Annotated in this window: 48 protein-coding genes, 4 tRNA genes and 1 riboswitch (1 of these 53 running past the window's edge); of the genes, 43 read left to right on the top strand and 9 right to left on the bottom strand. The window is 35.2% G+C overall.

Annotated elements, in window-relative coordinates; all coding sequences use genetic code 11:
* Positions 1-7 precede the first annotated feature (7 nt).
* The 15 genes from ACJ2A9_RS19390 to ACJ2A9_RS19460 all read left to right on the top strand — a co-directional run bounded on the left by ACJ2A9_RS19390 (position 8) and on the right by ACJ2A9_RS19460 (position 11,265).
* Positions 8-82, top strand: a tRNA-Cys gene (locus ACJ2A9_RS19390).
* 24 nt (positions 83-106) lie between these two features.
* A tRNA-Leu gene (locus ACJ2A9_RS19395) sits at positions 107-195 on the top strand.
* A 122-nt stretch (positions 196-317) separates the two neighbouring features.
* A tRNA-Arg gene (locus tag ACJ2A9_RS19400) sits at positions 318-394 on the top strand.
* Between the two features lie 9 nt (positions 395-403).
* Positions 404-488: transfer RNA gene (locus ACJ2A9_RS19405), tRNA-Leu, on the top strand.
* A 575-nt stretch (positions 489-1,063) separates the two neighbouring features.
* On the top strand, positions 1,064-2,491 hold the full coding sequence (locus ACJ2A9_RS19410) for a hypothetical protein (protein ID WP_441423345.1): 1,428 nt from the start codon (positions 1,064-1,066) through the stop codon (positions 2,489-2,491).
* Positions 2,492-2,494: 3 nt separating this feature from the next.
* Positions 2,495-3,919: a hypothetical protein gene (locus ACJ2A9_RS19415; protein WP_441423346.1), complete on the top strand. Its 1,425-nt coding sequence runs from the start codon at positions 2,495-2,497 to the stop codon at positions 3,917-3,919.
* Positions 3,920-4,047: 128 nt separating this feature from the next.
* Positions 4,048-4,344 (top strand): nucleotidyltransferase family protein, encoded by a 297-nt coding sequence (locus ACJ2A9_RS19420; RefSeq protein WP_441423347.1) that lies wholly within the window; start codon positions 4,048-4,050, stop codon positions 4,342-4,344.
* Between the two features lie 456 nt (positions 4,345-4,800).
* Positions 4,801-5,706 (top strand): helix-turn-helix transcriptional regulator, encoded by a 906-nt coding sequence (locus ACJ2A9_RS19425; protein ID WP_441423348.1) that lies wholly within the window; start codon positions 4,801-4,803, stop codon positions 5,704-5,706.
* A 77-nt stretch (positions 5,707-5,783) separates the two neighbouring features.
* Complete coding sequence (locus ACJ2A9_RS19430; protein WP_441423349.1) at positions 5,784-6,410, top strand: hypothetical protein; 627 nt, start codon at positions 5,784-5,786, stop codon at positions 6,408-6,410.
* Between the two features lie 25 nt (positions 6,411-6,435).
* Entirely contained in the window at positions 6,436-6,690 is a 255-nt protein-coding gene (locus ACJ2A9_RS19435) for a zinc ribbon domain-containing protein (protein ID WP_441423350.1), read from the top strand.
* 131 nt (positions 6,691-6,821) lie between these two features.
* Positions 6,822-7,601: a sister chromatid cohesion protein PDS5 gene (locus tag ACJ2A9_RS19440; RefSeq protein WP_441423351.1), complete on the top strand. Its 780-nt coding sequence runs from the start codon at positions 6,822-6,824 to the stop codon at positions 7,599-7,601.
* Positions 7,602-7,966: 365 nt separating this feature from the next.
* Positions 7,967-8,392, top strand: a complete 426-nt coding sequence (locus ACJ2A9_RS19445) for a hypothetical protein (RefSeq protein ID WP_441423352.1) — start codon at positions 7,967-7,969, stop codon at positions 8,390-8,392.
* A 655-nt stretch (positions 8,393-9,047) separates the two neighbouring features.
* Positions 9,048-9,548, top strand: a complete 501-nt coding sequence (locus ACJ2A9_RS19450; protein WP_441423353.1) for an RNA polymerase sigma factor — start codon at positions 9,048-9,050, stop codon at positions 9,546-9,548.
* Positions 9,538-10,503: an anti sigma factor C-terminal domain-containing protein gene (locus tag ACJ2A9_RS19455; protein WP_441423354.1), complete on the top strand. Its 966-nt coding sequence runs from the start codon at positions 9,538-9,540 to the stop codon at positions 10,501-10,503. Before ACJ2A9_RS19450 ends, ACJ2A9_RS19455 begins: the two co-directional genes overlap by 11 nt.
* 240 nt (positions 10,504-10,743) lie before the next feature.
* A complete protein-coding gene (locus ACJ2A9_RS19460; RefSeq protein WP_441423355.1) occupies positions 10,744-11,265 on the top strand; it encodes a hypothetical protein in 522 nt (173 codons plus the stop codon).
* Between the two features lie 181 nt (positions 11,266-11,446).
* On the opposite strand, the gene ACJ2A9_RS19465 is transcribed toward ACJ2A9_RS19460, so the two are convergent.
* Both ACJ2A9_RS19465 and ACJ2A9_RS19470 read right to left on the bottom strand, forming a co-directional pair.
* On the bottom strand, positions 11,447-12,550 hold the full coding sequence (locus ACJ2A9_RS19465) for a tyrosine-type recombinase/integrase (RefSeq protein ID WP_441423356.1): 1,104 nt from the start codon (positions 12,548-12,550) through the stop codon (positions 11,447-11,449).
* A 115-nt stretch (positions 12,551-12,665) separates the two neighbouring features.
* A complete protein-coding gene (locus ACJ2A9_RS19470) occupies positions 12,666-13,067 on the bottom strand; it encodes a DUF771 domain-containing protein (RefSeq protein ID WP_441423357.1) in 402 nt (133 codons plus the stop codon).
* 599 nt (positions 13,068-13,666) lie between these two features.
* Between ACJ2A9_RS19470 and ACJ2A9_RS19475 the strand changes: the two genes are divergently transcribed.
* From ACJ2A9_RS19475 to ACJ2A9_RS19485, 3 genes are all read left to right on the top strand, one after another.
* Positions 13,667-13,990, top strand: a complete 324-nt coding sequence (locus ACJ2A9_RS19475) for a hypothetical protein (RefSeq protein ID WP_441423358.1) — start codon at positions 13,667-13,669, stop codon at positions 13,988-13,990.
* Positions 13,991-15,034: 1,044 nt separating this feature from the next.
* Complete coding sequence (locus ACJ2A9_RS19480) at positions 15,035-15,289, top strand: hypothetical protein (protein WP_441423359.1); 255 nt, start codon at positions 15,035-15,037, stop codon at positions 15,287-15,289.
* A 128-nt stretch (positions 15,290-15,417) separates the two neighbouring features.
* Complete coding sequence (locus ACJ2A9_RS19485; protein ID WP_441423360.1) at positions 15,418-15,807, top strand: DUF2269 domain-containing protein; 390 nt, start codon at positions 15,418-15,420, stop codon at positions 15,805-15,807.
* 445 nt (positions 15,808-16,252) lie between these two features.
* Here ACJ2A9_RS19485 and ACJ2A9_RS19490 read toward each other — a convergent pair whose 3' ends face one another.
* The 3 genes from ACJ2A9_RS19490 to ACJ2A9_RS19500 all read right to left on the bottom strand — a co-directional run bounded on the left by ACJ2A9_RS19490 (position 16,253) and on the right by ACJ2A9_RS19500 (position 18,172).
* Complete coding sequence (locus ACJ2A9_RS19490) at positions 16,253-16,441, bottom strand: hypothetical protein (protein ID WP_441423361.1); 189 nt, start codon at positions 16,439-16,441, stop codon at positions 16,253-16,255.
* 351 nt (positions 16,442-16,792) lie between these two features.
* Positions 16,793-16,915 (bottom strand): hypothetical protein, encoded by a 123-nt coding sequence (locus ACJ2A9_RS19495; RefSeq protein ID WP_441423362.1) that lies wholly within the window; start codon positions 16,913-16,915, stop codon positions 16,793-16,795.
* 240 nt (positions 16,916-17,155) lie between these two features.
* The gene (locus ACJ2A9_RS19500; RefSeq protein ID WP_441423363.1) at positions 17,156-18,172 is read right to left on the bottom strand and encodes a DUF3231 family protein; all 1,017 of its coding nucleotides are present in this window, start codon (positions 18,170-18,172) and stop codon (positions 17,156-17,158) included.
* A 176-nt stretch (positions 18,173-18,348) separates the two neighbouring features.
* Between ACJ2A9_RS19500 and ACJ2A9_RS19505 the strand changes: the two genes are divergently transcribed.
* Both ACJ2A9_RS19505 and ACJ2A9_RS19510 read left to right on the top strand, forming a co-directional pair.
* Positions 18,349-18,993: an HD-GYP domain-containing protein gene (locus ACJ2A9_RS19505; protein WP_441423364.1), complete on the top strand. Its 645-nt coding sequence runs from the start codon at positions 18,349-18,351 to the stop codon at positions 18,991-18,993.
* A gap of 178 nt (positions 18,994-19,171) precedes the next feature.
* A complete protein-coding gene (locus tag ACJ2A9_RS19510; protein ID WP_441423365.1) occupies positions 19,172-19,345 on the top strand; it encodes a Spo0E family sporulation regulatory protein-aspartic acid phosphatase in 174 nt (57 codons plus the stop codon).
* Between the two features lie 32 nt (positions 19,346-19,377).
* On the opposite strand, the gene ACJ2A9_RS19515 is transcribed toward ACJ2A9_RS19510, so the two are convergent.
* The 3 genes from ACJ2A9_RS19515 to ACJ2A9_RS19525 form a co-directional block, all read right to left on the bottom strand.
* Entirely contained in the window at positions 19,378-19,938 is a 561-nt protein-coding gene (locus ACJ2A9_RS19515) for a CBO0543 family protein (RefSeq protein WP_441423366.1), read from the bottom strand.
* A gap of 29 nt (positions 19,939-19,967) precedes the next feature.
* Positions 19,968-20,056: riboswitch (cyclic di-GMP riboswitch) on the bottom strand.
* A gap of 308 nt (positions 20,057-20,364) precedes the next feature.
* Positions 20,365-20,781 (bottom strand): hypothetical protein, encoded by a 417-nt coding sequence (locus ACJ2A9_RS19520; protein WP_441423367.1) that lies wholly within the window; start codon positions 20,779-20,781, stop codon positions 20,365-20,367.
* 228 nt (positions 20,782-21,009) lie between these two features.
* Positions 21,010-21,735, bottom strand: a complete 726-nt coding sequence (locus ACJ2A9_RS19525; RefSeq protein WP_441423368.1) for a hypothetical protein — start codon at positions 21,733-21,735, stop codon at positions 21,010-21,012.
* Between the two features lie 489 nt (positions 21,736-22,224).
* Between ACJ2A9_RS19525 and ACJ2A9_RS19530 the strand changes: the two genes are divergently transcribed.
* From ACJ2A9_RS19530 to ACJ2A9_RS19570, 9 genes are all read left to right on the top strand, one after another.
* Positions 22,225-22,887 carry a MerR family transcriptional regulator gene (locus ACJ2A9_RS19530; RefSeq protein ID WP_441423369.1) on the top strand — a complete coding sequence of 221 codons (663 nt, stop codon included), beginning with the start codon at positions 22,225-22,227 and terminating at the stop codon, positions 22,885-22,887.
* A 374-nt stretch (positions 22,888-23,261) separates the two neighbouring features.
* A complete protein-coding gene (locus tag ACJ2A9_RS19535) occupies positions 23,262-24,347 on the top strand; it encodes a replication-relaxation family protein (RefSeq protein WP_441423370.1) in 1,086 nt (361 codons plus the stop codon).
* Positions 24,344-25,477 (top strand): hypothetical protein, encoded by a 1,134-nt coding sequence (locus tag ACJ2A9_RS19540; protein ID WP_441423371.1) that lies wholly within the window; start codon positions 24,344-24,346, stop codon positions 25,475-25,477. Before ACJ2A9_RS19535 ends, ACJ2A9_RS19540 begins: the two co-directional genes overlap by 4 nt.
* A 260-nt stretch (positions 25,478-25,737) precedes the next feature.
* Positions 25,738-26,181 (top strand): SRPBCC family protein, encoded by a 444-nt coding sequence (locus ACJ2A9_RS19545; protein ID WP_441423372.1) that lies wholly within the window; start codon positions 25,738-25,740, stop codon positions 26,179-26,181.
* Between the two features lie 80 nt (positions 26,182-26,261).
* Positions 26,262-26,630 (top strand): DUF1801 domain-containing protein, encoded by a 369-nt coding sequence (locus tag ACJ2A9_RS19550; protein WP_441423373.1) that lies wholly within the window; start codon positions 26,262-26,264, stop codon positions 26,628-26,630.
* Between the two features lie 276 nt (positions 26,631-26,906).
* Positions 26,907-29,219 carry an OmpL47-type beta-barrel domain-containing protein gene (locus tag ACJ2A9_RS19555; protein ID WP_441423374.1) on the top strand — a complete coding sequence of 771 codons (2,313 nt, stop codon included), beginning with the start codon at positions 26,907-26,909 and terminating at the stop codon, positions 29,217-29,219.
* A 15-nt stretch (positions 29,220-29,234) separates the two neighbouring features.
* Complete coding sequence (locus ACJ2A9_RS19560) at positions 29,235-29,852, top strand: class D sortase (RefSeq protein WP_441423375.1); 618 nt, start codon at positions 29,235-29,237, stop codon at positions 29,850-29,852.
* Positions 29,853-30,112: 260 nt separating this feature from the next.
* Positions 30,113-30,721 (top strand): YolD-like family protein, encoded by a 609-nt coding sequence (locus tag ACJ2A9_RS19565; protein ID WP_441423376.1) that lies wholly within the window; start codon positions 30,113-30,115, stop codon positions 30,719-30,721.
* Between the two features lie 40 nt (positions 30,722-30,761).
* The gene (locus tag ACJ2A9_RS19570) at positions 30,762-30,995 is read left to right on the top strand and encodes a hypothetical protein (protein WP_441423377.1); all 234 of its coding nucleotides are present in this window, start codon (positions 30,762-30,764) and stop codon (positions 30,993-30,995) included.
* Positions 30,996-31,177: 182 nt separating this feature from the next.
* On the opposite strand, the gene ACJ2A9_RS19575 is transcribed toward ACJ2A9_RS19570, so the two are convergent.
* Positions 31,178-32,116, bottom strand: a complete 939-nt coding sequence (locus ACJ2A9_RS19575) for a hypothetical protein (protein ID WP_441423378.1) — start codon at positions 32,114-32,116, stop codon at positions 31,178-31,180.
* Between the two features lie 293 nt (positions 32,117-32,409).
* On the opposite strand from ACJ2A9_RS19575, the gene ACJ2A9_RS19580 reads away from it, so the two are divergent.
* The 14 genes from ACJ2A9_RS19580 to ACJ2A9_RS19645 all read left to right on the top strand — a co-directional run.
* Positions 32,410-33,483, top strand: coding sequence for a Wadjet anti-phage system protein JetD domain-containing protein (locus ACJ2A9_RS19580; protein WP_441423379.1), 1,074 nt, complete (start codon positions 32,410-32,412; stop codon positions 33,481-33,483).
* Positions 33,484-33,500: 17 nt separating this feature from the next.
* Complete coding sequence (locus tag ACJ2A9_RS19585; protein ID WP_441423380.1) at positions 33,501-35,018, top strand: hypothetical protein; 1,518 nt, start codon at positions 33,501-33,503, stop codon at positions 35,016-35,018.
* On the top strand, positions 35,015-35,767 hold the full coding sequence (locus tag ACJ2A9_RS19590; RefSeq protein ID WP_441423381.1) for a DUF6063 family protein: 753 nt from the start codon (positions 35,015-35,017) through the stop codon (positions 35,765-35,767). The genes ACJ2A9_RS19585 and ACJ2A9_RS19590 overlap by 4 nt, the downstream gene beginning before the upstream one ends.
* Complete coding sequence (locus ACJ2A9_RS19595; protein WP_441423382.1) at positions 35,760-40,223, top strand: hypothetical protein; 4,464 nt, start codon at positions 35,760-35,762, stop codon at positions 40,221-40,223. The genes ACJ2A9_RS19590 and ACJ2A9_RS19595 overlap by 8 nt, the downstream gene beginning before the upstream one ends.
* A 168-nt stretch (positions 40,224-40,391) precedes the next feature.
* Positions 40,392-40,832 carry a hypothetical protein gene (locus tag ACJ2A9_RS19600; RefSeq protein WP_441423383.1) on the top strand — a complete coding sequence of 147 codons (441 nt, stop codon included), beginning with the start codon at positions 40,392-40,394 and terminating at the stop codon, positions 40,830-40,832.
* A gap of 3 nt (positions 40,833-40,835) precedes the next feature.
* Entirely contained in the window at positions 40,836-41,294 is a 459-nt protein-coding gene (locus ACJ2A9_RS19605) for a toxin-antitoxin system YwqK family antitoxin (protein ID WP_441423384.1), read from the top strand.
* Positions 41,295-41,644: 350 nt separating this feature from the next.
* Positions 41,645-43,279, top strand: a complete 1,635-nt coding sequence (locus ACJ2A9_RS19610) for an EVE domain-containing protein (RefSeq protein ID WP_441423385.1) — start codon at positions 41,645-41,647, stop codon at positions 43,277-43,279.
* Between the two features lie 12 nt (positions 43,280-43,291).
* The gene (locus ACJ2A9_RS19615) at positions 43,292-43,681 is read left to right on the top strand and encodes a hypothetical protein (protein WP_441423386.1); all 390 of its coding nucleotides are present in this window, start codon (positions 43,292-43,294) and stop codon (positions 43,679-43,681) included.
* Positions 43,682-43,859: 178 nt separating this feature from the next.
* Entirely contained in the window at positions 43,860-47,522 is a 3,663-nt protein-coding gene (locus ACJ2A9_RS19620) for an AAA family ATPase (protein WP_441423387.1), read from the top strand.
* 831 nt (positions 47,523-48,353) lie between these two features.
* Entirely contained in the window at positions 48,354-49,148 is a 795-nt protein-coding gene (locus ACJ2A9_RS19625) for a DUF2089 family protein (protein WP_441423388.1), read from the top strand.
* Positions 49,132-52,353, top strand: coding sequence for a helicase-related protein (locus ACJ2A9_RS19630; RefSeq protein ID WP_441423389.1), 3,222 nt, complete (start codon positions 49,132-49,134; stop codon positions 52,351-52,353). Before ACJ2A9_RS19625 ends, ACJ2A9_RS19630 begins: the two co-directional genes overlap by 17 nt.
* Positions 52,354-52,977 carry a DUF4391 domain-containing protein gene (locus tag ACJ2A9_RS19635; RefSeq protein ID WP_441423390.1) on the top strand — a complete coding sequence of 208 codons (624 nt, stop codon included), beginning with the start codon at positions 52,354-52,356 and terminating at the stop codon, positions 52,975-52,977.
* A gap of 2 nt (positions 52,978-52,979) precedes the next feature.
* Positions 52,980-54,932: a site-specific DNA-methyltransferase gene (locus tag ACJ2A9_RS19640; RefSeq protein ID WP_441423391.1), complete on the top strand. Its 1,953-nt coding sequence runs from the start codon at positions 52,980-52,982 to the stop codon at positions 54,930-54,932.
* Between the two features lie 12 nt (positions 54,933-54,944).
* A protein-coding gene (locus ACJ2A9_RS19645) for a type III restriction-modification system endonuclease (protein WP_441423392.1) crosses the window boundary here: on the top strand, positions 54,945-57,671 show its 5' portion. 378 nt of this gene lie beyond the right edge of the window; the window shows 2,727 of its 3,105 coding nt (coding positions 1-2,727); it begins with the start codon at positions 54,945-54,947; its stop codon lies off the right edge, out of view.

Below are 57,671 nucleotides of genomic sequence, written 5' to 3' on the forward strand. Positions count from 1 at the left end.
TAAATAAGGCGGCATAGCCAAGTGGTAAGGCACGGGTCTGCAAAACCCTTATCCCCCGGTTCGAATCCGGGTGCCGCCTCCATAAATTTTATATTGTATAGTCCTAGCCGGGGTGGTGGAATTGGCAGACACACAGGACTTAAAATCCTGCGGTAGGTGACTACCGTGCCGGTTCAAGTCCGGCCCTCGGCACCACTTTAATTAAGTTGATAATTGATAGTAATTTATTGGTTGCTATAAAATTTCAGCTGTTTTTTATTTTAAGCATAGCTTAGCTCTGATCTAGTCTTCAATAAAAATACAATATCATAATATCTGCGCCCTTAGCTCAGCTGGATAGAGTGTTTGACTACGAATCAAAAGGTCGGGAGTTCGAATCTCTCAGGGCGCGCCATTATATAGTGCCGGTGTGGCGGAATTGGCAGACGCGCACGACTCAAAATCGTGTTCCTTCTGGAGTGTCGGTTCGACCCCGACCACCGGTACCATCTACATAATTTACGTTAATTTAAAATCAATGAGATAGCTCACAAACGTTGATATATCAATGTTTGTGAGTTTTTTTGTTTTTTGAGAATACGATAGAAAACGATAAGAAATGAATTGTTTTTACACAAATTTTACACAAGGAATTTTCCTTAAAGTCGTTACTAATAGTTGTTTGGTTAGGGTTGTACTTAGTCTAAAAGAGTAAAATAAAATTTATGGTTACATATTGTTACCATCTATCGGAAGAAGGGCAGTTTGAAGTGGTGAGTATTTATCTAATTACTAGGATATCCGTCCTTCCTATACGATTAATTTATTTAGAGTCCTACCTCTACTTTTACTGAGGTTGGTTTTTTTGTTTTTCTTTAAGAGGGACCGAAGCTTCCTCCATGGTCTTCCTTGTTGTTAAAGGTATAATGCTTAGATCATTATGTGGTAAAATTTAACTAACTGAATGTTTACGTGACATTGCAGGAACTTCCTAAGTTGATTGTTCCTTTTGATTTTGAACAACGGTACTACCTCATTATAGCAATTTTTATCATATATAAATAATTATTGAAATGGAGAGTGGATGGCTTTGTCAGAGATGGAAAAGTCAAAGTTTACTAATTTTGAAGAATTAATTACGACGCATGGGAAGGAGCTTATGGGAAAGCACAAGGTATTAGTTGGGGAAGAGATTCCGGAGAAGAAATTGGCAAAGGCAATTGCCTCTTATGGTGAAGGGGTTAGTCCAAGCAATGTTCTTGTTTTGTGTGATGCCTCCGTTTTTGGAACTGGAAAAGATGGTTTTATCATTACAAAGGCTGGCTTCTATTATAAGGAGTTTACAAATAAACCAATCTATATCCCATTTGGAACCTTGATAAACGTGACCAAAGAGGAAAAGAAGATTCATCAGAAAAATAAGGATCCTAAGGTCGAGCTTCTATTACATGTTGAACTAGAGGAAGAAAAATTAGATTTCCCCATTGATCCAAGTTATCTCAATGGGAAGGCTTTTTTTGACTTTTTAACAGACGTCATCCACTTTAAAAAAACAGGGGAAGTAGATGAAACGGATAAAATTGTGATCCTCGAGGATATGTCGGACGAAGTGAAGGTAAATTACTTGAAGGTGATTGTCCAATATGTTTTATCGGAATACGGTGAAGTGGACGGGGTGTCCCTTTCGGAAATCCAAACGTTAATGACACAATTGAATTTTACGGTGGAATTAAGACACGAAGTGCGTTCCTATATTGCTAACGTTCAGAGGGAATTAGAGGAGCTTCTACTAGAAATGGAAGTGTCTATTCCAACAGGTTCGGAGGAAGCGCTACAGATCTCTCTGATTAAGGATGTTATTCGTGTAATGCGAATAAAGCAAGGGGATATCCCTGCTATTTCTGTTGAAACGGTCCGGTTTCTGGCCAAACGTTATGACTTGAATGATAGCCAAATAGAAGTGATTGAACAAGGGATTAGGAATGATGAAAAAATCATGCGGGGAGAAGTGAAAGACGATCAAATTATTAAGAATGCAAAGGATCTTGCAGCAAAAGCTGGGGCAGTAGGGGTACCAATAGCTGCCATTTATATGAGTGGAAGTGTGGTTGGTTTAAGTGCTGCTGGAATAACATCGGGCTTAGCTGCATTAGGTCTTGGGGGCGTGCTAGGGCTTTCTTCGATGGTAACTGGAATTGGTGTCTTATTAATTGTAGGTGTTGGCGTTTATAAGGGTATCCAATGGTTAACAGGGGGATCGGAACGTTCGAAGACCCAAAAAAGGGAGTTTTTCATCCAGGAAATTATTAAAAACAATCAAAAGACCATTAATAATTTAGCGGAAGATGTCAACTTTTTTGCTGAGCAGGTAGTGTCCCTTATTCATGATAAAGAGGTTAACCAGGTGAAAATAGAAAAACTGGGGAAGGAACTACAAGTTTTTACCCGAGCATTAAAAACGCTGCAAGAAAAAGGGATTAATTTAGAAGAAGTACTTCACCAGAAGGAGTAGAGCATGAAGGATATTGAAAAATCTTTATTGGTGCAGCAGGATCAACTTAAACGGAGCGAGCAAAATCTAGGGAAACTGACGTGCTTAGCAAAAGAAGTTCAAAAAGCGAACAAGGAGCAAAGTGATGACCTGGAGGAATTAGATCAACAAATGGGTGATTTATACTCTACTTTAGGAATGAACAGAGACGAACAGGATTTGGAAGAGGTGTCAGTTTCTAATAAGATGGAGCTTGCGGAAACGGAGCTCCAAGAGGTGGATTATAAGTTACCGAAGTTTCAGCCTGTGCCGATTATTGGGGGATTGAGCAGTAATGATGATTGGCAGGCGTATGGAAAAGAAATTGACATGTATATGGAGAAATACCAATTAGATTTGTCGACAGATCCGATAAAACAGATGTTAACGGTGCAGCAAATCAAAGGGGTTGAAGGGAAATTCCATCAACAGTTTGGAGATGTTCGCTGGAATAAATGGGATTATACCGTTGTGGGAATTGCTGCGTTAGTAGGGTTTTTGGTCGATTATCTTGTTGTAAAGCTCCCTGCTGGGGTGTCAGAAAAATATGTTCCTCCAGGATCTGAAAGTCCAGTAGGGAAATGGCTCAATAAATTGACGAGTACTTATTTGGACCCAGAAAACAACAGTAAGTTGAAGGATTTGGAAAAGTGGGCAAAGACACCGTACGATGCGGTAAAGGTGAAGGAGTTTGAGAGAATTATTCCTGAAACAGCAAAGATAAAGATTAATCCTAATCTCCATCGGTTAAAAACGGTCGGACATGATCCTGTATTGCAGCTAGTGTTCGGGGTGTTAGATTGTATGCGGGGTACGATGACGGTTTTTGATCAAAATGGTAACTTAGCCGTGTTAAATAACCCTGGATTCGGTAAGAGCAATCTATTTGTGGCTATTATTAAAACATTAGCCCATTTTGTAACCGACGTCGGTACAAAAAGAGGAGTAGTCCCTCCATTTTTTTCAATTACCCAAGCTATTACGGTAGATACGCCATTCGATATTAATGATCGGGGAGTTACCCGAAAAATGAAGTTAAATGAATTAGCGGAGCGTATGTACACTCATGGGGGATACAACTTCAATCATTTTTTAACGATGTCATTGGTACCATTAACCGTAGAAATGATTATTAGAGGGTACCATTGGATTACAAATCCTTCTACCGAAATGGATTTAAAGCGAGATTATAAGCTTTCAAGTATGTTAACAATGGGGCACTCCTTAACCATGTCCGGTAATGTCATTAAGCTTTGGCTGAGTGCCTGGAATCCATTAGCCTTCAATTACTCCCAAATGCTCATGTTAACTAAATCTTTCTATTCCTTATATATGGCTAAGCTCGAACGAGATCATAAAATAGAATGCACCTTACTAATCAATTGGGAAGAAATACACAACCGACTGTAAGAAAGAGGATTAAAGTACCTGACCCCCGGTACAGTAAAGTATTACTGCACTGAGGGTCAGGCACCATTTACCAATGGGCAGGTTTTTTTGAAAAGTGGTTATAAGAGAAGGGTGTCTGTGATGCAATAATGAAAGTTCTGGAAAAACAAATAAAAGCATCAAAAAAATTCTTACAAGAAGAATACGGGATTAAAAAAATTGGCATTTTTGGCTCATACGCTCGTAATGAACAACAAGATTCTAGTGATGTAGATATTCTAATAGAATCTGAGAAGGCACTCGGTTTAGAATTTTTGTCTATTAAATATTATTTAGAGGATATATTAGGTGTGAAGGTTGATTTAGCTACTGAAACAATGTTAAAACCACAATTGCGAGAGCAAATACTCAAAGAAATTGTCTACCTCTGGGATGATACTGAATAAAAGTCCTTATGATATTGTACTATTGTTCATTCTTAGTTGTTAAATTAGGATAAGGGTTGTGAAATTTGTACTTACAATTAACGGCTAGTAATCATGAATAAGAAAATCGTCTTTCTTAAATGTGTAGTAGACTCTTACTGCGCAATAAATATCTTCATTTTTAAGTGACTTTTTGAAACAATGTACTTAAGCTAACGTTCCAGTTCAGCAGAATAACAACCAGAGTAAACGTAATAAAAATTATCAGAAATCCAAGTTAAGTTTGTTTCATAAGTAATCAGTTTTATTATTACATAAATAAACGGAATGCATTTTAGTATTAAGGTGCATTTTATCTAAAAAATTATAGGTTTATGAGTTCCAGCAGCCTACAAAGACTTTTAGATAATATTTGCTGAAAATAGACATATTAGTTGTGACAAATAATCAAATCAAATGTAAATGGAGCTATAAAACATGAAGGTAGAACGATTACTTGCGATTATCATTAAGTTATTAAATAAAAATAGAATGACGGCAAAAGAACTTGCAGAAGAGTTTGAGGTCTCTGTTAGAACGGTTCAAAGAGATATCGATTCAATAAACATGGCTGGAATCCCAATTGTATCATATAAAGGATCGAATGGAGGCTACGGAATTCTTGAGGAATACAAAATTAGTACAGGTCTATTTAATGATTTAGAATATGAGTTGCTGCTTACTACATTAGAAGGTGTATATAAAACCTATGATGATAAACAGTTAAAACAAATTATTGAAAAACTTGCCTCAATAAAAGTGAATGATAGAAAACAACATTCGCCGATTTTGTTAGATTTTGGTGGTTGGGGACCGACTAAAAAAAGAACAGAAAAGGTAAATACAATCAAAAAATCGATTGAGTCAAATAAAGTAATTGCTTTTCAGTATATAGATACAAATGGAAGCTATACAGAAAGAGAAATTGAGCCCATTACCTTGATTCTTAAGGTGAATAAATGGTATGTATATTCTTTTTGTAAATTACGAAATGAATATCGCTTGTTTAAATTAGGAAGAATGCGAAACATAAAACTCACAAACCAAGATATTGAACAAAGAGAAAATACTGATGAGTATAACTTCTATCACCACGATCAAAAAAATGTCACATTAAGTCTGAAATTCACTCATCATGCCCTAAATCAGCTAGAGGATTATTTTGAATTTGATGATTTGGATTTTAGCGAAGACGGGTGGATTTATTTGACTGAAACATTTCCAGAAGATGAATGGGTTTATCGTATGATTTTAAGTCTAGGCGATCAGGTTGAAGTTCTTGAGCCCCAACATATTAGGCATATTATTAAGGAAAAAGCAAAGAAAATTTGTGAAAAATATTAACATATACGACATAATGGTGTCTGATTACTTGTGGTAGTATTACTAAAAGAATTAAATCTTATTAAAGAGGGATGAAAATGTCAGTAGTGAATCAACTAGCGTCTCAACTCGGTAGGAATGATGAAGAGCCGAATATTGAGCTGGCACATAAGCTAGCTAACGAGGAAAATCATGCAGGTATCGAAGAAATCATTGAAAACCTATCTACAAAGGATAAAAAAATTCAAAACGATTGTATTAAAGTAGCATATGAAATCGGACAAGTGAAACCAGAACTCATAAGCAAATATGCCATAATTTTCATAGAGTTGCTAAAGAGTCGTAATAATCGTTTGGTCTGGGGCGGAATGACTGCATTAGCAATGATAGCTGATGAAGCATCAGAAACCATTATGACTCATCTTGACACAATAAAAAGTGTCATGAAAATTGGTTCGGTTATTACAATAGATAAAGGTGTTCTAACTCTTGCAAAGCTAGCAGCTGTAAGTAAGGAAAACAATAATGAAATTTTTCCATTCTTACTCCATCATCTGGAGAATTGCAGACCAAAGGAAATTCCTCAGCACTCTGAAAGTACACTTTTAGCCGTAACTGATGAAAATAAAGAGGAATTTTTGGAAGTGTTACGAGCAAGAGAAAAATACCTAACAGCTGCTCAATTAAAGAGAGTTAAAAAAATCTATAAAGCATTAGAAGCTTAATGAAAGTAAATATTGAGGTGGTAGTATGAAAGAATATAAAAAATGTCAAAGCTGTGCTATGCCATTAAAGAAAACAGAAGATCGCGGTACGGAAAAGCATTTAGAGAAAAGTTCGATGTACTGTAAACATTGCTATCAAGAAGGGGAATTCTTGCAAAAACACATTTCTGTAGATGAAATGAAACAAATTGTAATAGGTAAATGCATCGAAATGGGATTTCCGAAGTTTTTAGCAAGGATGTTTGTAAAGAACCTTCATAAGTTGGAGCGGTGGAAATAGACATTACAATTCATGATAATGAAGGTTTAATTTTCTTTGAGTAACATAAATCTTGGGAAAAAGCTAAAGAGAACTTCTGAAATAAATAAAATGACTTAAAATATTGTCTTATATTTAAAGGGGGTGATCAAATGGGCTATTATGACCTTACAAAAGATGAACGAGTTCAATTTTACAGCAAAATGAAAGACGATATCTTAATTGATCTTACAGAGAATAAGCTCCATTACATTCTCCTCTATGCATCCGATAGTGATACCTATGTTCGAAAAAACACGTATCTTATTTTGGGTCGCATGTATGATTCAAACCCTTCAATTCAAAGCGAAATTATTCAAATCCTAAGGAACCTAATGAATAATGAAAATGAAAAAATTAGACAAACAGCTGTTAATTGTCTTGGTGAAATTGGTAAAAGGGATGCAGTGATTGTGCTGGAATTCTTTGAAGCAGCTCTATTTGATAAACATCATTCCGTTAGAAATGCCGTAATTGGGTCCCTAAAAAAGATGGGACAAGTTAATCCCAAACCCATTCTGTCCTTTGCAAAAAAGTTTCTACATCATCCTGAGGCGGAAATTCGAAGAGAAGTTATTCATGGGGTAGAGCTAAGGGGTAGGACGCATCCCGAGGAAGTATTACCATTACTTGAAGAAGTACAGTTTGAAAAAGTAAAACGTGTAAGAAATATGGTGATCCACGTACTTGGTCAAATCAGCTATAAAAAAGGTTGTTTAGAAACGGTAGTTCAGGCTCTTCTTAAATGGGATAACAAAGAACTTGTAAACGAGGCATTGGTGGAAATTTTGGATATCCATGTTCGTTATCAGGATTTTAGTGTTAAAACATATCAAGAAGCAAAGGAGTATATTGAAACCCATTTTAATAGAAATATTGAAGGAAAAGGATAATAGGGAACGATGCTATTTAGAAATAGTAGGGGGATCTTAAAGGCAAAACAAAGGCATTTGCTGAGCAGTACAAGGATACTTGTAATTAAATAATCATGTGAGGCGATCGCTCTTTTAGGGTGATCTTTTTTCGTATTAGACACTTACTGCGCAATAAAGCTCTTTAATTCTAGGTGACTTTGTGAAAGAATGTAATTAAGTTTTTCACCTGCGTCAAGCTCGTATAGAAAAACAAAGAGAATTATTAGCATTCATGTCCGAAAAAGGAGTTAAAGACCTTATGTGCGTTTTCAAAAAAATTCATCATAAATTGGAAGGTCAAGAAAACAAACATTAACAAGTAAATCATAAGGGGCATTTTAAGTATGAAAAAAATAGTAAAGCATATGAGCAAAGACCGTGCCACGCTGTTCCTTGCGGCAATTGTTGTAGGGCTGGCACACATTGTCGAACATTGGGTTTTTGCGCATTCAGCGTTTACAGATGTGCCGGATGTACTTTTCACGTTGTTTCAGAAAAATTTTGACGATCCCAACCTTGCGTTTTTAGTTTTCATTTCTGCGATTGTGTTCGTATGGATTTTCTCCCTGTATGGAGCGTTTCGAGGCGGACGGGCAGCGTCTATACCACTCTTTTTGTTTGGCCTGTTTCTCATAGCACAATCCTACCACCTTGTGCGGGAATGGGAGGGCGGACTCTATCACCCCGGCATAGTTACGGGGGCCATTATGGTAGGTATTGGCATTCTTCTGCTTCGGGAAGGGCTTCGCGCGCTCCGAGGCAACCAATAAATAATTAAACACCATGACTACTAAATACAAATCATTATCAGCCGCAGTGCATGAGCATTTGCCTCGAGTCCAACCAGTCTCAAAGATGTTTATACAAGTAGGGTACTTTAAGGAGTCTAGCTCCACGGGTGCGGACGTTCTACCCCGGCAACCGTAAAAATAAAACCATATTAGAAATGGTCAACCTGAAATTCTGGCTGACCTTATAATACGAAATGGTTGCTTATCTTTAATAAGAAAAACGAAAAATGTCAGAGTCATTTGTTGTGTAGTACAAGGATACTTGTTAAACAATCATTAAGGCGGTCACTTTTTTAGAGTGATCGTTTTTTCGTATTAGACTCTTACTACGCAATGATTATTACCATAATTGTGGAAAATATGAACAATAATTCGTTATCTTCTGGTATGATTTTAGTATGGAGATTTGCGACATTGTGAAATTTTTCACTTAAACTAACGGATCAGTATTGTTGAAGAAGGAAAAGATATGTTTTTGGTAAAAATAGTAGTAAAATTCCTCATATCGTTAAGCTTTACTCCAATTAGGAAGTAAAGCTTTTTTTATATTCAAGGTGTCCGCAAAAAAACTTAAATTATTTGTATACATAATCAACACTAATTCGTTTTAGTATTTGTGAAAGGAGATGAAGAAATGAGTCAGCCCTCAAATGAAGAAATAACTAGATTAACTAATGATATATATCAAAAACTTTGCTCGATGGGGGCTAATCCAGAAGATGCAAAAGATATTGTTCAAGAATCCCTATATCGTGGATTTCTAAATATCGATGGGATAAACTCTAAGGCATTTAAGTCATGGCTTTACAAGGTTGCCATCAATCAATATTACGATTTGTGTAGAAAAAATAACCGCCGTTCAATAATCGAGTTTGAGGATTATTTATTAGAATCGGAGGAAAATCATTTAGAAGATGCCATAATTAAACAAGAAACAAAAGAAGAGTATGAAAAGGTGCTAAGCAAGTTAAAACCACTTGAACGAAAGTTAATAAAAATGAAATATGATGATGAATTTTCATATAAAGAAATTTCTGAGCATCTTAAATTAAAAGAGAGTAACGTTAAGACTTATTTATATCGTGCAAGGCAAAAGCTTACAAAAATTTTTGGGAGGGATAATAATGAAAAATGAACCATTTAAGTCCAATGATATTGAAGAAATAGTTAAAAAAGCAAAAAGAAAAAGTATTATTCGAAATATAGTCATCTCTACTATATCACTGCTTATTTTAGGTGCAATATTTATAATTATTAACGGTCAGGTTGTAAATAAGGCTCATCATAAAGCAGTTGAGACAAATAGGTTATTATTTAAAATTTCAGAACCAAATATTCAAATTGGAGGAGGTAAGTTCGATTACGGGATTCTATCGGGAACGTACACCTACAATAAATATAAGTTAATTGAAGATAGAGTAGTACCGTGGGGGCAAGATACACGAACGTTTAATGCAATGGGACATAATAATAAATCGTCAGCATTAGAGGTATACGATGAGACAAGAGTAGGTAAAACCGAAGAAGAGTATCGAAGTTATAACACTACAAATGGACAGAGAACGATGCTGTTTTATCATCCTTCGTTTGAATACAAGGCTGTTCATTACGATTTAGACTTAATTCAAAATGCTCCTAATGATGCAGTAATGGAAGTAGCCATCTCTTTTGACCAACCATTTTCAGTCAGTGAAATCCAAGAATTTTTTAAGCTGAAAAATAAAATCACTTGGTATAGGGTTGACCAATATAATCAAAATGCAAAAGAAGCATTAAAAGGATTTCATGAATCGGGAGATTCTTCATCACATCTGTATGGTTTTAATGCTACTGGACTTAAAGCAGAAGGAGACGCTACGGAGACAGTAGCTCAGAATGAAGAAGATTTTATCGCTATATTAGAAGAACTAAAAAGCACAGGGAATTATGACTTCTTAATAGACCAACTTCTAGAAAGTACAAAACAAAACATGAAAGAAGGGTTAGTCCTTGGTGTTGTGGTAACTGGAACAAAAGAAGAATTATTAAAACTAAAAGAAGAAAAACACATTAGGGCAATATCTTTAGGGGCTGTTGTAAGCGAATATTAGTATTTAATAAGTATCTTCTTTTTGAACTAGCGAGGCGTATCTGGAAGACTCAGAAGGCTAAATCTCGATATGCCATATAAATATATATTAACTTTTGATGGCAAATTGTTAAGAAACGTAGAGAGATTGTGGGAAAGAACTTAATATCGGTCTTCAACGGGTGGGTTAATTCAAAGGAATTGAAGATGTTGTTATAAAATTTAATCAACTATTAAAGAACCAAGTAATGGTGGGTGTTAAATGATAGTTAAAGCAGAGATAATAAATCAACCTTATTCTGGTGAATACGAAGAAAGGATTTATGACATTCCGAGTAGTTGGAATTCTCCAGATTGGTCATGGGTTAAATTCACAAATGGTGATTTTACTGAATGGTGTGGTGAATTTCGAGGCTATCCAAGAGCCGTTGCAATATCCGCAAAATACAATATTGTCCTTGTGCTAACCTCAGATTATTTATTTGAGGTAGATTGCTTGACTGGAGAATTAAAGCAATATGATTCTGATCCTCAATATCAATGTTTAACTGTTACACCAGGAGGAGATTTTATTATTGCAGATAATTACTCAATAGAGATATTAGGTCCTACATTAAAAGATAAAAAGTTAATTAAAAGTCCCATAGAAATGGATATGATAAAGTTTCATAATTGGAATGATGATAAGCTTTTAATAACTTGCAATGAATTCTTAAATTGGGACAATCAAGTAACCCTAGAATTTAATGGTGCAACTTTTGAGATAAATGTAAGAGATAAATAACATTGATTTTTATTGAAGTAAAGGAGAGCTTATGTTGAACAAGAGAAATGATAAAAAACAGATCCAATTGCTGCATAGTACAAATATACTGTTCAATAGTAAAAGGGGATATTCAACATTAAAGGCGTAATTTGAAAAAAATAATTAAGTAAAAGCTCAGAGCAAAAATTATGCTCTGAGCTTACATTTCCTCAAAAGTATCAACGGTCTTTTGCTCATCTTCTTCACGCAATTCTTTGACAATGTGAGAATAGTATTTATGGGTAGTATCGATATCTTTGTGTCCTAATCGTTCACTCACATAATAAATGGAAACACCTTTATATAAAAGAATACTAGCGTGTGTATGCCTCAATCCATGCATTGAAATCGGCTCAATTCCTAGTTCAGTTAATGTTTTTTGTAAAATCTTATTTGCACCAGTGTTACTAATAACTTTGTACTTAGACTGTGGGCTATAAAAAACTAAATTATACATATTTGGTGGTGATGTCTCAAATAGCCTCTTAAAGACGGCCATTGTTGGTTCACCCATTCTGATTGTACGATTGGATTTTTCGTTCTTGGTGGGGCCAAATCCTTTAGGGGAGCGTTTCATGTAACCCCATGTTTTATTGATTCTTATGGTACGGTTATCGAAGTCGAAGTCCTCTCTTGTTAGTCCAACTAATTCGGCAAAACGAGCACCGGTTGCCAAAGCTAAAAAAATTAAATAGTAGCCTAAACCTTGATCTAATAGTTTTTTAACGGCTATTTTTAATTGCTTGGTTTCTATATAACTTAAATGCTTTTCGTCTGCTTTTTTTGCAGGTGTTGTCCATGATAACTTTGCTTTCCTAGTAAAATCGTGTAGGAGAATTTGTTCTTCTACTGCATCTTGTACCATTGAACGGATGTGTGCATTAACCTTCTCAACTGTTTCTCGAGATTTATTTTTTCCAAATTCATTTAAAAATAATTGGTAGTCATGTCGCTTTATTTCCTGTAATGGTTTGCTACCGAAGTGTTCTAGAATTGCCTTTAACGTGTAGTCGTAATGAAGCAATGTAGTAGTACTTAGATTTGTTTTGTATAGTTTAAACCAGTTTTCAAAATACTCGTCTATTGGTTCAGGTTTTAAATGCGGTAATATTCCCCTACTTAATTGTGCTTCAATTTCTGAGGCAGCCACTTGAGCTTCTTTTTTTGTTTTAAATCCACCTTTTCGTATTGGCTTTGAAACCCCATTTACGACGTGACTCACTGTATATTGATAGGTTTTACCTCTTTTTTGTATGCTTGCCATAGACGTCACCTCTATAGTTGTGTATTGAGTATTACCAAGCCTATTTACTTGGTAATACCGTAGATTAATAGAATCGATATGAACTGTAAAATAGTGTAACTTGAACATTTTGAAACTATTGAGAGAAGATTTGATCGAAATGTTGATCCAGGAACTTAGCCATTTTTGTTGCTTGAAATGACCATGTTTGACCCTTTGACCTTGGGTAAAAGACAAATCCGCCATGTTCTGCATCAAGGATTTTTCGAAATTTTGTCGGATAGAGAATATTTTCTTTTATCCATTCCGATTTTCTATTAACCTTTTTTTCAACGTCTTTCATAGACCAATAGACCCCAGTTAGTTCTAATTTTTTAAATTCCTCTAATTCTACCTTTGAAATAATGATTGAATCTGATGGAATAGGGATGTTTAAGTTAACTGACAGTTGTTGTCTGTTAATTCCTTCCTTTGAGCTGTAAATAAATTCATTTAAAGTTTGTCTGTTGCTTTTTTGAACCGCTATATTTACTGCCATTTTCCTTCTCCTTTCTCGATGAATTATATTTTTAGTTAAGCTGTTATCTTCATACTCTTTGCAAAGTTTTAATAAAAACTGCAGCCACATGTGGAAGCCAATGATATTGTCATATCAAAGTTACTTGGTTATCGGCAGAGTCTTTGATTTTCCGTTGGGCCAAATTATGGTAATTTTAGAAGAGAGGGTATTCTTAAGAAGAAAACAAAATACCCTTTCAAATAATGTTAAATACCTTATCCCTCAACCTATTATTCATATAGTAATAAACGCAGAGAATTATGGGAAATTAGCCAGGGGGTAGCGGCTAGGTGATAGGTATTTAGCTTTTTCTTAGCGGTAAATTATTAAACGGAGATATAAGAAACCGTCATTTTAGCGGTTCTGGATACAAGATAGATATAAAGCAGAAGATGTGTATGCACAAAGATTCGAACTTGTACGCTTGTCTGGGTATTTATTATATCCCTACACTTAACGTTTATTTTTCAAGGCTTTACGATCACTACTGATTTGGGTTTGTTAAAGAATTCGTTGAGAAACATAATGGGGCTAATATGGATTTGAAAGGTATGAATTCATGAGGGGGCTTAATTAAAATGCATGATAGCATTTCGAGTAGTATTGGAACAGTTTATGATATTGATGAATTTCACTTTATTGCTGAAATCGAAGAGTATTACTTTAAAGAACTAAAACAAGATATAGAAATTGAAATCCTTCAGGGGAAAAGTTCAACGGAAGGTTTGCTGAATTTAAAGCTTATCGATAAGCATGGGAACACCAAAATTCTAAATGACGGTGAATCGATAAAACTAATTGAACGGGTATTTGATATTGAAGTAGATGAAGTGTATGTGAATTTTGCAGCTCATATTGTTTATTTAATCGTTCTAAGGCATTTGCCTAAATTGAATAGTTGAAGAGTGGGGTTTAATCTTAATTTTTGGCGTGAAGCATATTTTATCATGAGCATTTAATTTAAGAAAATTATCCGTCGAATAGAATGATTAAGTTCTTAGGGGAAAAGTATTCAGAAAAAACTGGAATTTCCTACTGAACGTGAGCGTGTATATCCATTGTATATCCCCTAGGATATACAAGAACCATAAATCCTTCCCGAAGATAGGTTACAACTCCCAAAAATAGTCAGTAATTTAAAATGAGAAGAGTCTCATTGAGCACATGTGGAAGTAAAATAGGACGAATAACCTGTATTTGAAAATATGGACAAATCTATGTATATCTAAAGTATATCCGGTGTATATCCCAATGATTTAATGTACTTAATTTGAAACCATTATGGTTCAGGAAAAGAGCTAAGATGATTCTTAATCTTACAATTCATCATTAATTATTTCATTATTAATATTGTTATAAAGGGAATTCGTCAAGTTGCACGGTGATTTATTTAATGGAAAATCAAAAAGGATAGAGTAGGTACCCTGTATTAATGGATATCTGTCCATGGACGAAATCTAACAGAGGAGGAGTTGGATTGGTCGAATATAAAAGTCATACGTAGTGGTCATATATAAGAAATTGGTCAAATACGCTGGTCATATATACTGGTCCAATGGTATTACCACTCTATCTTACCTCTATATAGTACTCCAATGAAGAGGTTCAATACCTTGATATATAAGGACTTTTACTAATCTCCTAAAATACTATTTTCCTACCCCGACTATATTAGGGGTCTGTTCGGGTTAAATCATTCAGAAATCTTAAAAGGAAATATGAATGGAAGAAAGCTTGGAGAAATCTAGGAGAAAGTCTATAATAAAAGCAGTTAGATTTGCAGAATTAAAGGCTCCTATTTAGAATATAGGAGCTTGTTTATTAGACTCGTTTAAATGATGGTACGTAGAAGAAAAAATAGTACTTTAACATGTCATCTTCTGCTCATAAGCAATGCTATACTATTTTTCTCTAATATGCTTGAAAGTAAAGAGGAGGTTACCTTCATGAGTAAATTACCGAATTCAAATAATGATACTAAAGATCAACCACCAAGCACACCACGTTGGGTGAAGGTGTCTGCGGTCATTGTTATTATTCTGGTCCTATTGATCATCATCCTGAAACTCACTGGTATTGGTGGAAACCATGGTCCTGGTCGCCACTTCCAAGGGGGAGAATCTTACGAACAGCTTGATCAGAACGCACCAATAGGTCAATTATTGTCAAGTAACCATATGACTTCGGAAGGTGATCATTGATGAACATGACGCCGAGCATTCGAAAATTCTCGCTTACTATGCATATCACTATCTCGGTTGGCTGGGTTGGTGCAGTGATAGCTTATTTAGCACTGGCGATAATAACTCAGAAAAGCCAAGATGCTCAGATGGTACGTGCCGCCTATCTTGTCTTGGAACCTCTCACTTTTTACGTCCTTGTTCCTTTGGCCTTTGCCTCACTTTTAACTGGGCTTATCATGTCATTGGGCACCCCATGGGGGTTGTTTCGGCACTATTGGGTCATTTTTAAACTTGTGCTAACAGTGTTTGCTACCATCATCTTACTTGGATTTACACAAACACTTAGCGGGATGGTTGGCCTAGCAGCAGATCCGACAACTTCCATATCCGACCTTCGTTTAATGGGGGCAGGAATAAACCACGCTGTCGGTGGACTGGTGGTATTACTTCTGATCATGATTTTATCAGTGTACAAGCCACGAGGAATTACTCGATACGGGTGGCGTAAGCAACAGGAGAAGAAGGTTAGCAACTAAGACAATATGTTAACCAGAAAGGGATTAACGATGTTCAGTTGTTAATCAAACAGAAGGATTTAAGTGACGTAGACTTGTATAGAATTGCGATGGTTTTAGTCTTTATCATCTAGAGATTAGAGGTGGATTAATTGGATGCATGAGAGAAGGCTGTTTTAGATGAACGGACCAGAACAAAAGATGCAATCAATCATGGGATATTAACCGTTGTGAAAAGCTTTGTGTATAGTGATTCAATTGAAGAGGTAGCAAAACATACACCGTATTCGGCTGAAGAATTGGAAGCACTCCTTAAAGGATTTAGAAAATGATTTGACGAAATCTTCAAAGTTGTTTTAGGATTTGAGGGCTTTTGTCTTCACCAAGTAAGAGTGTTTATACAGTTCCAGATTTCACTGACAACCAAGCGGTATCGCCTTTTTGTATTATGTAAGAATAAAGAGGATCAATCAACTACTAAGAATTGCTGTATTTCCTCTTTAGATAGTTGGTCAGGTGTAACCCCTTTTTGTTTGCAATATTCGCCCAACGCCCGTATTTTGACTTTAGGTTCTTCTGAAGTGGGAGGAAAAGCAAAAACACCATCTGGAAATATGTCAGCTTCATCGAATTTTCCCAATTGTTTTCTTTGCATTCTTATCACGTCCTTTTATTTTAATTATACTCAATCTTCCAAGGAGAAATCATCAATCACTTCATTTCATAGGGCTTTTCCGGTAGTTTTAAACTTTATAAACTAATATTACACCACATTTAAGTATATTTTTATTAAAATAGTACAATTTAAGGTTGTAAGTTTGTTTTACTTGATAGCAACACAAAAAAACCGCTGACGGGGGAAAGGCGGTTTTTTTGCGTTCGTAATGAATTAAATTAGTTGTAAGTGTAGAATTTCGTTAAAAATTAATCAATAACTTTAAACCGTTCCTTTTTATTAAGACAAAAATAAATAACCATACTCTATTGATATATGGTTATAGGTTCACTAACTATTATTTTTTCTTTCTCTTGCAGCTTTTTTCCTTGCTTTTTTACTTTGCGTAAGCTCTGTTGCAAATTCTGTATCTCCGTTATGTACTTGGTTTCCATTCTTTTTACGATTCGCCATTATTCATCCTCCTTTAGTTTAAATACATTTCAATTGTTAATTATTTTTAAGGAAAGTCATATTTCTTACAACTACTTTTATAATGTTCTAAATGTAGGAAAATATACCCTTTTTCTTTGATGTTTAGAGTTGAAATTTCTTTTGTCTAAAGAAATTGGAGCAAATCAAAACTATTTTTAATCAGAATGAAAATACCGTAATTAATTTTTGATTTAGTGTTATGTACGGATAATAATGTCTTTACTTCTGAATTTTATGCTTAATTAGCTCTTCTCTATCCGCAGCATGAGGGGGCCTTTCCATCCATTCCTTATCAATCAAAATATTAGCCCCATCTTCTGCGTATTTACATATTTCAGCAAAAAGACGAGTATAAATTGCGGCTATATCACGTCGCTGGGTTAACGATAACGATACACCATAATTTCCAATTCCAGCAGTATTGAGAACACTGATGTGAAACATCAATAATTTATCTGAAAAGGGTGAAGTTGTTGAAGTAGTCACCTCATGGTCCCAAGTCATTGGAACTGGAAGGTCATAGGCACTAAGGTTTTTTGAAAAAATTTCAATATGCTTACTTGTGATTTCTTTTCCTCTGATAAAATAGTTAGTTAACTCTCTAGATTTAGCAACTTGGCCGAACCCCAACATTAATGCTTGAACCATTTTTGCTGTTTGAACATTCGAATAGAGATGCATAACCTCAAATCCGGTAAGTGGGCGTTGTTCACCAAACCATCCAGATAAAAAACTTTGTTTTTGGATATAATCAACTTCTCTTTCGTAAGGAATATAAGGTGGACGTATCTCTATCCCTTTAGAAAGCGAAAGTTCAGTAGACTTATTAAAAAGCTCTGATGTTGATTCAAGGCACCTTGAATAAAACTCCCTGATTTCTTTTTTTACTATATTGGGAAGTATAGCTGCATAAGTAGCAAGTGCCCCTTTAGTCATGATTTTTAGGTAATTAAGATAAAAAGTATCTTGAAATAATCGAGGTGCAGTAAGATTTACGTCCTTGTCTGAAAATCCCTTAGGAATAGGAATACCCTCTTTATTGAATACCCCATCCACGAAGTCTACGTGTTCTTTGGCAATTTTCATGGCATGTTCTAAAATTTCGCCAATTTCTGGATCGTCAATGTGTTCAAGAAAGTGTTGAAAAACACATATCGACATGCTATCAATAATGTAATTCTGCCAAAGACTCGTAATTTCAGCAGATGTTAAGCGAATTTCATGTTTTATTTCCATTTTGCATACCTCCGTTCTTACTTCAATATGGTTACCAAATTTATGGTAATAAATAACTAAAAAATTTATAATTACTTTTAGTTTTCAAGGGTGTTTACCCACTAGATTCCATTTAATGTATAAAAAGTTTATACTTTGCGTACTACTTTTAGAGTAAATAGGAGGGGACTGCCCCGATGAAATCGGAGGAATTGTTTTTAAAAGCAGAAGAATTATTTAGTCAAATTTCTCAAGATAATGAAGTTTTGAGACTATTTAAATATCATTCCTTAAGAGTAATGAATTTTTCAATTCTCCTTGGTAAAATGGTGGGCTGTTATGATGATGACCTAAAAATCGCTTCATTGTTGCACGATATTGGTAAAATAGGTTTAACGAAGGAAATATTATTGAAGCCTTCTAAAATAGAGGATTTGGAGTATCAAATTATACAAGCTCATAGTACCATCGGTAACAACATTCTGAGAAAAACGCTTAACCTACCACGCGCTGCTGTCTTTGTTCGTGATCATCACGAACGTTGGGATGGGAAAGGATATCCAAGAGGATTAGAAGGTGAGGACATTACTCTTCAAGGGAGAATTATTGGAATCTGTGATGCTTTTGATACGATGACGATTGATCGAAGAAGTTACAATCAAAGTATTTTGACATATGAAGAAGCATTAAGGGAGTTAAAACGATGTTCTTGGTCTCAATTTGACGGTAGATTAGTTGATAAATTTGAAGACCTCTTAAATATATTAAAATTGCCTTGTCCTGAAACCTGGAAAGAAAATGAACCCATGATTAGAAGTGTTTTCTCATTTGAAAATATCTAATAAATGTCAAAAAAGCTGTCAAAAATGAATGTTTTTTAATACTCTGGTAATGCTACATAGGAGGATATACGAGATTTTTGTATATCCTCTGGCTTTATTTTGATTCTATTATTGTAGATAATGAATTTTGTATCGCCATTTTCAAGCGGGTTAAAATACTTTTATAGGAGAATTTTAGATGGTCCAAATAGATGGGAAATCAGAAATAATATCAAATATTAATGAGTTAAGAACTACAATGATCAAAATTGGAGAAACAAAAGGACTAAATAACCCTGAAACAGTTGCTTGTAGTCAGGAGTTGGATAGGTTATTAATCAATTATCAAAGAAAACTTTTTAATCTCGAATAGTTGGTATGTATTATTTTAGTTATTATTGATGACTATGTACTTTTGGAATAGATAGTTTCTATTTCCATTATCTTATTGACAAACCACTTTATAAATAACCCTATTAGAAAATAAAAAGGAACAGAGAAAATGTGTTGCCAATTTGTTAGTTCATATAATCCAAGCCACTCGTAAATATTTTCCCCAACGAATGCAGCGAAAAAAGCAAATATTATGTGTGCATACACATAGCTCTTCCATTTAGCGAACCATTGATAAATAAGCATATAGATGACAGGGAGAATTGAAAAATTAGCAGGATCAAATGCTTCTACCATAAGAGGTGTTAATGTGTAGGGGTATGTCCACAAGAGTAATGAACTGCCAATTTGGTCTAAAGAAAACCCAATTAACGCAACGGTTATACCTACAAATATAATTTCTCTTAATCTCTTTTTATCAACAAGCTTCCAAAAAATAAAAAGAGGCAAGACAATCGAAATAACAATAATACACCATTCTAGGGTGAAAACGTTTACATTTAACCAATGCTCAAACCACGTCTCTTTTAATGCTTCTCGTAACATTTTAATTTCGTTTAATTTATCATCCATATTTGTAGGCCCCCTTTATGAAACTCTTCTTCGATAACTGGCGATCATAGCTTATAAAGCCTTAGACCCTAGAGTTTTGTGCCCTCTTTCCTTTAGGATAAGTTTACCATTTCGGAAGACCTATAAAAATGATAACCCAAAATAAGAGTATATGTAAATACTGTTTTATGGGGATTTACTAAGTTTCAGGTTCGAGTGTTAGGTGCATATAAGTGTTAAAAACTTTTGAGAGTAGATTTAGGGCATAAGTTCTGATAACGATCCTAGTAACAAGAAAATTTAATGAAAGGGGCGGAGTGAAACCAGTGAAATTAGGGAACGGATAATTAGAGCAAATCCAAAGGCCCCCTTATAATTAAAAATACTTACCCTTGGATTTTTTATAAAGGTAAGTAATACTGTGACCTTATTAAGCTAAATGTCATTTTAAAATTCTATGTAATCCTCAAAATCTTGGTAAAATATATGTTTTTGATTCTCGAATAACCTGATAAAAGGTTCTATTTCTGTTTCTTCTTCTACCCAAACATAATCTTCGTAATCTTCTCTATCACCTGCAACTGTCGTTAATTTATTTATATATACCGTTCCTGTAAGTATAACATCATCTTCGGTTAATTTAATTTCTAATATATTGTTATTAATATCAACGATGCCATAAGATAGATTTCGTTCTTTCATTAAACGGTGAATTTGTTTTTTTGAATACGGAGTTCTTCCTTCAGGCAGAGATTCTACGTATGAATCCTTCTGACACTTAAAACAAACAAAAAAGTCTTCTAAAACTTCTTCACAAACTACTTCACTTCCACAAAGATCACATTGGCAGATTTTTGAATCCAATATTAACACCTCAAACTGTATCAAAGTTATATCACCCCAATAGCCGACTCTCTTCAAAAAAGAGATATATTTTATTAGTATTGTCTTTTATTTGCTTTTTATTACCATTATCTTCTAGGTCAACAAATTCACTTTTTTGAAGGATAATGCTAAAAAAAACTACGCGCATAATCTGTTTAAATCCTGTTATATTAATATAGCTAAACCTACAAAATTTCTTTACTCTAATTAATCATTTTGGCTAAAGAATTCAAGAAGGTCTTCTGTGTCTTGTTTCTTTTTCTTTTTACGTTTCACTTCTTTATCCTCATTAGTAAATGGTAAATGAGTATCTTCTTGTCCGTTAAGCTGCGATGACCTACTATCTATTTCCTCTTCTTTAACTCCTCTTTCACTTCCTTCCTGTTTCTGTGCAGAGTTAACACCCGTTTCCCACGCATTGTTTTCCAATTGGTTCTCTTTTTTAAAATTTTGATTAGGTAGACCAATTTGATGATCGGCTTTATTTCCAACGTCCGAAGAGGTTTTCTCATCATAAATTGGTGCATCTACTTTGCTCTTATTTCCTAATTGGGAATCCAGTCCTTTTTTTCTACTCTCAAATGATTGTATAGCTGATGTTTGATTACCGAAGGGTATCTGACTGTCTCCTTGCTGAAAATTACTATTCACTTCTGATTGTAGTTTAAAGTATAGAGTTAGTTTTTGTTCAATTTTTAATTTAGGTAGTAATTCAAACAATTCATCAAAGGTTTGATTAAGTGCTTGTACTTCGTTTTTGACTGTATTCTCTGCTAAATCTCGTATTCCATGGGTTAAACTGTCTTTTCTAATCATGTATCGAAATGCAGATGCTAGGTTTGATTGTGCATCTAGCCAGTTCATAATTAGTGGATCCTCGTCCTTTCGTAAACGGAAATTTACCATCTTGTTTTTTTTCTTATTTTGTTCCACACTGATGCATCCTTCCATAAGACATTTTTCATTATTGTTAGGTGTATCCACATAATTCAATATCCGTACGCGTTTAATTTTATTATTTGTCTTAAATAAATGGATTATGTATTTCTGTACGCCCTAAGTTTGTACAAAGGAAGGACATAAATACTCGAAGGACATACTAAAGACATACAAAGGAGGTAATAAGGACGTACATCTATAAAGGGGGATATACAGGGGGTTAACAGAGGATTAACAGAGGATACACCACTGAAAGATGGTAACGTCTTTTAGGATAAGATTAAAAGTTCATTGAGTAATAAAATTTCGAATAGAATGATCGGATTACTATTGTCGGTTAAATTGGAAAAATTTGAGGGTTCGAATTTTTCGGTGTGTTGCCGATAACCCAAACCATAGCCAGTGAATAGATTTGATTCGGGAACTAAAATCCTAATTCAGTTCCACTTGTGCTATCCATTTCAATGAAAGGAGGAGAGAAACATGGAAGAGCATCTTACGGTTGGTGAGTTTTCTAAAAAAATAGAATGCCATAGTAATACAATCGACAATTGGTTCAAGCAGCTGGAAGACATGAAAATTCATTGTGTAAATAGATCATCCTCAACAGGAAAGAAAGTTTATGATGAGCTAGATCTAAGGATTGCGCTGCATATAAAAGATTTAAGACAGAAGAGGATTCCTCTAGAAGAGATTTTTGATGACATTGGCAACCATTGTCAACTGCGATATCCAGTTCATAATGACTCATTGGAAGAAGATGATCCTTTATCAGATGCTGAACGTTTGAAAATAGAGTTGGTCTACACTGTCCATGACGTTTTAACCGACACTTTGTGGGATGATTTCGAAGCTCTGAGAGGTAAACTTGAAAAACTAGTAAATAGTTTTCCTGATTTGAAAGAAGGGCGTTACGAAAGAATAAATGATGCCTTGATAATTAGAAAAGTGGAAGCAGAACTGCAACTCGAAGCACTACAAAAGTGGTCCACAAAACCAGTCTCTATGCGGACGAAGCGTGTATTTCTTTTAAAAAGAAAAGAGGATATTGAAGCTCGTAATCAATTTGTAAAAGAGTATATCAATCAACATCTTGAACCACGCATTCGAAAAATACTTGTTGCTGGAGAAGTTGGAGGAGGATGATTAAAGTGACTTTTACTATAGAACCGATTAGTGAAGCGGGTGAACCTACTATATATGTGTAATGAGATATTGATAGAGTACTAAAATTTGTTAATACCATTTTGATGGTAATGGGAACTATGTAGGGTCGTTATGTATACAGTAAATGTGTACAGGCAAATGTATGGCGAATAATTCTGGTATGGGAAAGAAAATACTCGTTTTCTTTATACAGTATGCCCTACATAGTTTATGTAAGGCTTAAGGCATGGCAATCCCTTTAAACATGAGGGTTCCCAAAGAACTATCATACCGCAACTAAATAGCTTAATTTCAACGTACTTTTCCAAAAAGCTATCTAGTTTAAGAATACTAAATGAAAGGAGTCGATTTTGGTGATTTTATGGAGAGGCATTCGTATTTCTAAAAAGGAAAGTGAAATATTAGAGATCCTCTATGATTTCCGTTGCTCAACGAATGAACTTTTAAGAATTTTGATTTTTGGCCATCTTAAATCCAAACCAAAGGGCCAAAAAGATAATATATCTAGATACACTTCATCTCTGAGAAAGAAGAAACTTATTCAATCTGAGAGCTGTTATCCGTATTCAAGGGAACTCATTTTTTATTTAACAGCTAAAGGTGTTGAGTTTGTAAAAGAACATTTAAATATAGATCCCAACAATAAAATGGCTGGATTTGGAAGAGAATATTATGGAGAATTTGATGCAAAAACGCTGAAACCTCCTTTAAAAAATATAGAGCATACCATGATGTTTTTGAAGTTCGTAGCTAAAAATCCAAATCAAATTCGTCATAATCTTTATGCAGTGAAAGAATATGAATATCTGCGACAAGATGCCTATCATTCTACTATTGAGAAGGGAAAAGTAAGACCAGATGGTGAATATTTGTCAGAGAATAATCGGATTTATAGCATTGAAATAGATACAGGAAGCGAGCGTACTGAAGCATTAATATCGAAATTTAACAACTATAGGAGATTATTTGATGAATATAGAACTAAAAATAAACCACTTCCCTGGGCAGGAATTCTGTTTGTATGTAAACCATCAACCTTAACAATTGAAAATGATCGACGTATTAAGTCTATTTTTGAAGCTGCAAGTAAAGGTTTACAAAGCTACTGCTGGTTAATCCCAGTAATTATTATTAACCGGACGGAGAACAAGGTGAATTTGAAGAATCTCTTGCTTCAACAAAGTGACATTATTACCAAACTAGGCATTACAATTCCGGAAAAAAACAATTTTCCTTCAAGTAATGTGCAGCAACACACAGAAATTCAGAAAAAAGAGGGAAATGATGATATAGATTTTCTTACAAAGCGTTTTGAAAGGGATGCTGAACTGAAAAAACAGCAAGAAAAAGAGAGAATCTTAAGGGAAGCAGAAGAGCAACAGAACAAACATAAAGGTTTTGGCTGGGGAGGTTTTTATTCAAAGGGGAAAAAATTATGACAAATATAAAAAAACAAATCCTATTATATATATTTAAGCTCTGCGGATTAACAAATGAACACCTAAGTTATTTAATTTACGGTCCCAATGATGGGAAGCTAAAAAATCAAAAGACAAAGATATCTAGATATATAGTTGAGCTGAGAAATGAGGGCTTTATATACTCGAATGCTTGTCTTCCGAATAATTCTAAGCTTCATTGGCTCACACAAAAAGGAATAAATTTTATAAATAAAAGCTTTCAAGTGAATCCTCGTCATCCTTTTGCTGGTTTTGATAAAATTTGTGGTGATTTTAAAGAAGGTGTTTTAAAGCCAAAAAATCACGACCTTGATAATCATATGATGTTTGTTGATATTGCAATCAAATTAATAAATTCTGGATTTTACGTAAGAAATCAATTCTATTGTGTTAAACGTTATCAAACTGTTGAAAATAATGAGCATATTCAAAAAAAGATAAAACCATATGGCGAGTTCACTAAAAGCCTAGGAAATCAATCTTTTGCGATTGAAATTGTAAGAAGTACTGTTGGAAAAGCTGAGATACTAAGTATTTTCCAAGATTACAGAGGCTATTTGGAACACCAATTGAAACAAAATAAGCCTATTCCAGTCTGCGGAATTTATATTATTACTGACATTGAAGAAAAATTACCTTACGAAAATGATCATTTTTGGCAAACGATTATTAATGCTGCTATTGAGGGATTAGGTCCTTATTGTTTTTCCATTAAGGTTGAGGGTTATAACAAACAAAGCTTACAAGAGTTATATAACAAAAATCTCCTTGAACATGAATTGATTCAAACGATGCTAAATGAGAAGGAAGGATCAACTGCTTCGAAGCAGGATTCTATTGATATAGGTACAAGTAAATATAAATCGACTGAAAATGCAGTTACAGAAGGTATGATGAAAGAAGCTGAAAGTGCAGGTACTAATCAAAGTATAGATACTAATGGACCGGTTTACACCAGCAAGTACACGCCATGGATTGAGGAGCTGTTCACAAGAGACTATAGGTTAGCAAAGGAAGCTGTAGAAAAACAAAAACAAGAGTTAGAAGAAAGTAAATTTCTCAAAAGGCCTTTAAAAGGATTGCGTAGGATATTTCCAAGAAAGTTCTAATTGAGTGCCTTATTTGATTATAGATTTTGCTCCGTATATTTTTAGTGATGATTAACGACTGCTCATGTCAATATGCAAAATTGGGAACAGCTAAGGCTGTTCCTTTGTTTTATAATAGGTATAAGGAAAATAGTTTAAGAGTAAAGAGATAATCAAATAAATAAGGCTTTGATACATAAAATGGAGAATTTTTATTATAATTGAAATCAAAACGTATATGTAGGTTTTGTTTAGAAAAATTTGATAGAGGTGCTTTTCAGATGAAACAATGGGCAAAAGATATAGAAATAGATGCTCCAATAGAACAAGTGTGGGTACTTTTTGATGGTTCTATCGAGAATATGCAAAAAATCATGCCTCAAGTAGTTGAGCATAAGCCAATTAAAATAACTGATGAAGTGGTTGGAAGTGTATATCGTCAAAAATATAAAGAAGGAAAACGCATAGAAGAGTATGATGTAGAAACATTAGAATATTCCAATGCACCTAATAAGAAAAAGCTAAAAGTAGGTTTTAAACTTGCTAATATGTTTGAAATAACAGCTTTATATGAATTAAATAAAATTAATGAGCATAAGACGTCCTTTAAATACACAGTGACCAATCGCCCTTTAAAGTGGTTTGTGAGATTATTTTTATTGTTTGCTTCTGAAAAAGTAGTGGTTAAATTTTTAGAACGTGTAAAAAAAGCAGCTGAAATTTAATGAAAACTAAAAAGATATAATGGATGGTTCAGTTACTTGAAGTAGTATTACTATGAGCCATTTTTTAAAGGAGATAATTTATGGTTGATAAGATAAGAGAGATTGAAGAGGTTAATCAGTTTATTTTGGAATTACCGGAAGATATTCAAAACATTACAGCTACTTTAAGAAATATCATTCTAAATTCTTCGCCAGAACTTAAAGAAGAGTTTAAATGGTCAATGCCTAATTATTCGTATAATGGATTAGTGTGTTATATTCAAACTGCCAAAAAGCATGTTAATCTTGGATTTCATAGAGGGAATGTACTCCAAGATAAAGATGTTAATAAGTTATTACAGGGTACAGGAAAAGCATTGAGGTACATTAGACTTAAAAAGATGGAAGAAGTTCAACCCGAAGCCTTCACTACACTAATTCAAGAAGCAATGAGGTTAAATGAGAAATAACCTTAGGAGTTGTTTTAGGAAACAATCGAAATTATACAGGTGCCAAAATGTGCTTTTTTTTAAAAATGCATATTTTGGCTTTTTGTTATTCGAGGAAACATACTGCCATATTTTACATAAATGAAATACCAAAATACCGAATGATAGACGCAAAAATAATATTGGTTTACATCTTTAACCTTCCCACAAACTATTGGAAGTAAAACACTATATACTTCTGTAAATCCCCTCCATATAATCATTATGTTAATGAAAAAAGGGAGGGAATCAGTCATATTGATCAAGCATCTGAGTAAAGTTTCACTCGTTATGACCATCATGTTAGTGATGCAGTTGTTTTCACCTTTGATTCAAGTATTCGCTGCTGAAGCAACAATACCGACAAATGTAAGAGCTACAGAAATTGTTCCTGGAGATTACCGGATTCAGTGGACTGCTGTATCGGGAGCGAGTAATCATAAGGTGTATGATATTACAAATGGGCAACAGATTTTAGTGGGTGAGACGAAATATAATGTAGTCAATGTCTATGGGTTAGAAGAAGGTACCTATCAATATGCTGTAACAGCTGTTGTAAATGGTGTGGAGTCTGGACTGTCAGATCCGGTTACAGTAGAAGTTATTTACCCAGAAATGCAGGCACCTAATGATTTAAAAGTGTCGGTTCAAAATGGAAATGAATTATATATAAGTTGGGCTAAATCAGATTATGCAACAGCTTATGATGTTTACCAAATAGTAGAGGGTCAGCAGAAGTTTTTAAAGACTGTAACTATAACACAACATGCCTTACTCAATATGCCAGAAGGGGATTATGTTTTTGAAGTTTTTGCGGTGAGCGATCGTTATGGGACATCTCTTTCATCTAGTACCGTATCACATCAACTAATCCATCCGCAAATGCAGGAACCTACAAATGCCAGAACTATTATTGAAAATGATGATGATGTAAAAGTGATATGGGATCCGGCTGAATATGCAACAAAATATTCTGTATATCAGGTGATCAATGGGGAAGATGTCTTACTTACTGAAACAATTTCAAGAAGTGTGACTGTTAGAGACTTACCGGAAGGTACACATCACTTCAAAATATATTCTTTCTCCGATCGTTTCGGACTATCACTTAATGCCGCTGAAACTAGTGCGGAAATTGTTTATCCTGGAGTGGGAACGCCCGAATTATCATTGCAATCCTTCAATGGACAAATTGCTAAATTAGTATGGGGGACCATTCGAAATGCTGATTTTTATCATTTATATGAAATAATCGATGGACAAGAAGTATTATTTACAACAACTGTTGGAAATAACATTGAACTTGATAACTTAGAAACTGGATTTCATGAGTTCGTTGTTAGAGCAGTAAGTAACTCTTTCAGAATATCTGAACCATCTAATTCTGTTTCCTTTGAAGTGCTATATGATATTAAAGCACCAGTTACAACAACTAGTTCAACCCCATCATGGACGAATAAAGATGTGACAGTTGAGCTTACGGCCACTGATGACAAGAGTGGCGTTGATAAAACGTACTATGTTCTTGGAAACGATGAAAATGCATTACCAATTGAGGGGAATACATTTACAATATCCGAAGAAGGAATAATAAATTACTCTTTTTATAGCGTCGATAAGTCAGGAAACCAGGAAAATGTGAAAACGGACATGGTCCGAATAGATAAAACGCCTCCAGTCACAACGACAAATGCAACAGATGAATGGCACGATGCGTTTACATTGCAAATGACTGGTGAAGATCATTTAAGCGGAATTTATACCACTTTTTATTCTATTAATGGAGAGAGTTACAGAGTAGGAAATTCTATTACTTTAACTCGTAAAGGAGAATACACAATTTCTTTCTATTCTGTGGACAGAGCTGGAAATAAGGAGTCTGCACAAACTGTTCAACTGAAAATAAATGGGATAGAAAAGATTGAGGAAGAAACATTGTTAGGAAATTTAGGATTACAGGGAGAAGAGATTGAACAAATCTTAGGATTTATACAGTATGACCCTGTAAAAATGGAAGAGTTAGCTCTCCTTGAAGAAAATTTCCTATTACCTATATGGGACCCTTCCAAAAAGAATGAACAGTTACCACAGTTCAAGGATTACTTGAATGGGTTAAAAGAAATTACAGCCGTAGAAGTGAAAATTTCAACGAATGAACAGATTGTATCCATTGAAGATTTAATGAAGTTGGACAAGGTTACTTCAGATATAGTAATCGAAATCCTTACTCCTGAAGGCGAGATGCTTGGAGATATCGTATTAGCTGCTGCCATACCAACAGAAAATGATACCATTGAAAATCCTGTAATAAATGAGCCAATAGAAAAACCTCTTGAAGAGTTACTGAACGAAACCACGAGTGAAGAACAGGTAGAGGGAGTCCGTGATGAGGGTTATATAGAACCTCTTCAAGCGAAGGAAGATTCTCCAAAAACTGTAAACGGAGCTAAATTGCCGGTTACAGCATCAAATATGCCACTTAATATCCTGTTGGGTATAATAATGATGTTCGTGGGGGCTTATATTTTCTTAAAGGTTACTAAAAGACCTAAAGGTGGTTATTCAAAATAGATGGGCGGTCATCAAATGAAAAAATGTTCTCTTCTATTTATAGCGATACTCCTTTTTTGCTTAGGTGTATATGTCGTAATAGGAAATACAATCAAGTTCCAAAAAGGTTTTATAATGGCTTCAGCCAGTAGTAGTGAGACTCCATCTCCAACTGAAAATGAGCTAGGGGATAAAGCGTCAATAAAAGAAAGTCTATCATCCGAGACACAAGCTCTATATTCGGAAACGCCTAAAATAGGTGAGAACATCGGTGAGTTATATATTCCAAAATTGGACTCAGCTTTACCGATTATTCACGGAACAAGTGAAGATGAATTAGAAAAAGGTGTTGGTCATTTCGCAGGAAGCGTCTTGCCAGGTCACGACGATAACTCTGTATTAGCGGGCCATCGTGACACAGTTTTTCGAAAACTAGGAGAAGTAGGGGTAAATGACGAGTTGATAGTAAAGACTTCGGCCGGAACTTTCACCTATAAAGTTCGAAAGGTAAGAATCGTTGATAGTGATGATCGAACAGTGATTGTATCTATGCCAAAAGCGACATTAACGGTATCGACATGTTACCCCTTTACCTTTATTGGTCCAGCTCCGCAAAGATATGTATTGGTAGCGGATTTAGTGTCAGTTGAATAATAAAAACCCTCTGAAGTAGATGTGAAATATCTAGAGTAGCAGGGGGGCATTGTAATTAGGAATGCTATAATTTAACTTTATTATGGTAATTTAATTTTAGAAAAATGATAATGATTTATTCAAATTAAAAGGATTACAAAAGGACTGTAGTGAATTTTTGCTACAGTTCTTTTTTCTATAAATTCCAACAACTGCATTGTTAAGGAACGTATGTTCTGATAAAATAAAAACAATACTTTTGAACTAGAGGAGAGGTAGGGATGACTGATAGATTTCGGTTAATGTTCGTAGTAAGGTTCCCGCAACAATTAGCGTACCTGAATGTTACAGGTGTAGATTTTAACACAGGCTCCTTATTTTCTGTCCTATTATATAGCCCAAATGACAAGGTCATAATTGATCACAATACCTCACATTATCCTAAGGATCTAATAAACTATTTAGATAGTCAGAAAGAATTGATAGATCAAGGCTTTTACGATATAAGGACTTGGGAAATGACAGTCTTTGACGATAAGGTAAAGGAGAGAAAGGATTTGTTGAAGGCGGACAGGGGAACAAAGAAATGGACATCATTAATGCTTCCAGAACATCGTCAAATGCTAGAACAAATGGAAATTAGTGCAGAGAAGGTTGAAAAACCAGTATTAGATGAATATGAATGCGAAGAGATTGATAGACAAATAGGAAGCAGTCTAGAAACTCATAAACCTCTTATTTTTAAAGTTTATCAAAAGGGAAACGTAAAATACCGAGGGGGGATAGTTGTTAAAGTTGATCCAATACATAAGAGAATAGAAATAAAGACAGAGCATAATAGGGTTGAAAAAATAAGTATTTCGGAAGTTGTTGGTGTTGAAGTTTTATAAGGAATTGTATAAGGACCATGTTTAACGTAAGGAGAAGATGATGGTACGATTTACTTTTGTTTTCACTGACCATGCAAGAAGACGTTGCATACTACGTAATATTGATACATCACGCCTACGACGACAGCTGCTTTCTATACCTTATGATGAAGAAAAAAACAAATTAACTCGTTGGAATATTCCTTGTACAAATTTATTTGTAGTTTTCCAAGATAAGAAATTTGAGCGAATAATTGTGACGGTTAGTTTTCGTTATATGAAGAAAGGTGAGTAAATACTTTTTATAGATAGGAAAACAAGGAGTACTAGAAAATGATAATTAGCTATAGACTGAAAATCAACGTTTATCAGTCTATAGCTTTTTTAGTCAATGATTTGATGGCGAATGGGCTGTACATTAAGGGAAAGGCACACCATGGTGATTACTATTAAACTGTTATGTTTAAAAAAATAATATTAGTTTCTCTTACTTCCCTTACATATATTCAGATACTTAGTATATTTTCTATCTGAATGGATCTTTGAATCTTCATATAGCCAATTTAACACCGTCTTGACTTGGTTTTTTCCTCTTAATTGGAGTCTTCTAATGTTGTTGCTTTTGTTTTGTGCATAAAGTTTCGCACTTGCAGGTACAGCTAATTCGGATTGTAGTATTTTACGAATGGATTCCAGAAAGTCTTGTGTGCCCTCAATATCCATAGCGTACTGATTATTTTTTGCAAGGCAGAAGGTCCCGTCTCCGTCAACGTAGCCCCTGATAAAATCACTATAAAACTTTCTATCTAGATTTTCTGGAAATGTAATTTTATGAGTTTTCTTTGGAACAACTCCAAACCTCATTAAATCTTTTGCTAATTCAGGAGAAGTAATATCTAGTGAAACCACTTCGAAATCTCCTACTCGCGTTCTGGCAATATGTTCACGAATCGGGTGCTCCGCCTCCATAGCTTCCTTAAATTTTAATATTATATCTTTGTCTTTTTTTGCAAGAGTAATAGTTAACGTTCCTTTTTTAGTAAGGCACCCATCGGCATAGACGAAACCAAGAAAGTATGCCTTTTCTCCCGTATTTATTCCAGAGAAGTAATTAAAATTGGCGCGGTACATACTGCCGATCTTTCTTCGTTCAATCCCACGAACCCTCAGTAGCTGCCTAACGTTTTGGGCACTCATATTATAATTCTGAGCCAAGTTACGAGTTGGCTCACCAGAAATATACCCTTTAAGCACATTGATTGTTCTTTCTTTTGCATGTGTTAGTCCTAGACGTTTTATTATTCGATCAGAAGTTCTGACCGAAACATTGTACTTTTCTTTGATCCAAAGCTTATCAATATGGTTTAAAAAAGATTTTGCTTTAATTTCATCTATTTGCTCTGCTGTTAATGGCATTGCTGTTCCTCTTTTCTCTTTTAATCTTTACTCCTCTAGAAAAAAGTGAATTCACAGTGTAATGATTACAGGCTGGAGTAATGTTAAAGAGATTACTTATTGGCCAATAAAGTAATTCAACCTGTATAAATTGAGATTAATAGACGAAAGGAAATTAGCCAAACTGAGTAGGGGGTAGGTAATGTAATTGAGGTATTACAAAACAAAATTTGTAAGAAATAGATAAATTATTGGCTGATCTTGTCTACTTTAGTAGAATAATTGTAAGAAGACTGGAAAGAGGCGGTATCGAAATGAAGGATAAGATGAAAAAATGGTTATCTGATTATGTAAGGGAGAGCCAGCTACCTTCTAGGAAGAAGCGGATAGATGCGCAGAGCCTTGAGGATTACATCATAAAAAATAAGTTTAAAAACCCTATAAATTATCAAGTAGAGAACGGTTATCAGATTTTTGTTCAAGTAATCAAGGAACTTAATAATGAAGGAGTAATAACGCCAGTAAAAAAAAGCGTTTTAAACGGAAGGCGACCTAGTATTCATACCCAATGGTGGCTACTGCCAGCGCCTATTGAAAGTACTTGGAATGACAGTAAAATACTCGCGTTTTCTGACCTTCTCAACCTAAATAAGTATCGGCTTCATCCAGAATGGCAAACGGAAGCAGAGTGGAATAGAGTCGAGATCATCTATCAATTTCTTAAAGCAAAAGATAAATACCAGTGGGTAACTAGAGAAGAACGAGCTTTTCAGCTATTTGGAGAAGAAAAATATTTTTCCTACGAGGGAAGAGTGCTCCTACAACGCCTGCAGCTTAGTTTAGATGACTTAAAAGCCAAGGTGTACGGGGAACCATTTGTGTTTTGGCCTTCACCAAACAGCTTGATCTCTGAAGCTAAAACGGTACTAATTGTAGAGAACTTATCCTTTTACCACACTTGCAGGCAATTGTTGAACCAAGGGAAAAGTATAAAAGGGTTACAACCTGAACTACTAATATACGGTGAAGGGAAGAAAATAGAAAAAAGCTTTAATTTTTTAAACGAAATCACAAACAAAAGCGACTTAACTATCTACTATGTGGGAGATATAGACCCTGAAGGTTGGGGGATATATGTGAGGCTGAAAGAAAGTTATCCTCAAGAAAATATTCAGATCGCCTTATCTATCTATGATTTATTATTAGAGAATGCTAGGACTAATAAGACAGAGACGGAACAAACAACCAACACTAGTTATCTAAAACATGTAATAGAAGAGTTGGAACAACATGGTCGTACAGATATGGCGACTAAGGTAAAAGAACTTTGGGAGCATAAACGGCGGATTCCTCAAGAAGCTTTATCACTAGATACGATAGAATCGTAAGGAAAAAGGGGAAAAGTATGAACGGACGATGGCAAGGGTTTGGAGAACGAATGAAGCGGTTGAATCCGATATGGAACTTAGCATCGGGAATGAAACTATCCGTACTTAATGAGTATGCACAAATGTTAGCTCTTGGTGTACTTTTAGAAGTGTTTTATCGTGAGCTAGAAAATAATCCAGAACGCAAGAAACAAGATATTACAAAGATGGCATATCAGTGCCTGGAAGATCTGCATATAAAAAACTTATTAGAAGAAGAGTTAGATGATGAGGTCATACAACGGTTTGTAGATGGACTACTGTGGAGTGGACAAGCGGATCTTCAACAGCCCTTTTCTGCTAAGTGGTTTGACGAAAAGGAACAAAAGGTCAAAGACCATCGTTTTCGTTTTTTAGTAGAGGACATGGAACTTTCTCGCTCAGAATGGGTAAAAGGGGGGAAAACCGTTTACCAATGTTCTGATGAAGCAAAAGAACTTATCTTTATGAGTAGGGAAATTCTACAAGAATTAGAAATAACGATTGATCAATTATATATTGAGCATTTAGTGAATAATGGGCATTTTCAACAAGCATTGTCAGGGTTGGATGACTTAATGGTACGTGTGAAAAGGATGATTGCTAGAGAGCTCGAGTATCGTGAAAGCATGAAACGAAATCCAAAAATCATCTTTCAGCAAGAAGCGGAGTTGCGAAGTGGCCGAGAACAAGAAGTGAAACAACAGTTTCAAGATGAGAAACAGAGGTTTCAGCAGATGCGTTCATTATTGCATCGCATTTCCGATTCCGAAAAAAATTATGAGATCTCAGAGAAATTGGAACAAACCCGGCGTATTCACGATCAATTGGCAAGTCACGTGATCGAAAATATGCGTTTAGAAATAGAATTACGTTATGAGTTTCCAAATCTATTTTGGAAGCAGCAGAAAGTTTCCTTCCAGAAAAGCTATTACCAAGATTGGATTGTTGCAGAAGGACTTCCAGAAGCGGATGATATGGCAACATTGCTTCAACCATTATTCTCCGTACAGCCTCATTTTATTTATCCCCTCGATTGGAGCTGGAATGAGCAGGAGACGGAATTACTAGTCCATGACAAAAAAGTGGATCAAGTAGAAGAAGCTGAGGAAATCATCTATAAAAAGCGCGAAGTAGATTGGGAGAAAGTTACGCGGTTATGGGAACCTTTATTTGTAGAACTCCTAGAAAATGGGGAATGCCGTTTGGCAGATTTACATGACATTCCAGCAGCATTACAAGAGAAATGGTTGGAGCAGAAGGAAGCTATCGATCTTTGGCTACTATTCCACAGTGAGTCCTTATCGGTCACTTCCATTGATCTAGATAAAGAACAAACGGATGAGAGGCTTGTTTTAATTCATCATCTAGTAGCAAGACAAAGTCGGTTTAATGCGCTAGAAGGTAAAACAATCACCTCATTTATAGATTCCGGACAACGGATGGTTCAATGGCAAGGTCTGAACATATCACCGTTTGTATTACAGTTAACCAATGTAAAGGAAGTGAAACCATGAGTATCTCAACCCAACAACTACAAGATGCCGCAAAGATATTTTTTTACTTAGTGAATAGGAAAATAGTATTAACAAATGACCCGATCTTAACTCCTTATTTTGAAGAAGATGGAGTGAGGGATGCTTTGAAAATTTTGGCTGAGGAATCTAAAACTCGGGTCATACAAACAGCTGATCGAATTCATCTTGTAGCACGACCAGAAGGCTCTATTTTTGCGACATCTTATACGCAATTTAAAAAGAAATATACGGACGTGGAAAATAAAAAGTACTTTCACTTGATAAATACAATTATCTTCGTTTTTTTATCAGAAATAGATATTCCTTCGACAACGAATCTTCGCTGGGAACATACGGGTGTTTCTTACTATTTGTTGGAGAAAAATTTGACTCAGCTTCTCGCCCAATGGAAAAAGGAGCATGAGGATACAGAGGGGAAATTTAGTGAGGCTTATGGTTTGGCTACTCGGGATATGTTCGACCTCTGGCATACAATGCCAGTAGATTCGGAAACGAATGAAGACCGAATTACTGCAACGCGAAGAACACGTATTGGACTTATTCATATGGCGATGAGATTACTTCGGGATGAAGGCCTTGTGTACATCGTGGAAGATGAGAAGAGGGTTATTCCTAAGGTGGAGTTATATGAACGATTGGAAGAGGGGTACCATCAGCAAGCTCGTTATGAAGAGATGAAAGAGCTAGTGTTAACAACTTTGGAACCTGGAGGTGAAAGTGATGCCTAGAATTGAAAAAGTGAGGATAACTGGTGTTCAGTACGATAAGATGCGAAAGCACTATGAAAATACCATCTTTGATTTTCTTAATGAGGAAGAGCCACAGCATACGTTGTTAACTTTAGTAAACGGTGGCGGTAAAGGAATGCTACTGCAAATGATTTTTCAAACGATGATGCCGTTAACAACATGGGGGAAACATGGGGAAAATCATATCGATGCGTTGTTTTATAATGAAAAATTACAGTTTGAACCATATACGTTCCATGTGGCCATCGAATGGCGGCTAGATACAGAGCCAACGGAATGGTTAGTAGCTGGTATTTGTATTACATCGGAACGGAAATTTGGCCAAGATACCGAGGAAACGGACACAGAACCTCAATACTTTCTATATACAAGTAAATATAGAAAACCATCTAAATGGAACCTTGATACGTTACCGTTCTATGAAGAAGAAACAGGGAGCGTTGTTCCTTATGAGGGTTGGGAAGAGTGGCTGAAAAAACGGAAGCAAGATTTTCAATTTTTCTCGAAATCAAAGCAATCAGCGTACTACCAATATTTATCGTCTTATGGTATTGAACGGAGCGAATGGCGCCATATGAAGGAAATCAATAGGGATGAGGGGGGAATAGAGCATTATTTTAAAAAAGGACTGGATAACTTCGGTTTGTTTCATAACCTCATCATTCCTGAAATCAGTAATTACCTTGAAGAGGATCAAGAGGAAAATTTATTTAAAATATTTAAGGACAATTCGATTATTGCTCAGAAATTGCCTTTATTACTGAAACGGGAAAGTGCGTATCAGCTGATCAATGATCAGTTGCTTCCTATCCAAAAGGTGTTGGAGGAGGGGCGATCTATTGAATTCAAGTGGATGGATCATCAAGAATACGCCAATTACCTCTATTACGGTATGGAAGAGAAGCGCCACGCCTTCATTCACGAACAGCATAAGTGGGAATTGGAACAGGAGAAAACAAAGGAAATACGAGCTGAACTTCACTGGGAGAAAGACAATCTAGACTATGCAAAAGAATGCCAGACTTTTGCTGAGGTATCGGAACAGTTGCAAGAAGCAGAAGTCAATGCAGCATCCTTAGAAGAAAAACTTAATGACTTTTCTGCACAGAAAAAAAACCTGGAAATAGATATCGCTTATCATGAATACATTCATTCTACGGATGAGCTACAGTCAATTGAAACACAAATTAAGAAATTAGAAAAAAAACAGGACATACAAGACGAGAAAGAACAAGCCGAGAAGATGGAACAGCAGCTTGCAGAGACTTGGGAGTCCGTTAAAGAAGAACTACTAGAAGATGTTGAAAAATATAATGCCCTGGAAAACTCGTATCAAAAGAAACTGGATTCCTTGAAGAAGCAAGTGGAGCAACTTGATCAAGAAGCGTTCAACCTGAAATCAAAAGTAGGGACCTATACAGATTACATTCAATCGCACAATCAAAAAGCTGTTTCGATGGTGCAAAGATACGGGGATCATATAAATCGTAACCCAGAATTTGTCTTATCTAAGCATGAAAAAAAATCTGAAGAAGTGGAACAAATATTAAAATCCATCAAGCAACAAATGGACGAGCTCTATCAAAAACAACTGAATAACAAAAAGCTAGAAGGAACTCTTGATGGAGAATATGCACGTCTCTCAGAAGGACTGAAAGAATCAACGAAAAATAAAGATGAAAGACGGAAGAAAGAACAGGAATTTCATCAGATGTGGTGCCGTTATTATAAAGAGGATAAGCCGTTTATAGTCTACTCGACAGCGGCCTGGAAAACGGCAGAAGAGCAAATGATAAGCGAAGTAAACCACTTAAGGAAAAAACTTGATAACATGAAAAAGGAGTATTGGAACCACCAACTAGATACTTCTCTTGTCAACGATAGCTATTGGATTCCAAATAATGATGTCCGTAAGGTCGTTCAAAGATTAGAAGAGCTTGGAATTCAGGCAACGTATGGTACAGAACTAATTAATGAGTTAATGGAAGAAGATAGGATATCTTATTTAGAACGTTTTCCAATGCTTGCATATGGAATTGTCATTCATGAGAAGGATTTGGAAAAGGAAATCGATCAGGCTGATTTCAAGGAAATGCTTTTCCATTCGCCAGTTCCTATTTTTATTCGGGAACGAATGAATCAGGACTTCCCGTACCCTTTTGAAATTCCCAATGATCAAGGGATTAAAATGGCTTTTAATAAAGAGAACTGGCTTCAGTGGAAAGAGACATTAGAAGAAAGAACAGATAAATTTCAAGTGGACTTACAACAGGCAGAGAGCAGGGGGAAGGAAGCAGACCATGTTTTTGATGCTATTAAGCAATTAAACCAGTTAACGTATGACGTGTATGAGGAACGAGTGGCAGAATGGGAGGGAAAACTTTCTGAGTTTGAAGAAAAACAACGAAAGTTACGTGAAGAAGATACTTTACTGAAAATGCAGCAGGAGGAACTCGTTGAGAGGGAAGGACAACTCAATCAGAAGCGGGATTCACTACAGAAGAAACTTATCGATATTCAAAACTGGGTGGAAGCTCACGAAAAATATCAGAACTATCAAAAGCTGAAAGAAGATGTAAAGAAGAATTTATCCATCATTGAAAACAGAGTTAGGGAAGAGAAGCAGGACCTTGATGATACGTCAGGTGAATTTGATCGTTGGAGGAAAATGTTTGACCGATGGAAGTATCATCGGGAACAAGAGGTGAAGGAGCTAAAAGCCGTTCTTCCTGAAATTGAGTTTCCAACGACCACAATGGTATTTACTGGTGAAAGGGTTCAACCACAATGTCGTGATACTCTCTTTAACGGTGTGAAACCTATTTTAAAAAGGTGGGAGTCTATCCAGTTAAAAATTCAAAATGCGGATAGTGAGCTTGTTAAGTGGAATACGAAACTCGATTATCAAAAAAGTGATCAACGGGAAAAGAAAGGTTCCCTATCCAGACTTTGTGCTAATTGGCACGAAAGAGAGATTCCACATATACCAAAGTCTATCTTAGAGGAGCAGTTAAAGGTAAAAACTGAGCTTGTGAAGAATACGGAAATCGAGTTGAATGATGCTAATGGAAATATCCATGGTTTTAATGGGCAATTAAAAATACTGAATCAGGCAAAACAAAGTCAAGAAAATCGTATTCTTGAGAAGCACCGTAAGCCTGCGGAAGCTTGGAAGGATATAGATCTTTCAGAAAAACAACGGGAAATTAACGAAAATCTTAAGAAAGTAAAAGAAGATTTGTTTGAACAGGAAAAAATTATTACTAAGCTAACCAATGTTCAACAGCAACTGCAAAATCAACAGCACATTTTGAAATCACATATTACCTTATTAAAACAAATTGGAGAAATCCCTGCTCAGGTGAAGGATCAAGTAAAAGATAACCCAGATCAAATGGTTCGGCAGTGGATTGAACAAAATAAACGCTTTACACAATCAAAAGAAGAGTTCCGTAAGACTTTTAAAGACCAATTAAAACAGCTGAGTCTTGTCATGCAAAATGAGCAAATGGATGCTCCTTTGCGGCAGAATATAAATCAGCTCATTCCTCAGCTAGAAAGTGATTCGATCGTTTCAAGCATTCAAATTGTTGCAAGTGTCATAGAACACATACAAAAAGAAATGCTTAAATTAAAGAATGATAAACAGAAGTCGGAAGATGCCCAAGAAGTATGGGTCAGTCGAGCGGTTTATCGCGTCATTACAATCATGCAATCGTTAAAACAAATGGTTAATAAGATGAAAATTAAAAACAAGGAAGGACACAATTTTCCGCTTGTAGAAATCGAGCGCTTAAACGAATTGTTAGGTACCGAAGAGGAAGAGTACCGCAGACTTCTTCGTGAGCACTTTACAATAACCATTGAAACATTACTAGAAAATGAAGAAGCTATTGAAAACTTAACAGATGCGCAATTAAAAAAGTACATCAACGACAGTCAGTTAGTGCTCGTTTCCTTAAGAAACCGTTATCCGACATTGAGCATTTATAAACCACAAACAACGAATGCGTTCCTTTATGAAAAACCAAGAAAGCATCACTATGCGACGTGGGAAACGTTAAACAAAGGCTCCAAAGTAGAGGCCAAAGGTAGTGGCGGACAATTGCTCGCAGCTAGAACAATTATCATGATGATGATCATGACATTTAAAAGACAAGAAAATAGTTCAAATTGGTCTGTATTAATTACTGACAACCCATTCGGACAAGCTGTATCTGCCCATGTATTAGACCCTATCTTCTCAATTGCTGATACATTAAAGTTCCAATGGGTCGTACTAGCACCACCAGAACTAATCAAACTTGATGTTAGTCGTCGTTTCCCAGTGTATTGGAAATTAGAATTACATCAACAAAAACAAGGAGAAGTGATGAAAGAAGTACTCCAGCATGGTGGAAGAACTTTTGAAGATGCAGAGTTGAGTTTGTTTTAGTTTAAACAAATCTAACGAAATAAATAATATTAACCCCCCTCTATTTGTGTAGAGGGGCTTCTTTGCGTGTTAGCTGGGAGAAGTCGCTTATTCCGTAGCAAAAAATAAAAAGCGTATGTATGTTGCTATGGTGGTATAAATCTTATTTTCTAAAGGGGAGAGGGAAGAATGAAACGTTGTAAAGTGTGTAGAAGAAAGCCAAAACTAGAAAGGAGGGTGAATTGTGAGGGGATTTTATTTTGCTCTGATGACTGTTATGAAGACTATGAGAATTCTTCTAACGATTTTAGTCACCCGTATATCGATGATTATGAAGCGGTTAGGTTTGAATACATTGAATGGATGAAAGATTACGAGGATGATCTTTATAAGTATTGGTTGTATGGTAAACCCAAAAAGGAAGATTTGATAGAAGGTATTGAGAGTGTCATTGAGGAGTTTTATGACTATTATCGTTTAGAAGGAACAGATGGTGTATTCTCACAAGAAATTTATCACTACCTACTACAACTGGAAGACTTACAAAAGGTGATTGCAAACTGGAAGGTAGACGGTAAAGAATTGAAAAAGCGCCGTAAGCAACTAGAACGAAAAAGAATGGGGATCTGATAGATGCGTAAAGGGAAGCTTTACTATGAAAATGGTAATTTAAAATATGAGGGTGATTTAATCAATAATGAACCACATGGGAGCGGTATTGGATACTGGGAAAATGGTAGTGTTATTTGGTATGAAGGTCCTTTCAAGGGTGGCAAGCCGTTTTGGAAAGGGAAATTTTATTATAAGACTGGTCAACTTCGCTACGAAGGAGAATTTGAAGGTTTGCAGTATGTAGGGCAAGGGACGGAGTATTATGAAATCGGTACTATTAAATTTACCGGTCGATATCGGAAATGTCCCTACTTCTTCTACGGAGCAAGGCTATATGTAGAAGGAAAACTATATTACAAAACAGGCCAGCTTCACTATGAAGGAACGTTTAAAGGCTTGAAAAATTATGAGTTTGATAAAGGTACGGAATATCTAGAGGATGGCAGTGTAATTATTCATGGGGGAGGACTGAACTATTAAAGGACAAGGAAAAAGATAAAGGGACAGAAATCTAAAGCCCAAAAAGCGACTGAGAAAGTGTCCCTGCGATGCGTGAAATCGTATATCTTACTTCCTGCGTTCGCTAAACTAAAGAAGCGTCACCGTGCTTCGATATTTTTATGCTTAGAGGGGCAATTAACCCAAGTTAGTTGGTATTGCCATTACAATACAGGATACTGCATTAAAATATATAAAGGTAGTAAAAGTTATCTGAAATAATATAAAATTGAAATATAGTAAAATATGGAACTTTGGTCTTGGTTAATCAGGTTTGTTACGGGGATGAGGAAGGATGTTGAAGTAATTTAATCGGGGAGGTCGATGGTAAGTTGAATGAAAAACTATTATTTAGAATTAAAGAAATATTAGTAGAGTGTGCCAAGAAGGATAGAGTAATAGAATATGGAAAATTAAGCAAAGAGTTAAACGGTGTTATTTCTCCTATTAAATTAAACGAGCCATTAGGAGAAATATCGTTAAGGTGTATAAAGAAAGGTTTTCCGCCGTTATCTGTTCTTGTTGTTAATCAAGATACCCAAAGGCCAGGGGAAGGTTTCTTCACTTGGGTTGCAGCTAAAATGGGGTACAAGAACTTACCTGGATATGAATGGGAGAGCTTTTTTGAAGAACAACTAGAAAAAGTGTTTGCATTTGATCAATGGGATGAATTTTTGTCTAACTATCAACCGGATCAACTGAACAAATCAAAAGCTGTTTTGGGAAACAAAGAAGTAAATACTTGGATTTTTCAAGGGAATCCAAGACATTTCCGAATTAATGACTACCTAAGGGACACTACCAGTATCATGTGGTCTTTGAACCAAGGACATTTTCAAAATGTAATTGGAATAGGTGACACAGTATATATATGGCGTTCGGATGGTGGGCAAAGAGGCACAGGAGGAATTATAGCAAAAGGAAAGGTTACTGGAGAACCAGTAATGAATGATGATCCAAGTCCATATTGGAATAATTCAGATGGACAAGAAAAAAAGTTACGAGTACCTATACAAATAGAAAATTGTATGTTGGATGATGGATTTATCAAACGTCAAGAATTATTGGAACATACTGCACTTAACAATATATTAATACTCCGAATGTCCAATCAGACAAACTATTTAATAAGTAAGGAACAAGCGGTAATCTTAAACAACTTGTGGAATGAAAAATTTAAGGGTAGTAACTCTAGCAGTGTAGGCTTTGATCAAGTAAAGTTTAATCGTGAACTAACTAATAAAGCGTATGTGAAAAGAAAAGAGACTCCATTTTATATTATAACAGTGAAGAAGTTCCTTGATCATTATGATAAGGGCCCATTTATTTATGAGGTTATATTATTAGAGCACCACAAAATAGTGTATAAAGCAACGGTTAAAGACGATACTTCAAAACAATTATTAACTCCTACGAAGCATAAGGGAATGGAGCTTTTATTTTCTAGAAATCCACTAGTGAGGTTGGAAGATATAAGCATGGTTCATTATAAGGAAGATAGGTTAAAGGCTGATGCATGGGAAAAGGAACCAAGCCAGAGTTTAAAGACCGTTTTTGATAAATTAAACGGGAAGAGATTGTCATATATTATCAAGCAAGATTTACAAGCAGAAAGGTCGCAAAATGCTTCATTCTATAAAGACGGAGAAGTAAAACAATACTTTGGTAACCACTATGAAAGAAAAGCGATAAATAGACTTCGGGCCATAGAAATTCATGGAACATCTTGTGTCGTATGTGAATTTAATTTTGAGCAATTTTATGGGGAGCATGGTAAAGATTTTATTGAAATTCATCATATTAAACCTTTGAGTACATTAGACGAGGTGATTGAAATTGACCCGGAAAAAGACTTAGTTCCTGTTTGTTCAAACTGCCATCGAATGTTGCACAGGAAACGTGAGAATGTTTTAAGCATTGCGGAGCTTAAAGGTTTATTAAGGAAAGGGATTTCAATTAGAAATTAGGGGGCAAGTAATATGGATTATGAATTAGTTACATCTCTAGATGAAGTAGTCCTTAATATAAAGCAATTCAATACAGATTTAAGTGAGGAACTCGATGTCATTTCGCAATTATCACAATTTAAGCACTGGTATTTTATTCCTCAAATCAATTTATTCGGACCAAGCAAATATATCGGTTATAAGAATATGAATACTTCTAGATATAACAGAGGGAGGAGTAAAACTGGAGTAGACACTGAAAAAGAGTTGAAAATATGGTTTGTTAAACTTTCTAGAGATTCGGAAAAAAGTAAAAAATTGATGACGGAACTTGAAGCGATATTGGCATGTCATAATAAAAAACCTCGAAGTAACGCGCATATCCATATTTTAAAAAATGGCATCAATTTAAAAATAGAGTAGTAGTATCGGTTTTCTTTCCTTCTTTTTTAGAGTTTAACAGTAACTATAGTAAATGCACTGGGGGGCAGGCACCACTTTCTGAAAGAGAAAGAGTTTAAAAGGTACATATGATTTTTTCTGGAGACCGATTTACGATAACGGCATGTACTATTGATTGACGTATAGGAGGAGATGGCAAATGATTGATAAAGAAAAGAAAGATAAACCACAAACAAACTATGTTCAACACTTTTCAACAAGAATTCCGTGGAAGGATAACGATTTTACTGGGCGAATTGACAATAGTCCTAGTTACAATGTAGCTGCTCAAGTAATCCCAAACATTGCATCGTTCCGGGACTTGGAGTTTGAGGAAACCAATAAAGGCAAAAGTTACGAAGAAGTAGGACCAGTAAAAATGCAAAGCTGGATTACAGAGAATGCTGCGTTCATGAGTGATACGGAGCTTAATCTGAAAATGAACCATCCATATAAAAACGGAAATGCTAAGTTCAAGCATTTCGAAGAAACAACTTTTAAGATGGACCCCTATTCTTTCTTAATGCGTCCCTTTTCATGGACTTTAAAGGATAACGCCAATGAGAAACAAAAGTATTACAATTTTTATTTTGACTTGGAAAAAACAGAACGAATGCTGACTTGGTCAAGCTCTTGGGTATCCCATGGAGAATCTCAAAAAGGGATTTTCGATTACTTCTTTTCTGGAATCAATCCGCATCATTCATTGATATTTCCCTATTACAAACAAGTTCCGTTTATCGATGATAATCGGCGTGTAATTGCGGGAATAGGAAATATAGTATCAAATGTTGAAATTCATGAATATGAGTCTGATGGAAGCAGTGACGAAAAAAACTACATTTGGGAGACAAATGTAGCACATTCAATAAGAGTTGATGGCAAGGATGGTTTCTTGATGCCATATCTTGAAATTTCTGAGTATGCAAAAAAGCATCCTGATTTTGATGTAGCGAGTGTCACATTATTTGAACCAGCAGGGTTTAGGTCTGAATTTTCATATGCAGCTGAATGGGTCAGCTACGATGCGGCTATTGATGTGCTAAATCAAGCGAAAATGGCATTGAAAAATATAGCTAAACTCAAGCTAAAAGAAGCCAATCCTGATTGGGTTCATGTTCAACTTGAATATATTGATCATCAATTAAAAAGCGTATGGAATCAACGTGGTATTTTCCCAGGATTAGGTTCGATCTTATCCGCTTTCGGTGTTAGATATGGTTTCGATGTTGCTCATCATGTGGATACTTTTGAAAACGACTTGATTTCTGAATTGAAGTTATATTTCTCAGGGGACAAAGAAACGGGCAACGAGAAACTGGATGACAGCTTAGCTGACAAAGAGGATGAGTTTTCTGGCTTACTAAGAGATGAAAACAAAACTCGATACTTCGAACTTTTGTCTCGATTGAATCTTTCTGTTGAACAAGCTCTTTTTGCTTGGGGTAACCTGAAAAATGATGCAGCTGCAATTGTTGCAAACCCATACCTATTATTCGAACTTACACGAAAAGAAAAGGACGAACACCGAGTTACTATTTCTCAAATCGACAATGCCATGTTTGTGAATCCGTTGGTGGAAAATAAGTATCCTCTTACTAAACCTACCAAAATGAGAACGGAAGGTGATAAGCGCCGATTTAGAGCTATGGTGATATTTGTTTTAGATCAAGCCACAAATCAAGGCCATACGTTACTCAGCTATGATCAAATTGTCGAAGAAATTAACAAATTGCCATTAGATCAAAGAACGGATTTTCAAACTGAAAAGATTGAAGGGGTTCTAGAGTTCTTGCAGGAAGGTGAATTGTACGTTGATGTGGAAAGTGCGTACATCAAACTGAAAGAATATCAGGATTATAAACAATTGGTAGTCGATATAGTAGATAGCCGTTTAGAAACTAGTTTAACGAGTGAACAAAACTGGAGAAAAATTATTGACGATCAATTTGGAAAACTTGAAGAAAATAATGAAGAAAACGACCAACTGGCTCGTGGTGAAAAGGCGACAGCGTTAAAGATTCTTGAATCATCTAAACTCTCTGTCTTACTGGGAAGAGCTGGGACGGGAAAAACATCAGCATTGGGGATTCTAGCTTCTTCTAAAGACATTAAAGCTGGTGGAGTATTAGCATTGACTCCCACTGGGAAAGCAAGAGTTCAACTTGAGAACTCATTTAAGAAAAATCTTGTTGAAGCTGAGTTTATGACGGTTGCACAATTTTTAATACGTTCAAAAGGTTTCAGTTGGAACACAATGGCTTATAAGATGCCAAGCAAACCTAGTTCGAGTATTGCCAAAACAGTTATTATCGATGAAAGTTCAATGCTGACTGAAGATATGTTTGCAGGCATATTAAAGCTTGTTGATTCTCATGCAGAGAGAATTATCTTTATAGGGGATCCAAATCAATTACCTCCAATAGGAGCAGGGCGCCCATTTGTCGATTTGATCAATTATTTAGAAATGGCTCATCCTGATAAGGTGGCAACGTTGAAAACTGAGATGAGACAGGGTTCAGGTGGTGATGATTTATCATTTGCTCAACTATTCTCTAATTCGAATTCAGTCGATAAAGATGTCCTTTACCGTATTCAAAGTAATCAAACAGACGAACGTCTTAAATATATTCAATACACCGATTTAGAAGAGTTAGAGAAAGTGTTCTTTGAAGAATTAGTAGAAATTGCAGAGATGAAAAATAAAGATGATATTGATGGTTTCAATAAAAGTTTGGGAGCTGCTGTGGGCAATTATACTAATTATCCAACCAGTAAAAAGATAGAAGAATGGCAAGTTCTGTCTCCTACTAAATTTATTGGAGCAGGAAGCTATTATTTGAATAATCAAGTTCACCAAAAATATCGTCAAGACATTGTCGAGCAATGGAATAAATATCCATGGTCAAAGAACAGTCCTCAATCTGTTCAAAATATTGTATTCGGAGATAAAGTCATATCAAATGTAAATGGTGAGAAGGATTACTGGGATGGTTCCTCGGGGAAAGCATATATTGCAAATGGTGAAATTGGTATTATGGTGGATTACCCAAGCCACTATGGCAAAAGTGATAGAAATACGAGTTGGTATAAATTCCGTTTTGGCTCGTTTGAAGGTAAAGTATTTTCCTATACTAAAGCTGATTTTGGTGGGGATAATAGCGATTCCAAGTTAGAACTTGCTTATGCTCTTACAGTCCACAAATCACAGGGTTCTAGCTTTGGCAAAACCATAGTAGTCATAAATGGGAACAGTTCATTTGTTTCTAAAGAACTTTTGTATACAGCATTTTCTCGTCAAAAAGGAAAACTAATTATAGTAAGTGATTTACCAATTCAAGAATTAATTCAGTATTCGAATGACTGGTATTCGGATACCAAACAACGATATACGGACTTATTTGAAGCTCCAAGCATCATTGAGATAGAGTCTAATCAACAAAAACGGTACTTTGAAGAAAAATTAATCCATAAAACAGTTCGTGGTGAAATGGTAAGATCAAAGTCCGAAGTAATCGTGGCCAACATTCTCGATAAGATGAAAATTGAGTATTCCTATGAAGAACCATTAGAGGTTAATGGCAAAACCTATATTCCTGATTTTACTCTACGCTGCCAAGGCAAAACTGCTTATTTAGAGCATCTTGGAATGCTAAGGAATAAATCATATAAAAAGCATTGGGACGAGAAAAGAGCAAATTATGAAAGAGTGGGAATTTCAGAAACTCTTGGAAATTTGATAATTACAGAGGATGGATTAGACGGAAGTTTGGATGCAACATTAATAGAGAGAAAAATTCAAACATGGATAAAAAATAGTTGATGTATACTCACCAACCAACATACAAATTTAGATAACTCGCTTTGTTCCCTCATACCTGTTATCTAACGCGAACTCAATCCATGGGGAGTGTGTAGCACAGTTTGTAAGGAATTAACACTAAAGAGTCGTATTCATTAAAAAATCGGCTCTTTTTACTATCTAATAATATTCTTGTGGAATATTTTTGTGAAACAAGATTCTTCGGGTTGTGATAGGCATCGCAAAATTATTATGGCTGAGCAGTGTTTCGATATAATTCCAGCTAAGCCGGATCGAACTCAATACTAGGTGATGAGAATGACGAGTGGGCTAGACATCAAACATAGCTGAGTAATTAATATTTCTGATATTAGAAATACCCAAAGTGGTATTTTAGCAGTTGAGCTAGAGATAGAATTTTCGGACCTTCATAGTATTCGGCAAAATTGGATGCATCCCCACAAATTCCGATATCAAATAAGGAAAAGAAGGGGTCAATCCACCTTTATAATAACCGATCAAATGATAAAGAAGCCTGAGACTTTTCGAAAGAGACAAATTACGAATTGTGACAGGCATTTTTTTATCCTTCACTCTAATTGGCAGCATTTAATCACGAATTAGATCAATAATGGGAGCCCCCTTACTAATAAACTAGAATTGGAAGGGGCTTAAGATAGGAATCATCCTGAAGTGTCCAAGGAACTTGTTCTCCACAACGTTAACTTGTTAACTAAGTGGGGCAGGTTCCTATTTTTTTGATAGCCAAAAGTAGAAGTAGTGTTTAAAATTATTAATAACTAGTTTGACAATCATAAATACTTAAAATACCATGGTATATGGAGGGATAATATGGAAAAAGAATTGTTAGCCCATTGTCCTAGATGTAGCAACAATTTAAAAGTAACCCATTTGGCTTGTAATAAGTGTGACGTTGAGTTAGTTGGTAATTTTGAACTAAGTAAATTTGATTATCTTTCTGCGGAAGAATTGGACTTCGTAGTAACTTTTTTAATGTATCACGGAAATTTTAAGGCGGTTCAGGAGAAAAAGGGTATGTCCTATCCGGCTGTTAAGAAGAGAATTTCAGAGGTTCTAATGAAATTAGGAATAGAAGATATAAAACATGAAAAAAAGGCCGAAGCAGCTAAGTCTGTAATTAATTTTTTACAAATAAAATCTAAAGATAGCCTGGTAATAGCAAGAATTAAAGCAAAGCTTAATGATTGTGGAGGAAAAACAACTATTAAGCTTTTGCAGGGTGATGATTGTGAGATATGGTTTGATTCAGATGGAAAAGGGCTAATCTCGCCAAAAATCCCACCAACAAACCAATTGGTCTGGGAAGCCTTCGATGCTGCTGTAGAAGTTATTGTTAATAATGGCGGTAAAGTAGCAAAAGGGAACGCTCGATCAGGAGCCAAGCTTGGAAGTGTTGAACTACCTATAAATTCAGTAGAAGGGTATATCGCACAAAAAGTACATGGAGTAAATGAAGGTGAAACAGCTTTTGGCCCGGGATTTGTGATTTCTGCAGTATTGGATTGGGCTGGCATTTGCAAAAATGAACGTGGTTTTTTATCTATTAGACCAGACTTTTTGGAGGAGTTTAAAAATAGGGGGAAAAACAATGGAAGTGTTCAATAACATGACTAAAATTGTAAAAGATGATTTAGAAAAAGTTATTACACCTAGAAGCCGTATTTCTATTGCTGCAGCATCCTTTTCCATTTATGCATATGAAGAATTAAAGAGCCAGCTAAATAGTATAGATTCGTTGCGATTTATTTTTACTTCCCCTACATTCATTGCTGAAAAAATTCCAAAAGAAAAACGTGAATTTTTTATTCCACGGTTAAATAGGGAAAGAAGCATTTATGGAACAGAATTTGAAGTAAAGTTAAGGAATGAATTAACTCAAAAAGCTATAGCACGAGAATGCGCGGATTGGGTTCGTAAGAAGGTTACCTTTAAATCAAATTCAACTAATGATAGCATGGGAGGATTCCTAAATGTCCAATCAGATGATAAGGAATCAACATATATGCCTTTAAACGGCTTCACAACTGTTGATATTGGTTGTGAACGAGGGAATAATATATATAACATGGTGAATAAGTTTGAAACTCCCTTTAATAAGGAGTATATCCGCCTCTTTGAATCCATATGGAAAGATGATAGTCGACTTCAAGATGTAACTGAAGAAGTGATAGAATACATATCTGCTGTTTACCAGGAAAACTCTCCAGAATTATTATATTTTTTAACTCTTTATAATATTTTCAATGAATTTCTTGATGATATTTCTGAAGACGTTCTTCCAAACGAAGCTACTGGATTTAAAGAAAGTTTAATTTGGAATAAACTTTATAACTTCCAGCAGGATGCTGCCTTAGCTATCATCAATAAACTTGAACAATTCAATGGATGCATATTGGCCGATAGTGTCGGGCTTGGTAAAACATTTACTGCCCTTGCAGTAGTAAAGTATTACGAAAATCGAAATAAAAATGTTCTGGTGCTATGTCCAAAGAAACTTAAGGACAATTGGATGACCTTTCGAGGTAATTTGGTAAATAATCCTTTAGCAAAAGATCGTCTTCGCTACGATGTTCTTTTCCATACTGATCTTTCACGAGAACGTGGTGACTCTGTAATGGGTTTACCTTTAGATCGAATTAATTGGGGGAACTATGACCTTGTTGTCATCGATGAATCTCATAATTTCCGTAATGGGGGAGCAGCGTCAGGAGAGTTTGGAGAAAAAGAAAATCGTTACTTAAAATTGTTAAATAAGGTAATTCGACCAGGTGTAAAAACTAAGGTATTAATGCTTTCCGCAACACCTGTAAACAATCGATTTACCGACTTGCGTAATCAATTGGCTTTAGCATATGAAGGACAATCTGAATTAATTAATGATAAGTTGAATACCGAAAGTGATATTGATACCATTTTTCGTCAAGCCCAAAAAGTGTACAATGCATGGAGTAAGCAACCTGCTGAACAGCGTACAACAGAATCTTTATTGAAACAAATGGACTTTGACTTTTTTGAAGTATTAGATAGTGTTACCATAGCTCGTTCACGTAAACAGATTCAAAGATATTATGATACGTCTGAAATTGGTAGTTTCCCTGAGCGAAAAAAACCAATTTCTCTACGTCCGAAACTAACTACTATGGATAATGCAATTAACTATAAGCAAGTTTATGAGCAACTTTCGCAGTTAAACTTATCAATTTATACACCAACTAATTATATCCTTCCGAGTAAATTGGATAAGTATATTGACAATGAATCAGATACTAGCAATAGTTTAACTCAAACTGGCCGTGAAGAAGGAATTCGTCGATTAATGAGTATCAACTTGCTAAAAAGAATGGAAAGCTCGGTGCATTCTTTTAAACTTACCGTCAAACGTATTTATAGTCAAATACATGATACATTAGATATTATAAACAGGTTTCAGACTGATAAAGATATCAACGTACGAGAAACTAGTGATCTCGGTGAGCTCGACTTAGATGATCAAAATATTGATATTTTTAACGTTGGAAAAAAATTTAAAATTGATTTAAGTGACATGGATTACCTATCTTGGAAGCGGGATTTGACGTCTGATTTAGAAGTGCTTGAACTCTTAATTTTAATGATTGAAGATATAAGACCAGAATTTGATTCTAAGTTAAACGAATTACTTGAGGTAATTGAGAAAAAAATTAAAAATCCGATAAACCCAAACAACAAAAAAATGATTATTTTCACTGCATTTGCGGATACAGCAGAGTATTTATTTGAAAATGTGGGTTATTTTGTGAAAGAGAAGTATGGGTTAGACAGTGCTCTTATTACAGGTACAGCTGGTAAAACAACCATTGCAAAATTCCCAAATGACATGAATACGATATTAACTTGTTTTTCGCCTGTTTCAAAAGATAAATCTCTAGTGATGCCAAATGATCATAATGAAATTGATATCTTAATTGCAACAGATTGTATTTCTGAAGGGCAGAACCTTCAGGATTGTGATTATTGTATTAATTATGATATTCACTGGAATCCAGTTCGAATTATTCAGCGTTTTGGACGGGTTGATCGTATCGGCAGTAAAAATAAAGAGATCCAGTTAGTAAATTTTTGGCCAGATTTAGCTTTGGATGATTACATTAATCTAAAAAGCAGAGTGGAAGCAAGGATGCGAATATCTGTAATGACTTCAACAGGTGATGATGACTATATAAATCAGGACGAAAATGGGGATCTTGCCTATCGCAGGCAGCAACTTGAAAAGCTTCAGAATGAAGTGGTGGACTTAGAAGAAATGACAACAGGTATTTCTATTATGGATTTGGGACTTAATGAATTTAGAATGGATTTACTTGCCTATATAAAAGAACATCCACATTTGGATCGAACTCCTTTTGGAATTCATGCAGTAGTACAGGGTGAAAAAAAAGGCGTCATTTTTGTCCTGAAAAATACGAATGAAGAGCTAGAGGCTCGACAAAACCGTCTACAACCATTTTATTTAGTCTATATTGGGGATGGTGGTGAGGTCATTTATAATCATATGGAACCTAAAGCAATTCTAGATCTATTGCGTTACCTATCTAGAGGTAAAGAACAACCTGATATGGAAGCCAGCCGTATTTTTAATCGGGAAACGAATGACGGCAGGAAAATGGAGAAAATATCAAACTTGTTACACGATGTAATATCTTCCATTATAACAGTGAATGAAGAAAATGATCTCGACAGCTTTTTTGGAGAAGGGGAAACTAGCTTTCTAACCAATGACATATCAGGTCTAGATGATTTTGAATTAATTTGCTTTATGGTGGTGATATAAGTGTTAAACTTTCCAAGTAAGGCTGCTGTGGGAAAGATTATGCCAAAAGAAGCTTTTTATAAAAGGTTGGTCCTTAGCAGTGATATTCGGAATAAATTTGTTTCAGATATCAAACGTATTACTTTGGAGTATAAACTTTCACCCGTTACATTAAATGTTGAAAAAGCTGCAGAGATATCGGAAATACTAGTTCTTTCTATCGAATTAAAAAAGAAAGAAGTGGAATATCGGATAATAGAAAACATTGCAAGGCAAAATACGCACAAACTGCTGTTTTTGTTGAAATTTGAGGATGAAGGTCAGTTGGCTCTTTATCACAATAAGCTGTACAAAACAAAGTGGAAGCTGTTCTCAGAATTTACATTGGAAACAAATGGACTGAACATGGGGACTATATGGGAAGGGTTTATTGAGCAAATTGCTCTTCAAGAAGCAGTGTCTAAAGAAGAATATCTTTCAGTTGAAGAAAAGCTAATAAAACAAGAAATTATTCTTAATTTACAAAAGGAAATTGATAATTTAGAAAAACGTTCCCGTAAAGAAAAACAACCTAAGAAGAGATTTGAGTTATTTACTCAACTTCAAAGTTTGAAGAAGCAATTAGTTGAAGAAAAAGGTGAATAAGTATGGACAGATTGAAAATGTATTCCGTGAATAAAGTTGAGGAAAATGTTAAAAAAATTGGGGAGATGTTTCCTCATACGTTAACAGAGGTCATAAAAGGGTATCGTGAGGATGGTTCTCCTATTATCGAAAATGCAATTGACTTTGAAATGTTACGTCAGGAACTTTCTGATATTGTGGTAGATGGTACAGAGGAAAGATATCAATTCACATGGCCGGATAAGAAAAAGTCAATTCTTTTGGCTAATGCTCCTATTACTAAGACTCTCAGACCTTATAAAGATGAGAGTGTGGATTTCGAAGATACTGAAAACTTATACATCGAAGGAGATAATCTAGAGGTACTAAAATTAATACAGGAAACATATTTAGGTGAGGTTAAAATGATTTATATTGACCCGCCATACAATACTGGTAATGACTTTATTTATGATGATGATTTTGCACAGAATACCGAAGAATATTTGTCAAATAGTGGACAGTACGATGATGAAGGGAATCGCCTTGTACAAAATACGGAATCTAATGGAAGATTTCATACTGATTGGCTCAACATGTTTTATCCGCGTATTAAACTTGCGAAAGACTTATTAACAGATGATGGAGTTATTTTTGTTAGTATTGATGATAACGAACTTGAAAATGCTCAAAAAATTTGTAATGAAATATTTGGTAAGCCTAATCATATTGCTACACTTGCAGTCCAATTAAACCCTCGTGGAAGGCACCTGGACAAATTCGTTGCAAGAACACATGAATCAATTCTAATTTATGGGAAAAACACTCAATTTTCTTCTACAATGAGTGGTGTTCCAAAAGAAGGCCGTATGGTTGACGAATATAATCGTGAAGATTCCATGGGTAAGTATAGAGTTCTGGGTTTAAGGAATAGGAATCAATCATTTAATCCTGTAACTAGACCAAATCTCTATTATCCCCTATATGTTAATCCACAAAACGGAGAGGTTTCTTTAATAAAGGATGAAGTTTTCGTGGACGAAGTATGGCCAGATGCTCCTGATGGTACAAAAACATGCTGGACTTGGGCAAAACAAAAAGTAAAAAATGAGAATCATTTACTTGTTGCTGAAAAGACGGGAGATGAATGGAGAATTTATAGAAAAGATTATTTTTCTGACGAAGAGGGAAATGTTGCAACTACCTTGATAAAATCTCTTTGGACTGACAAAGAAATAACCAACGATAATGGAAGAAAGGTCATTAAAGATTTATTTGGAACCAGTATTATGGACTTTCCGAAATCAGTTGATTTAATAAAAAAACTTACGATAACTGGTTCTGGTAGAGACTCGATTATCATGGACTTTTTCTCCGGATCAGCTACGACAGCTCATGCTGTTATGGAATTGAATGCGGAGGACGAAGGAAATCGTAAGTTTATCATGGTGCAACTTCCTGAAGACACCAAAGATAATTCTGCAGCTTATAAAGAAGGTCTTATAAATATTTGTGAAATTGGTAAAGAACGTATTAGACGTGCAGGCAAAAAAATACTCAAAGAATACTCTGAAGTTGCAGACAAACAAGATATTGGTTTCCGTGTATTGAAAGTTGATACTACAAATATGCAGGATGTTTTTTATACCCCTGAGGAATACAGTCAAAAAGATCTATTTGAACTTGAGGATAATATTAAACCTGATCGATCTCGAGAGGATTTACTTTTTCAGGTTATGTTAGATTTAGGAGTTCTTCTTTCAAGTAAAATTGAGGAATCTAAAATAGAGGGTAAAAAGGTGTTCAATGTAGCAAATGGTTATTTGATAGCTTGTTTCGATAATAACGTAACCAGTGAGGTTATTACCGAAATTGCCAAGCAAAAACCTTATTATGCAGTATTCCGTGACAGCAGTCTTGCAAATGACAGTGTAGTAACAAACTTTGAACAAATTTTCGAAACGTATAGCCCTACTACAGTAAGAAAGGTGCTGTAAGGGGGTGTTATGATGAAGTTTAAATTTAAAGTACAACAATACCAATCTGATGCTGTTAACAGTGTAGTGAACATATTTGAAGGACAACCCTTTTCCAGTCAAGTTAAGTACGTAAGGGATTTGGGGATTAAAGGTATCAAGCAGAATCAGCAATTATCCATGTTTGAAGATCAGGGACTCAAAGATGAAGATGTGTCGACTGGATTTAAAAATGCAGACATAATTTTATCAAAAGAACAATTGCTCCTGAATGTTCGAAATATGCAGGCAAGAAATAATATAAAGCAGTCAGAAAGTTTAATTGGCAATTTAGGTAAGTGTAGTTTAGATGTAGAAATGGAGACTGGAACTGGAAAGACTTACGTTTATATAAAATCAATCTTTGAATTAAATAAGAAATATGGCTGGAGTAAATTTATAATAGTTGTTCCATCCATAGCAATTCGTGAGGGTATTAAGAAGTCATTCGAAATTACTCAAGAGCATTTCATGGAACATTACGGAAAAAAGGCGAGATTTTTTGTTTATAATAGTAAAAATCTAACTGAAATTGACAGCTTTAGTTCAAGTTCTGGCATAAATGTCATGATAATAAATATTCAAGCTTTTAATACTACTATGAAAGAAGGGGGAAGAAGTAAAGAAGCAAGACGTATTTATGAAAAATTAGATGACTTCGGCAGTCGTAGACCAATTGATGTTATTAAGGCCAATCGTCCAATCCTCATACTTGACGAACCACAAAAGATGGGTGGGGATAAAACACAGAAGGCCTTAGCAAATTTCAACCCTTTGTTCTGCCTCAATTATTCTGCCACACATACTCAGCAGCACAATCTTGTATATGTATTAGATGCTGTGGATGCATATAATAAGCGTTTAGTTAAAAAGATTGAGGTCAAAGGCTTTGAGTTAAAAAATCTTCGAGGAACCGATAAATATCTATTCCTTGAAAGTATTATTATTTCACCGAAAAAACCCCCTATGGCAAAAATTGAGTTAGAGAAAAAATATCAAAAATCAATTAACCGCGAATCGCGTATTTTAGGTGTAGGGGATGACTTATACATTGAATCAAATAATATGGAGCAGTATAAAGGTTATTTCATTAATGAAATAGATCCTATAAGAGGTACGGTAACCTTTACAAATGGTGAAGTATTATCTCGTGGGGAGGTTGTCGGTGATGTGTCTGAAAAGGACATGCGTCGAATACAAATTCGAGAGACAATTAAATCCCATTTTGAAAAAGAAAAACATATGTTTGAGTTAGGAATTAAAACTCTTTCCCTGTTCTTTATTGATGAAGTAGCAAAGTATCGTGTATATAATGAGGATGGGGAAGAAATTAATTCCGAATATGGTGATATGTTTGAACAGGAGTATATCAATGTTTTAAATGAATATATCACACTTGAAGATACTCCGTATGGTCGATATCTCAACTCTATTGAGCCTAAAGCAACGCATACAGGTTATTTCAGTATTGATAAACAGGGACGCAAAATAGACAGCCCTACTAAACGAGGTAGTGATGAGACAGACGATATCTCAGCCTACGACTTAATTCTTAAAAATAAAGAGCGGCTGCTCAGCTTTGATGAACCCGTACGTTTTATCTTTTCTCATTCAGCCCTTCGTGAAGGATGGGATAACCCAAATGTGTTTCAAATATGTACACTAAAACATGGTGGGATTAGTCCAACACAAAAGAGACAGGAAGTTGGTCGGGGATTACGCCTTAGTGTAAATCAAAAGGGTGATCGGATGGATTTTGAAGCATGTGGTGACTCTGTCCATTCAATCAATGTACTTACAGTAATTGCTAGTGAAAGATATAAAAATTTTGTTTCTGACTTACAAACTGGAATTAAAGAAGCATTATATGACCGTCCCTCTAAAGCAACACAAGAATATTTTACAGGAAAGACCATCATAGTTGGCGAACAACCTTTTGTCCTTAGTGTAAAAGAAGCTAAAGATATTTACCGTTATCTATTAAAGAACGATTATGTTGATGATAATGATAATGTGACTGATTCATACAGGGCTGATCTGGAAAATAATTGTTTAGTTCCTCTACCTTCAAATCTTCGACCTCTAGGGGAAGGTGTACATACATTAATTCAAGGTGTATTTGATGAAAGTGTCCTAGAGAGAATGATTGAAAATGGTAATGAGACAAAAATTCAAGAGAACTCATTGAATGATAATTTTTATAAGAATGAATTTCAGACGTTATGGGGTTACATTAATCACCAATATGCATATACCGTTGAATTTGATAGCGCGGAGTTAATTCAAAAGGCAATTAAAAGCATAAATGATGACTTGCACGTTACTCAACTAAAATATACAGTCACAACCGGAAAGCAAACAATAGATTTAGACGAACATTCCATTAATCGCGGGGACAGTTTTGTAGAGGAAAATACAAAAACTGAAACGTTAAGAAATGCAGCTACCAGCCAAATTACTTATGATTTGGTTGGAAAAATTGCTGAAGGTACAAACCTAACTCGCCGAACTGTAGTTGCCATTTTATCTGGTCTTGAGAACTACAAATTTGCAATGTTTAAACAAAACCCTGAAGAATTTATTACCAAGGTTACCCGTTTGATTAAGGAACAAAAGGCTACCATGATAGTAGAGCATATATCATATGATCAAATTGAAAAACAATATGATAGCAATATTTTCACAGCTGAAAAAGGGGCTGTCGACCTAAAGAGAGCATTT

The sequence above is a fragment of the Anaerobacillus sp. MEB173 genome (assembly GCF_052119505.1).
In the GTDB taxonomy this organism is placed as follows: Bacteria; Bacillota; Bacilli; order Bacillales; family JBJMAU01; genus JBJMAU01.

Excerpts from the sequence above, each read along its gene's own strand:
- ACJ2A9_RS19410 (WP_441423345.1), top strand. The coding sequence starts at position 1,064 with ATGGCTTTGTCAGAGATGGAAAAGTCAAAGTTTACTAATTTTGAAGAA.
- ACJ2A9_RS19415 (WP_441423346.1), top strand. The coding sequence starts at position 2,495 with ATGAAGGATATTGAAAAATCTTTATTGGTGCAGCAGGATCAACTTAAA.
- ACJ2A9_RS19420 (WP_441423347.1), top strand. The coding sequence starts at position 4,048 with ATGAAAGTTCTGGAAAAACAAATAAAAGCATCAAAAAAATTCTTACAA.
- ACJ2A9_RS19425 (WP_441423348.1), top strand. The coding sequence starts at position 4,801 with ATGAAGGTAGAACGATTACTTGCGATTATCATTAAGTTATTAAATAAA.
- ACJ2A9_RS19430 (WP_441423349.1), top strand. The coding sequence starts at position 5,784 with ATGTCAGTAGTGAATCAACTAGCGTCTCAACTCGGTAGGAATGATGAA.
- ACJ2A9_RS19435 (WP_441423350.1), top strand. The coding sequence starts at position 6,436 with ATGAAAGAATATAAAAAATGTCAAAGCTGTGCTATGCCATTAAAGAAA.
- ACJ2A9_RS19440 (WP_441423351.1), top strand. The coding sequence starts at position 6,822 with ATGGGCTATTATGACCTTACAAAAGATGAACGAGTTCAATTTTACAGC.
- ACJ2A9_RS19445 (WP_441423352.1), top strand. The coding sequence starts at position 7,967 with ATGAAAAAAATAGTAAAGCATATGAGCAAAGACCGTGCCACGCTGTTC.
- ACJ2A9_RS19450 (WP_441423353.1), top strand. The coding sequence starts at position 9,048 with ATGAGTCAGCCCTCAAATGAAGAAATAACTAGATTAACTAATGATATA.
- ACJ2A9_RS19455 (WP_441423354.1), top strand. The coding sequence starts at position 9,538 with ATGAAAAATGAACCATTTAAGTCCAATGATATTGAAGAAATAGTTAAA.
- ACJ2A9_RS19460 (WP_441423355.1), top strand. The coding sequence starts at position 10,744 with ATGATAGTTAAAGCAGAGATAATAAATCAACCTTATTCTGGTGAATAC.
- ACJ2A9_RS19465 (WP_441423356.1), bottom strand. The coding sequence starts at position 12,550 with ATGGCAAGCATACAAAAAAGAGGTAAAACCTATCAATATACAGTGAGT.
- ACJ2A9_RS19470 (WP_441423357.1), bottom strand. The coding sequence starts at position 13,067 with ATGGCAGTAAATATAGCGGTTCAAAAAAGCAACAGACAAACTTTAAAT.
- ACJ2A9_RS19475 (WP_441423358.1), top strand. The coding sequence starts at position 13,667 with ATGCATGATAGCATTTCGAGTAGTATTGGAACAGTTTATGATATTGAT.
- ACJ2A9_RS19480 (WP_441423359.1), top strand. The coding sequence starts at position 15,035 with ATGAGTAAATTACCGAATTCAAATAATGATACTAAAGATCAACCACCA.
- ACJ2A9_RS19485 (WP_441423360.1), top strand. The coding sequence starts at position 15,418 with ATGGTACGTGCCGCCTATCTTGTCTTGGAACCTCTCACTTTTTACGTC.
- ACJ2A9_RS19490 (WP_441423361.1), bottom strand. The coding sequence starts at position 16,441 with ATGCAAAGAAAACAATTGGGAAAATTCGATGAAGCTGACATATTTCCA.
- ACJ2A9_RS19495 (WP_441423362.1), bottom strand. The coding sequence starts at position 16,915 with ATGGCGAATCGTAAAAAGAATGGAAACCAAGTACATAACGGAGATACA.
- ACJ2A9_RS19500 (WP_441423363.1), bottom strand. The coding sequence starts at position 18,172 with ATGGAAATAAAACATGAAATTCGCTTAACATCTGCTGAAATTACGAGT.
- ACJ2A9_RS19505 (WP_441423364.1), top strand. The coding sequence starts at position 18,349 with ATGAAATCGGAGGAATTGTTTTTAAAAGCAGAAGAATTATTTAGTCAA.
- ACJ2A9_RS19510 (WP_441423365.1), top strand. The coding sequence starts at position 19,172 with ATGGTCCAAATAGATGGGAAATCAGAAATAATATCAAATATTAATGAG.
- ACJ2A9_RS19515 (WP_441423366.1), bottom strand. The coding sequence starts at position 19,938 with ATGGATGATAAATTAAACGAAATTAAAATGTTACGAGAAGCATTAAAA.
- ACJ2A9_RS19530 (WP_441423369.1), top strand. The coding sequence starts at position 22,225 with ATGGAAGAGCATCTTACGGTTGGTGAGTTTTCTAAAAAAATAGAATGC.
- ACJ2A9_RS19540 (WP_441423371.1), top strand. The coding sequence starts at position 24,344 with ATGACAAATATAAAAAAACAAATCCTATTATATATATTTAAGCTCTGC.
- ACJ2A9_RS19545 (WP_441423372.1), top strand. The coding sequence starts at position 25,738 with ATGAAACAATGGGCAAAAGATATAGAAATAGATGCTCCAATAGAACAA.
- ACJ2A9_RS19550 (WP_441423373.1), top strand. The coding sequence starts at position 26,262 with ATGGTTGATAAGATAAGAGAGATTGAAGAGGTTAATCAGTTTATTTTG.
- ACJ2A9_RS19560 (WP_441423375.1), top strand. The coding sequence starts at position 29,235 with ATGAAAAAATGTTCTCTTCTATTTATAGCGATACTCCTTTTTTGCTTA.
- ACJ2A9_RS19565 (WP_441423376.1), top strand. The coding sequence starts at position 30,113 with ATGACTGATAGATTTCGGTTAATGTTCGTAGTAAGGTTCCCGCAACAA.
- ACJ2A9_RS19570 (WP_441423377.1), top strand. The coding sequence starts at position 30,762 with ATGGTACGATTTACTTTTGTTTTCACTGACCATGCAAGAAGACGTTGC.
- ACJ2A9_RS19575 (WP_441423378.1), bottom strand. The coding sequence starts at position 32,116 with ATGCCATTAACAGCAGAGCAAATAGATGAAATTAAAGCAAAATCTTTT.
- ACJ2A9_RS19580 (WP_441423379.1), top strand. The coding sequence starts at position 32,410 with ATGAAGGATAAGATGAAAAAATGGTTATCTGATTATGTAAGGGAGAGC.
- ACJ2A9_RS19585 (WP_441423380.1), top strand. The coding sequence starts at position 33,501 with ATGAACGGACGATGGCAAGGGTTTGGAGAACGAATGAAGCGGTTGAAT.
- ACJ2A9_RS19590 (WP_441423381.1), top strand. The coding sequence starts at position 35,015 with ATGAGTATCTCAACCCAACAACTACAAGATGCCGCAAAGATATTTTTT.
- ACJ2A9_RS19595 (WP_441423382.1), top strand. The coding sequence starts at position 35,760 with ATGCCTAGAATTGAAAAAGTGAGGATAACTGGTGTTCAGTACGATAAG.
- ACJ2A9_RS19600 (WP_441423383.1), top strand. The coding sequence starts at position 40,392 with ATGAAACGTTGTAAAGTGTGTAGAAGAAAGCCAAAACTAGAAAGGAGG.
- ACJ2A9_RS19605 (WP_441423384.1), top strand. The coding sequence starts at position 40,836 with ATGCGTAAAGGGAAGCTTTACTATGAAAATGGTAATTTAAAATATGAG.
- ACJ2A9_RS19615 (WP_441423386.1), top strand. The coding sequence starts at position 43,292 with ATGGATTATGAATTAGTTACATCTCTAGATGAAGTAGTCCTTAATATA.
- ACJ2A9_RS19620 (WP_441423387.1), top strand. The coding sequence starts at position 43,860 with ATGATTGATAAAGAAAAGAAAGATAAACCACAAACAAACTATGTTCAA.
- ACJ2A9_RS19625 (WP_441423388.1), top strand. The coding sequence starts at position 48,354 with ATGGAAAAAGAATTGTTAGCCCATTGTCCTAGATGTAGCAACAATTTA.
- ACJ2A9_RS19630 (WP_441423389.1), top strand. The coding sequence starts at position 49,132 with ATGGAAGTGTTCAATAACATGACTAAAATTGTAAAAGATGATTTAGAA.
- ACJ2A9_RS19640 (WP_441423391.1), top strand. The coding sequence starts at position 52,980 with ATGGACAGATTGAAAATGTATTCCGTGAATAAAGTTGAGGAAAATGTT.